Source organism: Streptomyces sp. NPDC018019 (assembly GCF_044327805.1).
Lineage (GTDB): Bacteria > Actinomycetota > Actinomycetes > Streptomycetales > Streptomycetaceae > Streptomyces.
This window is the reverse complement of the sequence record NZ_JBIRGD010000043.1, coordinates 1-53,869: the sequence shown is the minus strand read 5'-3', so window position 1 is coordinate 53,869 and position 53,869 is coordinate 1. Positions and strand designations below refer to the sequence as shown.

Sequence of the window (53,869 nt, the reverse complement as noted above, 5' to 3'; positions counted from 1 at the left end):
GCCGCGGCAGCGAACCGAACACCTCGGCAACGAACTCCGCCAACTCGCCCCGGAGCCGTTCCACCTCCCCGAGCCTCATACCTGCCAGCATGCTCTGGGTCAGGCACGATCGGCAGAGCTAACGAAGCACTACTAGCTAGCTCCCGTAGCCCCCTGCCGCCCTGACCCACCGGTACGCGGCCTCCGCCGTGAACTCCTTCTGGCCGCCCGGGAAGAACAGTCCGGCGCTGCCGAAGGCCGGGTCCGTCGCCGTCTCCGGTACGTACGGGACCGCGACGCACCGCATGCCCGCCCGGCGCGCCGCCTCGGCGCCGGGCGGCGCGTCCTCCAGCACCACGCACGCCTCGGGCGGCGCGCCCAGCCGGCGCGCCGCCTCCAGGAAGACGTCCGGCGCGGGCTTGCCTTGGCCGACCTCCTCGGCCGAGACGAGGACGGTCAGCTGCGCGTCCAGGCCGGTGGCGGCGAGCACCGCCTCGATCGCGGTCCGCGAGGAGCCGGAGGCCACCGCCAGCGGATGTCCGGCCTCGTGCAGCAGCTCCACGAACGTGCGCATCTCCGGGAAGACCTCGGTGTGCGCCCGCGCCAGTTCCAGGTAGGCACGGTTCTTGCCGGCCAGCAGCTCGTCGAGGGACGCGTCCATGGCGTACTCCCGCTTGAGCGTCTCCAGCGTCTCGCGGGTGCCGATACCGATGAAGCGGGTGTGGTCCTCCCAGGTGAAGCCGGTCACGCCGTGCCGGGCGAGCACGTTGCGGGTCGCCTCGAAGTAGTTCGGCTCGCTGTCCACGAGCGTGCCGTCCAGGTCGAAGATCACAGGGGTGGGGGAGCCGGGGCCGGACGCGGCCGGGGCGGTGGAGGCGCTGGCGGAGATGCTCATGACCCCCAGCATGCCAAGTCGCTCCTCAGCGCGGTTTCGCGGTCCCGCCCACGGCTTCGACCAGCGGCAGCATCCGGTGCGGCACCCGTTCGCGCAGGGCCACTTCGGTCCGCGTGCGCACCACCCCGGGCATGCTGATCAGCCGCTGGATCACGTCCTCCAGGTGCGCCGCGTCGCGGGCGACCACCCGCGTCAGCAGGTCACCGCCGCCGGTCGTCGAGAACGCCTCGATGATCTCCGGCACCTCGGCCAGCGCGTCGGCCACGTCCACCAGGTGCCCCTGGGTGACCTCGATGTGGACGAAGGCCAGTACGGGATGGCCGAGTGCGGCGGGCGACAGGCGCGGCCCGTACGCCGTGATCACCCCGTCCCGCTCCAGCCGGTCCAGCCGCGCCTGCACGGTGCCCCGGGCGACGCCGAGGATACGGGCGTACTCCCGCACGCTGGTGCGCGGCTGCTCCAGCAGCAACCGGAGGATCTTCGCATCGAGCGTGTCCACGGCCATGGGCCAACGGCCTCCTCGGGGGCGGGGCGGGGTCCGGCGACTGTACCAATGGCCCGGGGGCGAGGGGATGGAGTGGACCGTTGGCCGGGGCGCGGGGTGGCGGATACCGTCGGCCCGGACCCGCGCACGGGCCCCGCCCTCAGCGCTCAGCAGACACCGTCCCCCGGCTTCGGGTTGGCCAGCCGGAAGACGGGCCGCAGCTTCAGGCCCGCCCAGGTGCCGAGCAGGGCCGTCGCGCCCCAGGTCCAGCCGTGCAGGCTGCCCGAGGCGATGCCGGCGAGGTAGGCGCCGATGTTGCAGCCGCCGGCCAGTCGCGCGCCGACGCCCATCAGGACGCCGCCGACGACGGCCGCGACCGCGGTGCGCCACGGGGTGCCCCGGTGCAGTGCCCAGGTGCCGCCCAGTGCGGCGGCGACCGCCGCGCCGATCATGATGCCGATGTCGGTGAGACTGGTCTTGTCGGCCAGCACCGGCCCGGACAGCGCGTGTGCGTTCGCGGGCTTCTGCCAGTACGTCCAGGTCTCCGGGTGCCCGCCGAACGCGCTCACCAGCTTCGCGCCCCACAGGCTGAACGCGCTGGTCACCCCCCACGCTCCGCCGGAGACGAGGAGCACGCCGCCGCCCAGCACCGCCAGCATCGCCGCACCGGCCGCGAGCGGCCAGGACCCGCGCAGCACCCGGGCGGCCGTGGACCCCGCCGACGGCACCGGGCCGGTCGGCGGCGGGTTGCGGCGCGCCTGGACCGCCCGGGTGACGGCCACGATGACGGCCAGCGCCAGGAGGGTGACGGCCCACGACCCGAACCAGCCGATGTGGTCGGCGAACACCACGGGCTCGTACGCGGGCAGGTCCTTCCACAGGTCGAACTGCCAGGCGGCCAGCGTCGAACCGGCGATGAAACCGCCCAGGGTCAGCACGATCGAGGTCTGCCCCGACCCCACCGCGAACAGCGTGCCCGAGGCGCAGGCACCGCCCAGCTGCATCCCGACGGCGAACACGTACGAGCCGAGGAGCAGCGCCACGCCCAGCGGCCCGCCGGACGGTGCGGGCACCGAGCCGAACAGTCCGCTGCCGGTCCCGATGACCAGGGCGAAGAGCGTCGCCGTCGTACCGAGCAGGAGCGCGTGGGCGCGCAGCCCGGAGCCGTTGCCCACGGCGATGAACTGCCGCCACGCCGAGGTGAACCCGAACCGCGAGTGGAACAGCGCCACACCCAGTCCGAGCCCGAGCACCAGCAGGACGCCGGGTTCGGCGCCGTACGAGGCGAAGACGAAGCCCGTCAGTGCCACGGCGAGCAGCAGACCGACGGCGAGCGGCACCCGGCGGACCGGCGGTGCCGGGGGAGCGGCCGGGCGCGGCACGGAGGTGGGGGAGGGGGCGAGCAGGGCGGTGGCCGGACGGGGAGCTCCGGCGATCGGATCGACGACCGGATCCGGGGGTGCTGTGGTCACAGCGGGCTCCGTGAAGGTGAGCGGGGGGAGAGGGGGAGGCACGGCACGCGGAGGTGCCCGGGGTGCCGCAGGCGCACCTCACCCCGGGAACGACCGGGGGAGGAGAGGCGGGATCACCTGCGCCGACGCCGTGCCGTACGGCGTCGGCGGGCGGGCTTCAGCGGGGACAGAGCCCGTCGTCGACGCACCAGGCCGAGTTCGCGAAGAGCGCGAGACAGAGGAGGCGTGCGGGTGCGGACATGCCGTCGAGAGTAATGCGTGGGGGATGCACGCGGTGAGGCCGTTCCGCAATGTGGACGCGAAGGTGAGACGGGGTGGGGTGTTCCCGTCCGGTGTCAGGGCGGCGTACCGGCTGCTTCCGTGCGGCGTCGGGGCGGCCTCGGGCCCGGGGTACCGGCCGCGTGCGGATCCGCCGGTTCCGCCAGATGCGGGCACCGGCCGCGCCATTGGCCACCTTCTGGCCCGTCTGATCGCGCTCAGGCTGGGCCAATGGCTCAGTGTTCAGGGAGTCTGTTGAGCCAACGGCAGTGTTGATGTTGTCATAGGGCTGTCGATGGCGCTGCGGATTCCGCGGCGCCTTTTTGGTGCGGAGAGCGGCGCTGCACGGCAGGGCCGGATCCGCGGCCGATGGACCGAGCCGAACCGCAGAGGGGTGGGAAACCGTGTTGAAGAGGGTGTTCGTGGCGCCGGACCCGGGGCGGCTGCGGCTGCGCAGCGCCGCCCGGGCCGTCCTGGGCGTCGCCGCGGCGGTGGCCGTGTGCGGCCTCGTCGGGCACTCGCTGGTCGGCGTCGTGGTGGGCGGACTCGCCGCGCTGCTCGCCCTCTTCACGGTGGCGGACACGACGGTCCGCGGGCAGCTGGTCTCCACGGCCCTGCTGCCGCTGGCCGGTTTCCCGGTGCTCGCCGCCGCCGCGCTGCTGCACGACCTCCCCCTGGTGCGGGACGCGGCGTTCCTCGCCATGGTCGGCGTCGGCGTCTACGCCCGCCGGTGGGGGCCGCGCGGCAACGCCCTCGGCATCTTCGCGTTCATGTCGTTCTTCGAGGCGCAGTTCCTGCGGACGGTCCCGGAGCAGCTGCCCGAGCTGTACGCGGCCACCGCGCTCTCCCTGCTGGCCTGCTCGGTCGTCCGCTTCGGCCTGTGGTGCTACGAGCGGCGTACGCCCCCGCCCGCCCTCCCGGCCCTCCCCGGCGGCCGGGGACTCGCCCGCGCGACGACCCGCCAGGCGCTCCAGGCGACCGCCGCCGGCGCCTTCGCCCTGGCGGTGGGCCAGCTGCTCTCCCACGAGCGCTGGTACTGGGCCGTCGGCGCCACCTGGTGGATCTTCGTCAACACCGCCTCGCGCGGCGAGACCGTGGTCCGCGGCTTCCGCCGGATGCTCGGCACGCTCCTCGGCATCCCCGCCGGCCTGCTGATCGCCGTACCGCTGCACGGTGCCGTGGTGCCCACGGCCGCGCTGATCGCCGTCTGCGTCTTCTCGATCTTCTACGCCTCACCGGTCTCCTACACCTGGAACATGCTCGCCGTGACCCTGCTGGTCGGCCTGCTGTACGGGCTGCTCGGCGTCCTGGACCCCGGACTGCTCGCGCTGCGCCTCGCGGAGACCGGCGTCGGCGCGCTGAGCGCGGTGCTGGCCGTCCTCGTGGTGCTGCCCGTCACCACCCACGCCACGACGGACGCCTGGATCCAGCGCGCCCTGCGCTGTGTCCACCGCTGCACCGCCGAGGCCGCCGCCCGCATCGCCGGCGACGAGACCGCCGACCCCGCGCCGCGCGTCGCCGAGCTGGAACAGCTGCTGCGCCGGGTACGGCTCTCCCTCTCGCCGCTGGTGCACCCGCTGGCCCCGATGCGGGCGCGCAAGGAGCGGGCGCGGCGGGTGCTGGCGCTGCTGGACGACTGCGCCCGTGAGGTCCGCGGGCTGACGTCCATCGCCGCCGACCCCGAGGCGTCCCACGACGCCCGCCTCACCGCCGCCTGCCAGCGTGTGGAAGCCGCCGTCGAAGCACTCACCACACCGCAACGGGCCCGCGAGGCGACGGCCGCCGCCACGGCCGCCGTCCCGCACCCGCCCGCCCTGGAACCGGCGCTCGCCCACCTGCACAGCCTGGAACGGGCCCTGACCGACCTCGCCACACCCCTGCGCAGCCACCCGCGCGCTCCGCTGGCCGACGTCTGAGGCCGTACGAGTCCTCCTGACGGCCCCCGGCAGGCTGTTAGCGTCGGCGCGTACCACGCGATACGGCGCGCAGGGCGGACGAAGGGCAGGCGGGGAGCCGATGGACACGACAGGCAGCGGGCGGCGGGCGTACATCGGATCGTTCACGTCCGCGGGCGGGCGCGGAATCGTCACGGCGGCGGTCGACGCGGAGTCGGGCGCCCTGACCCCGCTGCACACGACGGACGCGGTCGGCAATCCCAGCTACCTCGTCCCCGCGCCCGACGGACGCCACCTGTACGCGGTGAGCGAGACGTCCGACGGCGCGGCTGCCGCCTTCACGCTCACGGAGCGCGGACCGGAGCTGCTGGGCGGGCCCGTACCGGTGCGCGGCAGCGACCCCACACACCTCGCCCTGTGGGCCGGGCACCTGCTGACGGCCAACTACAGCTCCGGCAGCGTCAGCGCGCTGCCCGTACGGGCCGACGGCAGCCTCGCGGAACCGGCCGCCGTGCTCCGGCACGAGGGTGACGGCCCGCACCCCGACCGCCAGGAGGGCCCGCACGCGCACGCGGTGGTGCCCGAACCCGCCGGCCGCCGGCTGCTCAGCGTCGACCTGGGCACCGATTCCGTACGCGTCTGCGAACTCGCCGCGGCGGGCGGGGAACTCGCGGTGCGTCACGAGGTGCCGCTGCGGCCGGGCAGCGGGCCCCGGCACCTGGCCTTCCATCCGCGCGGCGGCCACGCGTACGTCGTCAACGAGCTGGCCTCGACGGTCACGCCCTGCCGCTGGGACGCCGGCACCGGCACCCTCACCCCGCTGACCGAGACGGCGATCCTGCCGCCGGACATGCTCGGGGACGCGGTGGACAACTACCCCTCCGAGCTGGTCGTCTCGCACGACGGGCGGTTCGCCTGGGCGGCGAACCGGGGGCACGACAGCATCTCGGTCCTCGCCATCGACCCGTCGGGGGAGCGGATCACCCTGGTCACCACCGTCCCGTGCGGCGGCCACTGGCCCCGCGACCTGGCGCTGCACCCCGGAGGCCGGTATCTGTACGCCGCCAACGAGCGCTCGGGGGACGTGACCTGGTTCGCCATCGACACCCGCACCGGCATGCCGGAACGCGGCGGGGCGATCGAGGTGCCGGCCGCTTCGTGCGTCGTGTTCGTCTGAGGCGGGCGGGGCGGCGCGTACGGATGGCGCGGGCCCGGTGAGCCGAAGGGCCGCTTCCCGGTGTGGGGAGCGGCCCTGCGTTACGCGGTGGTCACCGTACCGGCGTGCCCTGGCCCGCCGACTGGAGCTTGATGCCCAGCGCCGTCGCGTAGTTCGACAGCACCAGGCGGCCGACCGTGCCGTACGCGCCCAGCGGCTCCGCCGCCGAGCAGCCCACTTCCGCTGCCGCCGCCCCCACCAGGCCGTCGGCGATCTCGGGACCGATCAGGTACGGGGCCAGGGCCAGCTGCTGCGAGCCAGCGGAACGCAGCTCGTCGGCCGTCCGGGCGATGGCGCCCTCCTCGTCCAGCGCGGCGGCCAGCACCGGCACGGCCAGACGCGCGGACAGCAGCATGCCGGTGATCCCGGCGGCCTGCACGGCCTCCTCGCCGCCGACGGTGGCGAGGATGATGCCGTCCGCGGCCGTCGCGACCGTGAACAGGCGCGCCCGGTCGGCGCGGGCCAGCCCGGCCTCCGAGAGCCGGACGTGCAGTGCCTCGGCGAGCAGCGGGTGCGGGCCGAGCACATCGGTCAGCTCGGCGGCCGAACCGCTGTTCATGATCGCCTGGCGTATCCGGCGGAGCAGCGCGCTGTCCGGCCCGGCCAGCAGCGGGACGACCACCGCGGGCGGCCCCTGCTGCTCGGGCTGCGAACCGTCGCCGGTACGGGCCTTGTGCTCGGCGGCGGCCTGCGCGAGCACGGCCTCCAGTGCGGGGAACTCCTCGTCGCCGCCGTCCACGTAGCCGACCCGGGCGTCCAGGCCGGGCAGTTCGGCGCGCGCGATGCTGGTCACCTCGGCCGCCAGGCCGCGCGCGGCGGCGGAGGGGGCGCCGGGTACGGCGAGGACCAGGGCGGGCGCGCCCTCGGGAGCGACGACGGGCTCCGGCCGGCGGTGCCGACCGGACTGCCGGGGACGCGGCATTCGTACAGGCAGGCCGGAAGCGGCGCCCGAGCTCGGAGAAACTTCGTCAAAGCGGGACGAGCCGGGTGCGGGCCCAGTGGGGGAACTCATGGCGTCGCATGCTAACGCCTCAGAGGTCCCCCGCGTGGCGGGAGGGCTCGGTCGGGAGGTATCCGTCCCGAATTGTCCCGCGTGGCGTAAGGGCAGGTCAGAGGCCGGATCGGCGGACATGCGGCGGCACGGCGGGCGGCCCGGCACGGGGCGCACCGCGCCGTCCGGACGCCTGTCCGCGCGCCCCGCGCATTCCGTCCCTTCCGCGCCCCTCGAACGCACCGGCGCCAACCGTGCAGCGCGGTCTTTCGCGGTCCGCGCCAGGAAGACGCATCGAGTCATCGGGACAAACCGTGGCGACTTCGGGATTTACGGGGCGGGTACGGCTTACGGGGCCCACTGCTCGTACCGCCTGGATCGTGCTTGCGGGCCGTACGGGCCCCGGCTTCCCGGGCCGCCGGAACCCGCCACAGCCGCCCCGCCCGCACTCTTTCCACTGGGCGAGCAGCCTGTCCACCTACTGGACACGTGGACACGGCGGGACCGTCCGGTCCGGCGGGCCGTCCACGCCTACCGCGTGACCCGCAGCAGCTTTCCGTCCGTGGGGAGCCGCAGCCGGTCGGTGGCCAGGGCCGCGGCGACGCGCAGCGCTCCGTTCAGCGGCTCGCCCGCCGCCTCGACGCGCCGGGCGTGCGGCAGCAGCTCACCGAACGCTGTGCGCAGCGGTGCCAGCAGCGGTTCCCCCAGGTGCAGCAGGCCGCCGGTGAAGGCCACCGCGCTGCCCGCCGCAGGGGGACAGACCGCCGCTGCCGCCTCCGCGAGGTGCCGCGCCGCCTCGCTCAGGAGCGCCGACGCCACGGCGTCGTGCCCGGCGCAGGCGGCGACCTCGGGCGCGAAGGACGCCAGCACGGCGGGCCGGTCGGTGCGCGGGTACAGCATCCCGGGCAGCTCCGCCGCCGGACCGAACACGGCTTCCGTACGGGCCAGCAGCGCGGCCGAACCGCCGGCCCGCCCGTCATGGGCGCGCAGCGCGGCCTCCAGCCCGGCCCGGCCGATCCAGGCGCCGCTGCCGCAGTCGCCCAGCAGATGGCCCCAGCCGTCGGCGCGGCGCCAGCCGCCCGCCGGGGAGAGGTCGGTGCCCATCGCTATGACGCCGGTACCGGCGGCGACGACGGCGCCCGGCGCCTGGCCGAGCGCCCCCGCGTACGCGGTCACGGCGTCGGCGGCCAGCGCGAGGCGCCGTACACCGAACGCCTCGGCCAGCGCCGCGGGCAGCTCGGCGCGCAGTTCGCCGCCGAGCGACGCCATGCCGGCCGCCCCGACGCACACCGCGTCCAGCTGCCGCGCACCGGTGTCCCGCATCAGGTCCTGGGCCGCGGGCACCAGCTGTTTGAGCAGCTGGTGGGCGTCCATACCGTTCGGGCCGGTGCCGATGGGCTCCTGAGAGGTGTACGAGGCGAGCGGCCGCGCGTCCCTCTCGTCCGCACGGGCGACGGCGACCCGCAGGCCGGAACCGCCCGAGTCCACGCCGAGGACATGGCCGGGCGCCCGGTCCGCCGCACTGCCCCGCGGCTCAGCCAAATCCGCGCGCGTCCTGCTTGAGGGCGGTGTCCACGGTCAGCGCCGTGGCGACGACCAGGCTCCGCAGCGGCTCGGGCAGTTGGACGTGGATCTGCAGGACGTAGTTGTCCGCGGTGGTGAACATCGTCTTGGCCAGGCCCTCCCAGGTCTTGGTGATCCGGGCGACCTCGGTGTCGGTGTGGTCGACGATGGCGAAGTTCCAGGCCCGCCAGTTCTCCGCCTTGATGGCGCCGATCTGCTGCCCGCCCGCCATCATCGCGAAGTTGATCTTTCCGATGGCGTTCTGCTGCACGATCTCGCCGACCGGCTGCCCGTCGGGCCGCTCCACCAGCACCTTCGACTTGATGAACTTCGCCGGGCGGGTGAGCGCCAGCTGCGGCTGCCCGTAGGCGTCCCGGATCTCCAGCCGGTGCGTCATGTACTGGTCGAGGCTGGAGACGATCCGCAGTACCTTCTTCGCGGTGCTCTGGCCGACCTGGACGACTGTGCCGAGGGTGTTGCCGTGCTGGTCGAAGACGCTGTACTCGTTCGTCACCTCGATCAGCTTGGCCTTCTGGTTCACCACCAGGACCGGTTCGGTGAACAGCGTCCCGCCGCCCTGCGCGGTGGGGACGACACCGGCCTGCTGCTGCACCTGGTACTGCACCTTGCCGGGGTCGCCGGGCTGCCCGTACCCGGGCTGCGCGCCCGGCATCGGCTGTCCGCCGGGCATCTGCTGACCGGCGGGCGCCTGGTGCCCGGCCGGTGCCTGCTGACCCACCGCCACCGGCTGGGCCGCCTGCGGCGCGTACTGCTGCGGCACCGGCTGCCCGGCGCCCTGCTGGGGGCCGTACCCCTGCTGTCCGTACGGCTGCCCGCCCTGCTGTGCCTGCTGCGGCGTCTGCTGGGCCGCCTGCGCCGGTACGGCCTGCCGGGCGGCCTGCCCCTGGTGCTGGGCCGGTGCCTGGGCCTGCTGCCCCGGGTGCGTGTGCTCGGTCCACCGGGAGCCGTCCCACCAGCGCAGCCGGTCGGGCGTGCCCTGCGGGTCGGCGTACCAGCCCGCAGGGATGTTCGCGTTCGTCATGCGGGCACACTATCCCGCAGGCTCAGGGCAGTCTCCAGTCCACCGGCTGTGCGCCCTGCCGCACCAGCAGGTCGTTGGTCCGGCTGAACGGGCGCGAGCCGAAGAAGCCCCGGTCGGCCGACATGGGGGAGGGGTGCGAGGACTCCACCGCGGGCAGGTCGCCGAGCAGCGGACGCAGATTGCGGGCGTCGCGGCCCCACAGCACCGACACCATCGGGCGGCCCCGCGCCACCAGCGCCCTGATGGCCTGCTCCGTGACCTCCTCCCAGCCCTTGCCCCGGTGCGCCGCGGGCTTGCGCGGCGCCGTCGTCAGCGCCCTGTTGAGCAGCAGGACACCCTGCCGCGTCCACGGCGTGAGGTCACCGTTGGACGGCCGCGGCAGCCCCAGGTCGGAGGCCAGCTCGCGGTAGATGTTCTCCAGGCTCCCGGGCAGCGGGCGTACGTCCGGCGCGACGGAGAAGCTCAGCCCCACCGCGTGCCCGGGTGTCGGGTACGGGTCCTGCCCGACGATGAGCACCCGTACGTCGTCGAAGGGCTGTTGGAAGGCGCGCAGCACATTGCTGCCCGCCGGGAGGTAGGTACGTCCCGCGGCGATCTCCGCCCGCAGGAACTCGCCCATCTTGGCGATCTGTCCGGCGACCGGCTCAAGTGCCTTGGCCCAGCCGGGTTCGACGATTTCATGAAGAGGTCGTGCAGCCACGCCGTCACCCTACTGGCCGCAAGGCGGTCCTCTTCAACCGATGGCCCGACACCACCCCGGCGTTCCCCCTCTGTTCCGGCCGCTCACCTCCGCTCGTACGGTCGTCCGCGCCGGGCAGCCCCGGCCCACTCCGTGCCGCCCCGGCCCACTCCGTGCCGCCCCGGGCCGTTCCGAACCGCTCCGTGCCGCCCCGGGCCGTTCCCGGGCCGTTCCCGGGCTCCCGGCCCCGCTTCGCCCGTCCCGATTCACCCGACGGCGGCTGCCCGTACACACAGCACGTCCGGCAGGTGCGCGGCGAGCTGCCGCCAGCTGTCGCCGTCGTCCGCGCTGGCGAAGACCTCCCCGTTGCGGTTGCCGAAATAGACCCCCGCCGGGTCGGAGCCGTCGACGCAGAGCGCGTCCCGGAGCACCGTGCCGTAGTGGTCCTCCTGGGGCAGGCCGTCGCCGAGCGCCTCCCAGCTCGTGCCGGCGTCCTCGGTGCGGTACACCCGGCACCGGTGCTCCGCCGGGACCCGGTCGATGTCCGCGGTGATGGGGAAGACGTACGCGACGTCCGCCCGGCGCGGATGGGCGGCCGCCGCGAACCCGAAGTCGGAGGGCAGGCCGCCGCCGATGTCCGTCCACCGCGCGCCCGCGTCGTCGCTGCGGTAGACGCCCCAGTGGTTCTGCAGGTAGAGCCGGTCGCGGTTCACCGGATCCTGCGCGATCTTGTGGACGCACTGCCCGAACTCCGGGTCCGGGTCCGGCAGGAACACGGCCTTCACACCGCTGTTCGACGGGGCCCAGCTCGCGCCGCCGTCCGTCGTGCGGAACACGCCCGCGGCGGACACCGCGACCGTCACCGCGTCCGCGTCCCGCGGGTCCGTGATCACCGTGTGCACCGCGAGGCCGCCACCGCCGGGCACCCACTGCTCGCGGGTCGGGTGGTCCCAGAGGGAACGTACGAGCTCGAACGTCTCGCCGCCGTCCGCCGACCGGAACAGCCCGCCGGGCTCCGTCCCGGCGTACACCACGTCGGGGGCGGCCGGTCCGGCCGGGTGGAGCTGCCACACCCGCTCCAGTGAAGTCCCCGTATCGGGCGGGTACTTGACGGCCGGTCGGGGCGGTTCCCGCCAGGTCTCCCCGAGGTCGTCGGAGTGGAAGACCGAGGGGCCCCAGTGCGCGCTGTCCGCGCCGGCCAGCAGCCGGGGCGTCGGACGGCGGGTGTCGATACCGATGGAATACACCGCTTGCGCGGCGAAGTGCGGACCGCTCAGCTCCCAGTCGCCGTGCCGTCGCCGGCCGATGAAGAGCCCTTTGCGCGTGCCCACCGCGAGCAGCACGTCTGCCTTGCCGGATGTCATGTCCGAACACCTCCGGGACGCCGTTGTCTCCGATACGGCTCAGTCTGCACCCGACCACTGACAACGGCCCTTCGGCACACCGTCCGCGCAGGTCGGAGCCCTTTTCCGGGCTCCCACGCAAAGGGCCGGCCCCCTGTCGCCAGGGAGCCGGCCGATTGCCGTGACGCCGGTGCGGCGCCGCGTTCAGCGCTGTTGGTTGCGGCCGAGGGTCATGCGGTAGATCGCCAGGACGATCACCGAGCCGACGATGGCCGCGATCCACGTCGAGAGGTGGAAGAACCCGTTGATCGACTCCACACCGAAGATCACCTTGCCGAGCCAGCCGCCCAGCAGTCCGCCGACGATGCCGATCAGCATGGTGACGAGGCATCCGCCCGGGTCCTTACCGGGCATCAGCGCCTTCGCGATCGCACCCGCCAGCAACCCGATCAGAACCCACGCGATGATTCCCATGGCAGCTCACCTCGCCCATAAATAAGATCAAAACGCTTCGAGACTGGTGTTTCCCGGTTTTGCGGATCGAAACACCACAAGGGGTTGACTTCTCTGTGCGACGGTGCGCGACGTGTCTCGGTCCCGCGGCGGGAAAAATCGTTCGTACGGGCGGAGCCGGGCGCCCTATCGTGGGCCGGCAGGTCCGGGGCGACGCCCCGGGACCGGAACGCCGGTCGCGGCGGTACGGGGGTACGTCGCGGGCCGGGCGGTGCGGGGCGGGCGGCTGCTTGCCGTCGCGGTACGACGTGCGGGGCCGGATCCATCGGGGACCGGCCCCGTTTCCGTGCGCGCAGGGCCTCGCCGAGGCGCCCTCTCGTGCCATGCCCCCGCCCGCCATGTACGAGAACCATCGTAGTTTGACAGACCCCGTACTACGAGAGCTATCGTACGAACCGTCAAGGAGAAGCATCACCGAACGCGGGAGTCCGTCGTGAGCGCACTGTTCGAGCCCCTCACCCTCCGGTCGCTGACCATTCCCAACCGCATATGGATGGCTCCCATGTGCATGTACTCGGCGGCGCCGGACGGGCCGGAACAGGGTGTGCCCAACGACTGGCACTTCCAGCACCTGGCCTCGCGGGCCGCCGGCGGTACCGGGCTGATCCTCACCGAGGCGACGGCGGTGAGCCCGGAAGGGCGCATCAGCCCGTACGACCTGGGGCTGTGGAACGACGCGCAGACCGCCGCGTTCCGGCGTATCACCGACTTCCTGAAGGCGCACGGGTCCGTCCCGGGCATCCAGATCGCCCACGCGGGGCGCAAGGCCTCGACCGAGCGTTCGTGGGTGGACCGCGGTGCCCCGATCGCCCCGGGCCAGGGGCACGGGTGGCAGCCGGTGGGCCCGAGCCCGCTGGCGTTCGACGACGCGTCCACCGCGCCGGAGGAGCTGTCGGCCGAGCAGATCAAGGAGATCGTCGGGCAGTTCGCCGCGACCGCGCGGCGGGCGCTGGAGGCCGGCTTCCAGGTGGCGGAGATCCATGGTGCGCACGGCTACCTGATCAACGAGTTCCTCTCGCCGTTCACCAACCGGCGCACGGACGAGTACGGCGGCTCCTACGAGAACCGCACCCGCTTCGCGCTGGAGGTCGTGGACGCCGTACGGGCCGTGTGGCCCGAGGAGCTGCCGCTGTTCTTCCGCATCTCGGCGACCGACTGGCTCTCGGAGAACGCGGACGACGCGCGCGAGGGCTGGACCGCCGACGACACCGTGCGCTTCGCCGCGGACCTGAAGGCGCACGGCGTGGACCTGCTGGACACCTCCACCGGCGGCAACGCCCCGGACGCGAAGATCACCGCGGGCCCCGGCTACCAGGTGCCGTTCGCCGAGCGGGTCAAGAAGGAGACCGGGCTGCCGGTCGGCGCGGTCGGCCTGATCGCCGAGGCCCAGCAGGCCGAGAAGATCATCGTGGACGGCCAGGCGGACGCCGCTCTCATCGGCCGCGAGCTGCTGCGCGATCCGTACTTCGCCCGCAACGCGGCCCGCGAACTGGGCGCCGACATCCAGGTCCCCAACCCGTACCACCGCTCCTGAACTGCGCGGACGCGCCGTGCCGGACCGCCCGGCACGGCGCGTCCGCACGAGCGGCGCCCGCCTGCGCGGAGGGGCCGCCGTCCCGGCTTGCTTGTCATGAACAGGAAAAAATGCGGAGCGGGCCGGCCCCTTCCCGGTACCCCGTGCGCAACGAAAGAGCGGTGGGGTTAGCATCTGAGCACCGCCTAGCTCGAAAGATGGATCTGTGACTGTCAACGAGGACTCGTTCACAAACTGGAAGAACCGCGAGGAGATCGCGGAGTCGATGATCCCGATCATCGGGAAGCTGCACCGGGAACGGGACGTCACGGTCCTGCTCCACAGCCGCTCCCTGGTGAACAAGTCGGTGGTCAGCATCCTGAAGACGCACCGATTCGCGCGCCAGATAGCCGGCGAGGAACTCTCGGTCACCGAGACGTTCCCGTTCCTGCGGGCCCTCACCGACCTCGACCTCGGCCCCTCCCAGATCGACATCGGCCGGCTCGCCGAGACGTACCAGGCCGACGACCGCGGCCTGTCGGTGGAGGCGTTCACCGCCGAGGCCGTCGCGGGCGCGACGGGCGCCGAGAAGATCGAGCGCCGTGAGGGACGCGACGTCGTCCTCTACGGCTTCGGCCGGATCGGCCGGCTCGTCGCCCGCCTGCTCATCGAGAAGGCCGGCTCCGGCAACGGCCTGCGGCTGCGCGCCATCGTCGTCCGCGGAGGCCGGGGCCGGGCCGCCGAGGACCTCGTCAAGCGCGCCTCGCTGCTGCGGCGCGACTCCATCCACGGGCAGTTCCAGGGCACGATCACCGTCGACGAGGCGAACCGCACCATCGTCGCCAACGGCAACGAGATCAAGGTGATCTACGCCGACGACCCCACCGAGGTCGACTACACGGCGTACGGCATCAAGGACGCCATCCTCATCGACAACACGGGGAAGTGGCGCGACCGCGAGGGCCTGTCGAAGCACCTGCGCCCCGGCGTCGACAAGGTCGTCCTGACCGCGCCGGGCAAGGGCGACGTCCCCAACATCGTGCACGGCGTCAACCACGACACGATCAAGCCGGACGAGCGGATCCTGTCCTGCGCGTCCTGCACCACCAACGCCATCGTCCCGCCGCTGAAGGCGATGGACGACGAGTACGGGGTGCTGCGCGGCCACGTCGAGACCGTCCACTCGTTCACCAACGACCAGAACCTGCTGGACAACTACCACAAGGCCGACCGCCGCGGTCGCTCGGCGCCGCTCAACATGGTCATCACCGAGACCGGTGCCGCGTCCGCCGTCGCCAAGGCGCTGCCCGACCTCCAGGCGAAGATCACCGGCAGCTCGATCCGCGTCCCGGTGCCGGACGTCTCGATCGCGATCCTCAACCTCCAGCTCGCGCGCGAGACCAGCCGCGACGAGGTCCTCGAACACCTCCGTGAGGTGTCGCTGACCTCGCCGCTGCGGCGTCAGATCGACTTCACCAGCGCTCCCGACGCGGTCTCGAACGACTTCATCGGCTCGCGCCACGCCTCGATCGTCGACGCCGGCGCCACCAAGGTCGACGGCGACAACGCGATCCTCTACCTCTGGTACGACAACGAGTTCGGCTACTCCTGCCAGGTGATCCGGGTCGTCCAGTACGTCTCCGGCGTGGAGTACCCGACCTACCCGGCCCCGGTGGCCTGACGCCGGTCCGCCGCCCGTCCGGTGATCCGGCGGGCGGCCGACCCGCCGCGCGCGGCGGACGGGGGAGGCGTCCCCGGAATCGGAGACGTCACCACCGTCCCTCCCCGTAGCGGCGGTGCGGTTCGCCGGCCTCCTGCTCGTCGCGGGCGGTCAGGGACCGCGTGCGCCGGAGGCCGGCTTCTATGACGAACACCACCAGCCCGCCGGCCAGGACCGAGGCGAGCAGCAACACCACCACATATTCCACAAAAGTCTTCTACCCGCCTCGCGGGTATCCAACGAGGATGTGTGCTATGCGGTCGTGCGTCCCCCCCCGGACCGTCACGCCGGCAGGTGGAAGGAATACGCATGGCCGCAGGCGTCGCACGCGAAGCGGCCGTTGAGCCCGTCGTTGGCGGTCTGGCAGCGCGGACACGGGGCCGTGGTGAAGTACTCCGGCCGTCCCCCGGCCGGATCCCCGGTGCCCGCGCCGCCGGGCCTTGGTTCGGCTTCCGTCATCCGGACGCTCCACAGTTGCAGGACCAGCCGCCGTCCGGCCCCTGAATGACCTGAGCACCACACCGATTGCAATACATAACAGCTCCTCGACCCACACCACCCCGCATGCAGCCCGAGTACACCCATCACAACATCAGCACGCCGCTATTCGGAGAATGTCCGGAAATGGCGCGCCGTCCCCTAGATGGGATGTCACACGGTCACCTGGCGTCCATTCTGGTTCCGACGACCCCACCGGCAGCCGTACCGCGGACGACTTGGCCAGGTCGGTGGGCGGCTTTCGGCCGCGGACCGCAGCCCGGCGATCGGCCCTGAGGGACGGGCCAGGGCGTGAGCCGCCCGGGCGGGGGTATGCGAGCGGCATTCCGGGAGGCCCGGACGCCGAGAAAGGGTGGATGACGTGCGCAGTGTGGGTGTGGAGGAGGAGCTGCTGCTGGTGGACGCCCGGACGGGACTGCCGCGCGCCCTGTCGTCGGCGGTCCTCGCGGCGGCCTCGCGGGACCCGCAGGGCAACGAGGAGGTCTTCGAGAGCGAGCTGCACCGGCAGCAGCTGGAATTCGCCACCCGGCCGCAGACGGACATGGGCGACCTGGACAAGGAGATCCGGCGGTGGCGGGCGGAGGCGGCACGCCACGCCGCAGGACTGGACGCCTCGGTCGTGGCGCTGGCCACCTCGCCGCTGGAGGTGAGCCCGTCCATCGGCACCGGTGAGCGCCACCGGTGGCTCGCGGAGCACTTCGGCCTCACCGCCCAGGAGCAGCTGACGTGCGGCTGCCACATCCATGTGGCGGTCGACTCGGACGAGGAGGGCGTGGCCGTCCTGGACCGGATGCGGCCCTGGCTGTCCGTCCTGCTCGCGATGAGCGCGAACTCCCCGTTCTGGCAGGGCGAGGACAGCGAGTACAGCAGCTACCGCAACCGGGTCTGGGGGCGGTGGCCGTCGGCCGGCCCGGTCGAGGTGTTCGGGACGGCCGACCGGTACCACGCGCAGGTGCGCGACATGACGGCCAGCGGTGTGCTCAAGGACGCGGGCATGGTCTACTTCGACGCCCGCCTGGCCCAGTCGTACCCCACCGTGGAGGTACGGGTCGCCGACGTGTGCCTGGACCCGTCCACCACGGTGCTGCTGGCGACCCTGATCCGCGGCCTGGTGGAGACGGCGGTACGCCAGTGGCGCGACGGGGTGCCGCCCGCCCGGCACGCGGTGGCGCTGCTGCGCCTGGCGACGTGGCGGGCCGCCCGCTCGGGCCTGGAGGGCGAGCTCATCCACCCCGCCACGATGCGGCCCGCCCCGGCCGAAGCCGTCGTACGGGCCCTGTTCGACCACGTACGCGACGCCCTGGAGGACAGTGGCGACGTGCTGCCCGCGCAGGAGGCGCTGGCCACCCTGCTGAAGACGGGCAACGGCGCCCGCGTCCAGCGGGAGCTGCTGCGCCGCACCGGCGGCCTCCAGGGCGTGGTCACCGAATGCGTCCGCCGTACGCTCGACTGAGGCGGACGGAGCGGTTCTGCCGCGGCAGCGTCCCCGGGCCTGGCGCGCTCCTGCCGAGATCGGAGGGGAAATGCACGATCTGGAGCACAAGGTCGCTGTGATCACCGGCGCCGCCGGCGGCATCGGGCGCGGAATGGCCGAGACGTTCGCCGGCGCGGGGATGCGGGTGGTGCTGAGCGACGTGGAGGAGGCGGCTCTCCGCTCGACGACGGCCGAACTGCGTGCCGACGGCGCCGAGGTGCACGCCGTGGTCGCGGACGTGTCGGTGGCGGACGACGTCTCCTCGCTCGCCGAGTCCGTCCTGCGGAAGTACGGCGCCGTTCATGTGCTGTGCAACAACGCGGGCGTGCACACCGGCAGCCGGCCGAGCTGGCAGAGCACGCTCGACGACTGGGCGTGGATCCTCGGCGTGAACCTGATGGGCGTCGTGCACGGAACCCGCGTTTTCCTGCCCGTCATGATCGAGCAGAACGAGGACGCGCACATCGTCAACACCGCTTCGATGGCGGGCCTGCTGACGGGCGGTTCGCTGTACGGCGCGACGAAGACGGCCGTGGTGTCCCTTTCGGAGACGGTGCACCTGGAACTCGTCGAGGGCGGCTGGAAACCCCGGATTTCCGTCCTGTGCCCCGGTCTGGTCGACACCCGCATCTACCTTTCCGGACGCAACCGCCCGTCCCGCTTCCCCGACGTGGGCCCGACTCCGAGCGGCTGGTCCGTGGACGAGGCACGGCGGGCGTTCAAGGAATACGGCGTCGCGCCACGGGTGGTGGGCGAACAGGTCCTCCAGGCGATACGCGAGGAGCGCTTCTACGTGCTGACGCATCCCGAATACGGGGAGCACATACAGCACCGCACGCGGCAGATCCTCGCGGGGGAGAACCCGACGCTGCTGCCGCCGCCGGGGGCGTGAGGCAGGTCCGGGGCGACCGCTTTCGGCACGGCGAAAGGTGCGGAGCGGCCAGCCGCTCCGCACCCGAATCGCACGGCACCCCGCCCCGGAAAGTCGCCCGGGGCGGGGTGCATCAGAAAGTCAACGTCAGTCGTTGACGCAGGTGTTGCCGAACGTCGGGTTGAGCAGGCCGACAATGTTGATGCTGTTACCGCAGACGTTGACCGGCACGTGCACCGGGACCTGCACGGTGTTGCCGGACACCACGCCCGGCGAGTTCAGCGCCGCGCCCTGGGCACCGGAGTCGGCAGCCGCGAGGCCCGCCCCGCCCAGGAGGATGGCGCAGGTTCCCGCGGCGGCAGCGGCAGTCTTCATGACACGCGACATGGAATGTTGCTCCTCGGAATTGAGAAATCGGGACCGGCGGCCTGACGGGGGACATGGAGTGCCCGCCGCCTCGGCTGGAGGGCCGCCGAGACCAATCAACCCGATGCCGGCACGGTTTGTCGTGCGAAACGGAAGGCGTTCACTCTATTTAGGGTGAATCGAATCAGCGTATTAATTCCCCGACGAGGACGTGGCGGCGGGCGGCCGGTACGGCGTGGGGCGTCCGCGCCCGGGCCGGACACCGCCGCACCGGCCGGTACCGCCGTGGCCGCCAGTGCGGCGATGCCGAAAGGACAGGCAAGGGCGAGCTGAGGGCGGGCTAACGCTTTCCTAAGCCCGGTCACCACCACGGGGTCACACCGGCCCGCCGACGGCCGCGAGGTCAGCCGGAGAGGGCGGTGTCCGTGATGTGGCGGCCCAGGAGGTCGTGCAGGAGCGTGGTGGCGGGGAGGGCGGGGTGGAGGTACACGTGCTCCCGGCGGTGCTCGATGACGGCGAGCATCTTGCGAAGGGTGGCGGTGGCGTCGTCGCGGCGGCCCGCGTGGTGCTGGGCCTGGGCGAGCAGGCCGAGGTGGAGGGGCAGGCGCAACTGGGTCCGGGAGGGGCGCAGTTCGGTGAGCGAGGTGTCCATCAGGGCGAGGCCCGCGTCGTCGCGGTCCAGGTGGGTCAGGGCCCAGCCCTCGGTGAAACGCAGCATCGCCTTCCAGTACAGGAGCCCGTGCTCCCCCGCCACCCGCGCGCCCTCGGCGGCGGAGGCGTGCGCGGTGTCGGCATCGCCTTCCCAGGCCGCCAGGACCGCGTCCACGTACAGGGCGAAGGACCGGTCGGAGGGCCTGCTCTCGTACGCGGTCATGGCCAGGAGCTGCCGGCGGCGCCCGGTTGCGGTGTCGCGGTCGCCCAGAATCCAGTGGGTGAAGGCGTTGTAGGAACGGCAGGAGACGCGCGGGTCGTGCTGGAAGGTACGGGCCAGGTTGCGGCCTTCGCGGGCGAACCGGTCCGCCAGTCCGACGCCGCGCTCCAGCTCCGCGAGCGCCTCCGGCAGCCGGCCGCGCACGTGCAGCGCGACGCCCTTGCCGTACGCCGCGCCCAATTGGGCCACCGGGTGGCGCGTGCGGCCCCCGATGTCCCGCAGCAGCCGGGAGAACTGCCGGGACTCGTCGTAGCGGCCGGTGACCAGGTACGCCGCGCACAGCGCCCACAGCACCGACGGGTCCTCGGGCGTGTGGGTGACCGCCCCCAGGGCGCGGCCCCGGCTGAGCGCCGCCTCCGCCTCCGCGTCCCCGTAGCCGCGCACGGTGGCCAGCAGCTGTCCGAGCTGGACGTACAGGCGCTGTTCCAGGGCGCGGGCCGACGTGTCGTCCCGCGGCAGCAGCCCGGCCAGGTGGACGGCCCGGCGCAGCCAGGTCTCGACCTTCTCGTACGCCAGCTGCTGTTCGGCCTGCTCGGCGGCGCGCAGCAGCCGGGGGAGGGCCTGCCGGGCCGGCAGCGCGTCCTGCGCGTGCCAGGTGTGGTGGGCCAGCCGCTCGTACTCGTCGTCCCCCACCTGCCCGCCGCCGCGCTCGCACAGCGCCCCGGCCACCCGCGCGTGCAGCCGGTGGCGTTCGTTGCGGGCGAGGACGTCGACGAGCGTTTCGCGGACCAGGGCGTGCACGAAGTGCAGCCGCCCGGGGTGGTGCGGGTCCTCGCCGAGCAGGCCCGCCCGGATCGCCGTCTCCAGGGCCGGGGCGACCGGTTCGTCCTCGGCGGCGGTGCGGTGCAGCAGGTCCGTGTCGATCTCGGTGCCGATGACCGCGCACAGCCGCAGCACCCGCAGGGCCGGTTCCGGCAGCCCGGCGAACCGCTGGCGCAGCGCCTCGCGCACACCGGTCGGTATCTGTGCCAGCAGGACGTCGCTGGCGCCCGCGTCGTGCAGGCGTCGCACGTCACCGAGGAGGGAGAGGAGCTGCATGACGAAGTACGGGTTGCCCTTGCTGCGCTCATGCAGCGCCTCGATGACGTCGGCGCCGACCCCGCGCCCGGCCTGGGCCTCCACCAGGGCGGCGACGGCGCTGCGGGACAGCCCGCCGAGCCGCAGCGACTCCGTACGGGGGCTCCTGAGGACCTCGGCCAGGGCCCGGCGGATCGTGGCGTCGGAGTCGCCCTCGAACTCCCGGGCGGTCAGCACGATGCTGATCTGCTGTCCCTGGCGGCGGGTGCCGAGCAGCCGCAGCAGGTCGAGGGAGGCGGCGTCGGCCCAGTGCAGGTCCTCCAGGAGCAGCACCAGCGGGCGTTCGGCGGCCAGCGTGAGCAGCACCTCGCACACCGCGTCGTGGGTGAGGAAGCGCGCCTGCGCCCAGTCGTCCTCGTGCCCCTGCCCGTCGGGGCCCGCCGACCGCTCCGGCATGACGGGGGCGAGCAGGGCGCCGAACGGCGCGGTCGCGCTGCGGAAGGCCTCCGGCCGGGTGGCCGACAAGCGGCGCAGCACCTGGGTCCACAGCCAGTACGGCGGTACGCCCTCGCCCGGGAAGCAGTGGCTCCAGACCACTTCGAGCGCGTCGTCGCCGGCCTCCAGCGCGGGGGCGAGCTCCATCAGCAGCCGGGTCTTGCCGACCCCGGCGGCGCCCAGGACGCAGGCCACGTGCCCCTCACCGGTGACGGCGCCGGCCGAGGCGGTGACCAGCCGGTGCAGCTCCTGGTCGCGCCCGGTGAACGGCCAGGGGGCCGCCTTCTCCTCGGCGGCCGGGCAGTCGTCCGGCGCGGGCACGGCCCGGACCGGTGCGGCCCGGCCGGCCCCGTGCGCCCGGCGTGGCGCCGCCGCTGCCCGCGCGCTCCTGACCGGTCCCGTCACCGCCGCGCCCCGGTCCGGCGCTCCGGTGCCCGGACCGCACGCCGGCCGGTGGCCCCCCGTGGCCCGGACCGGTGCTGCCGCGGCCTCCTGCGTCCGTACGGCCGGGCCGGGCCCGGCCGGACCGGGCGCGGGTGGGGCCGGGGCGGCCGGAGCGGCGGGGGCGGAGCCGTCCGCCGGGCCGCCGTCGTCCAGCTCCTGGCGGAGGATGGCGGTGTGCACCCGCTGGAGTTCGACGGCGGTGTCCACGCCGAACTCCTCCACCAGGTGGCTGCGCGTCCGCTCGTAGAGCTCCAGCGCCTCGGCCTGCCGTCCCAGGCGGGACAGCGCCGTCATCAGGTGCCCGACGAGCCGTTCGCGGGTCGGGTGGCGGCGTACCTCCAGGCCCAGTTCGGCCGCCACCTCCTCGGCCGCGCCGAGCGCGAGCCGGGCCTCCGCGCAGGCTTCCAGCGCGGTGAGCCGGACCTGTTCCAGACGGGCGGTCTCGTCGGAGAGGGGCGGCTGGGAGCCGAACTCCGTGTACGGCGAGCCCCGCCACAGCTCCAGCGCTTCGGTGAGCCGGTCGCGGGCGCCGCGCGGGTCGCTCCGGTCCAGTAACTGCCGTCCGTCGGCGACCATGCGCTCGAAGCGGAAGGCGTCGACCTGCTCAGGGGCGAGCTGGAGGACGTACCCGGGCGCCTGGTAGCGCAGGACGGAGGAGGTGCCCTGCCCCGCCGCCGGAGCGAGCACCCGGCGCAGGTGGGACAGATGGCTCTGCAAGGTGGCGACGGGGTGCCGCGGGGGTCCGTCGCACCACAGCTCCTCGATGAGCAGTTCGGTGGGGACGACTCTGCCAAGTCGGATGAGCAGCAGGGCCAGCAGGGCCCGCCGTCGCGGCGGGCCGAGGGGGAGGTCTTCCCCGCCGAGCCGTGCCGACATCGGGCCGAGGACGCGCAGTACCGGCCCGGTGGTGCCGGGGCTGCGCGGCAGGGGTGTGGGGGGCGGGGTGTGGGGTGTGCACATGTCGGTCCCAATCGTTCTCACGCCGGCGGCTGTGCAGGGGGGGACGTGCCGGACTGTAACCGGGTCCATCCGGAAAGTGATCATGGCATATGTGGCGGAGTGTTCAAAGATCGGCAACCAGCCATCGGCAAGCCACCGGCAAGCGGAACGACAAGGAAGCGGCAAGCCGCGGCGGGGTGACCGGCAAGCGGCGGCCAGCCGCCGGACAAGGGGGCCGCAAGGGGGCTGACGCACGATGGCCGCCGACCGTCCGCCGAGCCGGCCGACCCCCGTCACCGGTTCCGGGCGGGTGCGTCGCACCGAACCGGTAACCACCTCGCGAACAGGGACGACATGCACACAGAAGGCCACGACAGCCGCGCCGGCCACCGTCCGGCGCACCGCGGCACGGACGGTGCCGCAGGGCCCGGGCCCGGTGCCCCGGCCCGGCATACCGGACCCCCGGCCGCCCGCCGGCCGGCGACCCGCTGAGAGGTGCCGTGCGCTTAGCGATCCTCTTCCCCGGCCAGGGGGCGCAGTTCCGCGGCATGGGTGCGGACGTCTTCGGACGCTATCCAGGTCTCACCCGGTTCGCGTGCGACCTCCTGGGATACGACCTCGTCGCACTGTGCCGCGACGACCCCGAAGGGCTGCTTTCCCTGACGCAGTACACCCAGCCCGCTCTCTACACCGTCAACGCGCTGCACACCTTCGAACGCACCCGGCGCGAGGACCGGAAGGCCGACTGCTATCTCGGGCACAGCCTCGGCGAATACAACGCCCTTCTGGCGGCGGGCGCATTCGATTTCGAGACGGGCCTGCAACTCGTCAGGAAACGCGGTGAACTCATGGCCGCGGCTTCCGGCGGCGGAATGACGGCGGTCATGCACACCCCCGCTTCCCGGCTGCACGACATCCTCGCCCAGGAGGGCATCGACGGCATCGACGTGGCGGGCCACAACACCGACGAGCAGATCGTCGTGGCCGGTCCCGCCGCCGAGCTGCGCACCCTCCACACGGCCCTGGAGCGCAGGAAGATCCGCTTCGCCGCGCTCCGGGTCAGCGCGCCCTTCCACTCCCGTTACATGGCCCCCGCCCGCGCGGAATTCGAGGAATTCCTGCGGAAATTCACCTTCGCGGACCCGGATCCCGCGGTCATCGCCAACGTCACCGGCCGGCCGTACGAAAAAGGCGCCATCGTCCCCACGCTGGGCGCGCAACTGGTCGAACCGGTGCGCTGGACCGACAGCGTCCGCCACCTCCTGTCCGTCGATCCCGCGACGGAATGCGAAGAGGTGGGCGGCACCGCCCTGCTGCGCATGGTGCAGAAGATCCGGACCGCCACCGCCCTGCCCGCTCCCCACGGAAACAGGACCTGAGACATGGACCGAACACAGAAGCTCCAGCAGTTCATCGAAGAGCGGTTCCTCGTCGAATTCGGCGGGGAGGTGACGGCCGGCACCGACCTCTTCAAGGCCGGCGTCATCGACTCGTTCGGCTACATCCAGCTCATGACCTTCATCGAGGACGAGTTCGGTCTGCGCATCACCGACGACGAATTGCTCGCCAACGTCTTCGTCTCGCTGGCGGACCTCGACGCGTTCGTCGCCGGGCTGGCCGAAAAGCACGCCCACGCGGGCGACGGGCGAGGAGGCGTGGCGTGTGCGGACTAGCGGGATTCATCGCGCCCACGCTCCCGGCCGACGAGGCACCGCGGGTCATCACCTCGATGCTGTCGCAGATCCGGCACCGGGGGCCCGACGAGGCGGGGTACTACCTCGACGACGGCGTCACGATGGGGGCGGTGCGCCTGTCGATCGTCGGCCTGGCCACCGGCGCGCAGCCCATGGCGGACCCCGGCGAACGCCACTGGATCTGTTTCAACGGTGAACTGTACAACCACATCGAGCTGCGCGAGGAGCTGCGCCGGCTCGGCAGACCGTTCCGTACCGACTCCGACACCGAGGTCGTCCTGCAGGCGTGGATCCAGTGGGGCGAGGCGTGCCTGCCGCGCTTCAACGGCGCCTTCGCCCTCGCGATCCGCGACGCGGTCTCCGGGGACCTGGTGCTCGCCCGCGACCGGTACGGCAAGCGCCCGCTGTTCTACACCGACCACGGTGACGCGTTCCTCTTCGCCTCGGAGATGAAGGCGTTCCGCGCCTTCCCGGGCTTCGGCTTCGCGCTCGACCCGCGCGAACTGGCCTCGGTCTACGCCCTGTGGACCCCGTTGCCCGACCGCACCCCCTTCCGGGGCATCCGCCAGCTGCCGACCGGCGCCGTCCTGACCGTCCGGGGCGACCGCCGCAGCCTGCGCACGTACGAGGAACTGCGGGTGGACGCACCGGCCTTCACCGGCACGGAGGCGGAGGCGGTCGCCCACGTGCGCGAGACCCTGCGCACCAGTGTCGAGCTGCGGCTGCGCAGCGACGTCGAGGTCGGCGTCTACCTCAGCGGCGGCCTCGACTCCTCCATCGTCACCAAGCTGGCCACCGACCTCTCGTCCCAGCAGGTGCGCACCTTCTCCGTCGAGTTCGAGGAGGCGTCGTTCGACGAGTCGGACAGCCAGCACGTGGTGGCCGCGCACCTCGGCACCCGGCACTCCGCCATCTCCGTCACCGGCGCGGACATCGCCGAGAACTTCGAGTCGGCGGTCCACCACGCCGAGGTGCCGGCCTTCCGCACCGCCTTCGTCCCGATGTACCTGCTGTCACGCCACGTGCGCGACGCGGGGATCAAGACGGTCCTCAGCGGCGAGGGGGCCGACGAGGCGTTCCTCGGCTACTCGCTCTTCCGCGAGACGCTGCTGCGGGCTTCCTGGAACGACCTGGACGAGGACGCCAAGCAGCGCGGACTCGCGAGCCTCTACCCGGAACTCGACCATTTCGGTCCCGCGCACCGCAAACACCTCGCGGGCCTGTTCCGCCAGTTCTCCACCGAGAGCCTGCCGGGCCTCTTCTCGCACGAACTGCGCTACCAGAACGGCAAATTCGCCGTACGCCTCCTGAAGGACCGCGAAGAACCGTTCGCGGACCTGCTCACCATGCTCCGTGCCACCCCCGGCTACGCGGCGCTGTCGCCGGTGCAGAAGGCCCAGTGGCTCGAATACAAGACGCTGCTCGCCGGCTACCTCCTGTCGACGCAGGGGGAACGCATGAGCCTGGCCCACAGCGTCGAGAACCGCTGCCCGTTCCTCGATCCCGCCGTCGTGCGCGCCGCGGCGTCGGTGAACCTGCGCTTCGACGACGGCTTCACGGAGAAGGCCATCCTCAAGAAGGCGTTCCGTGGTGAACTGCCCGAATCCAGCCTGACCCGGCCCAAGCAGCCCTACCGGGCGCCGGGCAGCGCCGTATTCAAGAAGCAGCGCCCCGATTACCTGGAGCTGCTGCTCTCCGACGCGGAGCTGAAGAAGCTCGACTGCGTCGATCCGGTCTTCGCGCGGAAACTCGTCAACAAGGTCATGACCACCTCCGACGAGGGGATCAGCACCAAAGAGGACCAGGCGTTCGTCTACCTGCTCTCCACCGCCGTCCTCCACCAGCAATTCGTCCTCGACCGGGAAAGGCACATGGGCACACCCTCCGACGCCCGACTGATGTTGCGTACGACCGTGGACCGCCGCCGGGCCCGGCTGAACTCCGGAGAAACTCGATGAGCGCGCCGCCGGCCCCGCGCCCGGACGACGTCGCGGTCATCGGTCTCGCCCTCCGCTTTCCCGGTTCCGACACGCTGGCGGAACTGTTCGGACACCTCGCCGCGGGCCGCTCGCTGATAACCGAGGTACCGCCCGAACGGTGGTCCAAGGAAAGCCACTTCGGCGAACCGCGCAGCGGCACCGAGCGGACGAACAGCATCTGGGGCGGCTTCGTCGAGCACGCCGACCGCTTCGACGCGTCGTTCTTCAGCATCTCGCCGCGCGAAGCCGAGAGCATGGACCCGCAGCAGCGGTTCGCGCTGGAACTCGCCTGGCACGCGATCGAAGACGCCGGATACCGGGCGAGCGCCTTCGCTGGCACCAGGACCGGTGTCTTCATGGGCGTCTGCCACGCCGACTACGCGGAAATGATGGAGCGCGAAAAGGCGCCCACCGACGTGTACTTCCCCACTGGCACCGCGTATTCCGTCATCGCCAACCGGGTCTCGTACTTCTTCGACTTCCAGGGCCCCAGCATCACCAACGACACCGCGTGCTCCAGTTCGCTGGTGTCGGTCTACGAAGCCGTCAGCGCGCTGCGCAACGGCGAGTGCGGCCTCGCGCTGGCCGGCGGCGTCAACCTGTGCTGGTCGCCCAAGCACTTCGTCGCCTTCAGCCAGGCGGGCATGCTCTCCCGCACCGGCCGCTCCCGCGCCTTCGACCAGGACGCCGACGGGTACGTACGCGGTGAGGGCGGCGCGGTCCTCGTCCTGAAGCCGCTCGCGCGGGCCCTGGCCGACGGCGACCAGGTGCACGCCGTCATCAAGGGCATCGCGACCAACCACGGCGGGCGGACCAGCTCCCTGACGGTCACCAATCCGGCCGCGCAGGCGGACCTGATCGAAGGGCTCTACAAGGGCGCGGACATCCCGCCGGACTCGGTGACGTACATCGAGGCGCACGGCCCCGGCACCCCCGTCGGCGACCCGATCGAGGTGATCGCGCTCAAGCGGGCGTTCCGGAACCTGCACGCGGCGTACGGCACCGAACCGCGCCCGGAGAGCTGCGGCATCGGCTCGGTCAAGACCAACATCGGGCACCTGGAGGGCGCCGCCGGCGTCGCCGGGATGGTCAAGGTGATCGGCGCCCTCGCCTGCCGGACGCTCCCCGCGACGGCCGGCTTCGGCACGCGGAACAAGCTGATCAAGCTGGACGGCAGCCCGTTCCACATCGTGCGGGACACCCGGCCCTGGGACGCGCCGCCGCCCGGCCCGGACGGCCGGCCCGCGCCGCGCCGCGCGGGCGTCAGCTCCTTCGGCTTCGGCGGCACCAACGCCCACGTGGTGCTCGAAGAGCACCTGCCCGCGGCGGACGGCGAGCGGGCCCCGGAGCCCGCGGGCCCGCATCTCGTGCCGCTCTCCGCGAAGACCCCCGAACGGCTGCGGGCCGTCGCCGGCGCGCTCCTGGACCACCTGCGGGAACAGGAGGCCGGCGACGGTCCCACCGCCCCGCTGCGGCCGGTGCAGCGGCTCGCCGACATCGCGTACACCTTGCGGACCGGCCGCGAGCCGATGGCCGCACGCGTCGCGTTCCTCGTCAGCGACCGCGCCGAACTGGTCACGGCCCTCGGCTCCTTCGTGGACGGCACCCTCGCGGACACCGCCGTGCACACCGGCGCCGGTACCCCGGCCGACGCGGCCACCGGGCTGCTGGAGTCGGCGACGCGCTGGGTCGAAGGCGGCACCGACGCCTGGGCGGCCCAGGACGCCGAGGGCGACGGCGGGCCGCGGCGGGTGCGGCTCCCGGGCTACCCGTTCGCCCGCGAGCGCCACTGGTTCCGCGCCGGCGCTCCCGGGCAGACCGCCCTGACCGGCACGGACGCGGCGCTGCACCCGCTCCTGCACCGCAACACCTCCAGCCTCTTCGAGCAGCGCTACACCTCCGCCTTCACGGGCGACGAACCCTTCCTCGCCTCCCACCAGGTGCGCGGAGCCCGCGTGCTGCCCGCCGCCGCGTACGTGGAGATGGCCCGCGCGGCGGTGTCGGCGGCCACGGGCCGGGCCGGCCGGCCGGGCACGCCCGTCCGCCTGCGTGACATCGCGTGGCTGCGCCCGCTGACCGTGGACGACGCCCCGGCCGAGGTCCACGTGGGCCTCTTCCCCGGGGACGGCGACGACGAGCGCGACGGCGCCACCGTCGCGCTCACGGTCTACACGGGCCCCTCGGCGCACGACCCGTCGGCCGTGATCCACTGCTGGGGCACCGCCGAGACGGCCGCCCCCGAGGAGCCCGCGGCGCTCGACCTCGACGCGCTGCGCGCTGCCTGCGGCACCCGGCAGGAGCCCGCGGACGCCTACGCCGCGCTGCGCGGCCAGGGGCTGGAGTACGGCCCCGGCATGCGCGGCATGGCCGAACTGCGCCTCGGGGACGAGCAGGTGCTCGCCCGGATCGAACAGCCGTCGTCCGCCGACGAGGGCACCGGCCACGTGCTGCCGCCCAGCGTCCTGGACGCCGCCCTCCAGGCCACGCTGGTCCTGATGGCGCACACCGCGGGCGGCCCGGCCGACGGGCCGGCGATACCCTTCACGCTCGACCGGGTGGACATCTTCCGCCCCTGCTCACCGGAGACTTGGGCCTGGGCACGGCCCAGCGGGGACGGCAGCGGCCCCGACACGTTCGACATCGACCTCTGCGACGCCGAGGGCGCCGTCTGCGCCCGTCTGCGGGGGCTGGTCCAGCGCACGGCACCGGGCAGCGCGCCCGGGAAGAGCGGTGGTACGGCCGCCGACGGGACCGCGTCCCGCGTCGTCACGGGCACCTGCCGCTGGGTGGACGCGCCGCTCGCCGCGGACGCCGCCGGCACCGCCACCGTGCACGGCTTCCTCGCGGGCCGGGCCGCCGACCACGCCACCGCGGTCGCGAGCGCGGCCGGCTGCCGGGTGACCGCGCTGCCCGCCGTGACCGCCGACCGGCTTGCCGACGGCACCGACGCCGTACTCGGCCTGCTCGTCGAGCGCATGCGGGAGGTGCTGGGCAACAAGCCCGACCGGCCCCACCGCTTCGTCGTCCTCGTCGACGACCGGGTGCCCCGGCACTTCCACGCGGCGGTCACCGGCCTGTTCAGGACCGCCGCCCTGGAAAACCCGCTGGTGGGCGGACATCTCGTCCGCGTCGCCGGACTCGACGGCGCGCCCCCCGAACGGATCGCCCGCATCCTCGCCGAGGAGGGGGCCGGTCCGCACGGCGCCGGTGAGATCCGGCGCGCCGCCGACGGCACCCGCCAGGAATGGCGGCCCGTGGACATCGCACTCGGCGACGGACCGCAGGTGCCGCCGCTGAAGGAGGGCGGCGTCTACTGGGTGACGGGCGGGCTCGGCGGCCTGGGGCAGCACCTGGCGCGGTACTTCGCGCGCCGCCCCGGCGTCACCGTCGTACTCAGCGGCCGGGCGGCCCCGGACGCGGGCGAGGCGGCCCTCGCCGCGCTGCGCGACGCCGGTGTCGCCGCGCACTACCTGCCCGTCGATGTCGCACGCAAGGACGACGTGGAGCGCGCCGTCCGGGACATCACCCGCGAGCACGGGCGGCTCGACGGCGTCGTGCACGCGGCGGGCGTCCTGCACGACGCGTACCTGCTGCACAAGGACGCCGCCGACGTGCCCCGGGTGACCGCGCCCAAGGTGCGCGGCGTCCTGCACCTCGACGCCGCGACCCGCGACCTCGGGCTCGACTTCTTCGTCGTCTTCTCGTCCGTGGCGGGGGTCTACGGCAACGCGGGCCAGGCCGACTACGCGGCTGCCAACGCCTTCCTGGACGCCTTCGCGCACCACCGGCGGGCGCTCGCCGACATCGGGGAGCGGAGCGGCCGTACCGTCGCCGTGAGCTGGCCGCTGTGGGCCGACGGCGGGATGACGGCCGATGCCGTGACCCGCGCGGCGATGCGCGCGGAGCGCGGTTGGGAGCCGCTGCCCACCGAGGACGGCCTGCGTGTCCTGGGGCGGCTCCTGGACGACGCCCCCGCCCACGTCGTCGTCGCCTTCGGCGCCGACGCCACCGTGGCGCCCGAACGCCGCCTGCCCGCCGCGGACCCGGCACCGGCCCCGGCCGGGACCGCGCCGGCGCTCGCCGACGACGAACTGCTGGAGCGCACCACCAGTCTGCTCGCGCAGCATCTGGGCGAGGTGCTGCACCACGACCCCGCGACGATGCAGCCGACGGTCAACCTCGTCGAGTACGGGATCGACTCACTCAGCATCCTGGAGATGACCGCGCGCCTCGAAGCGCTCTTCGGGCCGCTGCCGAAGACGGTCTTCTTCGAGTACCTCACCATCGAAGGCGTCGCCGGCTACTTCGCCGAGACCCACCGCGACACCCTCCTGACCGTCCTCGGCGCGGCGGACGGACCGGGGCAGCCGGAGACGGCGGCGGAGACCCCGCGGGTGGCCGGGCCGTCCGCCCCGCGCGCCCGGTTCGCGCGCCCCGCACCGGCCCGCGCCGACGCCGCCCCGCGGCCCGCGCCCGCGCGCCGGGACCGCCACGACATCGCCGTCATCGGCATCTCGGGCCGCTACCCCGGCGCCGACACCCTCGACGAGCTGTGGACGCTCCTCGAAGCAGGACGCCACACCTTCGAAGAGGTCCCGCGCGACCGCTGGGACCACGACGCGATCTACAGCCCCGACCGCAGCGTCCCCGGCAAGAGCGCCATCCGCACCGGTACCTTCCTGCGCGACATCGACATGTTCGACCCGCGCTACTTCCGTATCTCCAAGCGTGACGCGGAACTGATGTCACCGGAGGTCCGCCTCTTCCTCCAGACCGGCGTCGAGGCCCTGGAGGACGCCGGGTACTCCCGCGAGACGCTGCAACGCGAGTACGACGGCGACGTCGGCGTGCTCGTCGGCGCCATGAGCAACCACTACGGGCTGCACGGCTTCCAGAACAGCCTGCTGCGCGGCTCACCGGCCAGCGGCAGCTACACCGGGACGCTGCCCAACATGCTGTCGTACTTCTACGGCTTCACCGGCCCGTCGATCTTCCTCGACACCATGTGCTCCGGTTCGTCCACGTGCGTGCACCAAGCCGTGCAGATGCTGCGCGCGGGCGAGTGCCGGATGGCCGTCGCGGGCGGCGTCAACCTGCTGCTGCACCCCTACAACCTGGTCACCTCCTCGCACGAGCACTTCACCACGGCCACCTCCGACGTGATCCGCAGCTTCGGGCTCGGCGCGGACGGCACGATCCTCGGCGAGGGCGTCGGCGCCGTCGTCCTCAAACCGCTCGCCGACGCCGAGCGGGACGGCGACCACGTGTACGCCGTCATCAAGGGCACCGCGCTGTCCAACGCGGGCGCGCGCAACGGCTTCACCGTGCCCAGCCCGCACGCGCAGGCCCGCGCCGTCGAGAAGGCGGTCGCGGACGCGGGGATCGACGCCCGCACCGTCAGCTACGTCGAGGGGCACGGCTCGGGCACCTCGCTCGGCGACCCGATCGAGGTCAAGGCACTGACCACCGCCTTCCGCAAGCAAACGGAGGACTCCGGGTTCTGCGCCCTGGGCTCGGTCAAGTCCAACATGGGGCACCTGCTGCACGCGGCCGGCATGATCGGTTTCGCCAAGGTGGTCCTCCAGCTGGCCAAGCGGACCCTCGTCCCGTCGCTGCACAGCGCGGAACTCAACCCCGACATCGACTTCGCCGGGACGCCCTTCCGCGTCCAGCGCGAACTCGGCCGGTGGGAACCGGCGGTCACCGAGGACGGCGGGCGCACCGTCGTCCACCCGCGGCGCGCCGGCCTGACCTCCATCGGCGCGGGCGGCATGAACTCGCACATCGTCATCGAGGAGTACGATCCGGACGCCGCTGGCCCCCACGACACCACCGACGGCCGCGACGAGCTCTTCGTCTTCTCGGCGATGACCGACACGGCGCTGGACACGGCCCTCGCCCGGTTCCGTACGTACCTGGAGCAGGCCGACCCGGCCGCTCTGCCGTCGATCGCGCACACCCTGCGCGTCGGCAAGAACGAACTGCCGCGCCGCTGGGCCTTCTTCGCCCGGGACGTGCAGGGCGCCCTGGAGGCCGTGGACCGCCGTCTCGCCGGGGACCGCGACCTGGACGCGGCGCTGGCGACCGACGACCCGCGGGCCGCGGACGCCCGGGAGCTGGCCACGGCGTGGACCGGCGGCCGGAGCGTCGACTGGAGCCGGCTCACCGGCACGCGCCGGCTGCGACGCGTGCCGCTGCCGGCCTACCCGTTCGAGCGGGTGCGGTGCTGGGTGCCGCAGGAGGACGCCGCGCCGTCGGTGCTCGCCCCGCTCGCCCTGCGCGACAAGCTCCACCCGTTCCTCGGCCGCAACGAGTCCGACCTCGACGGGCTGCGGTACGGCCTGGACGTCCACCTCGACGACCTGGGGGACTGGGGCTACCGGCGCGACAAGCAACCGTCGGTCGTCCCCGCCTTCGTCATCGACACGGCGCTCGCCGCGGCCAAGGTGTCCGGCTTCGCGGCGGACCCGCTGGTGCGCGGTCTGCGGCTGCCCGCGCCGGTCCCGTGGGCCACCACCGAGCGGCTGGTCACCACGTTCATCGAGCCCGCGGGCGAAGGGGCGGCCACCGGCGCGGTGTTCGCCCAGGACGCGACGGGTGCCCGGACACTGGTCGCCGCCTTCGAGGCGTACGAGGCCGAACCGCCCGCGCGACTTCCGGAGAGCGGCACTTCGCCCGCCGGCCTGCGCGCCGACGCCGTCCACGTGCTGAGCGCGGCGGACGTCCGGGCGGAGCTCGCCGAGGGCGGGCTCGACCACCCGGCGCTGCACTCCGGTGTGGCGGGCGCGTACCGGCTGCGGGACGGGCGGCTCGTCCTCGACCTCGCCGTGCCGGAGCTGCGGCGCGACACCGTGCGGCGCAACGTCACCATCGCTCCGCACGTCCTGGCGGCCGTCACCCAGGGCCTCCAGCTCGACGCGAAGCACCGCGGCCTGCCGCACTGGCAGGAGGCGCGGCCGCACCGCATCGCGGAGGTACGGGTCTTCGGCGCGGCGGGCGACGGCGAAGTGGCGCACGTCGTCCTGCTGCCCGGCAGCGCCGTGTCCGCCGGCGACCGGCCGTTCGAGGGCGGTGTGCAGCTGCTGGACCGTACCGGTGCGGTGCTCGCGGAGTTCTCGGGGATCACGTGCGACGAGGACGGCGTACCGGCGGAGCCACCGGTGGTGCGGCGGGAGCCGCGGCAGCGGAGCGCTCGGCAGGTGGCGGCCGGGGCGCCCGGTGACGGGGGCGGTGACGGCGGCGGTGCCGGTGACGGCCTCACCGCGTTCGTCGTCGACGAGCTGCGCGTCCTGGCGGGCGGCATCCTCAAGTACGAGCCCGAGGAGCTGGACGCGCACACCGGCTTCGACGCCTTCGGCTTCGACTCGATCTCCTTCGTCACCTTCGCCCGGCGCATCGAGGAACGCTTCGGCGCCCAGGTGACCCCCGCCGCCTTCTTCGACGTGAACACCTTCGACACGCTGGCCCGGCACCTCCTCGCGGAGTCCGGGGAGCCGGTGCGCGCGGCCTACGAGCGGTCGCGGGGCGGCGAGTCCGCCCGTACGGCACCGGCCTCCGGTTCCGTACCGGTCACCGGTTCCGCACCGGACCGCGGTTCCGCGCCGGACACCGGCCCCGCACCGGCCCCCGAGCCCGTGCGGCCCGCGGACCCGTGGCAGCCCATCGCGGTCATCGGCGCCGCCGGCCGCTTCCCCGGCGCGCCCGACCTGGACACCTACTGGGCCAACCTCGTCGCGGGCAGGGACTCGGTCGCCGCCTTCCCCCTGGACCGCTACGACGCGACGTACCGGCGCATCGCCGAGGCGGCCGACTTCCCCCGGCACGCCGGCGTCCTGGACGACGTGGACGCGTTCGACGCGGAGTTCTTCCGCGTCTACCCGCGCGAGGCGGAGCTGATGGACCCGCAGCACCGGCTCGCTCTGGAAACCGTCTGGAGCGCCCTGGAGGACAGCGCCTACACACCCGCCGACCTGCCCAGGAACACCGGTCTGTTCCTCGGTGTCTCGGGCAGCGACTACGCGACACTGCTCACGGCGTACGGGGTGGAGCCGGACGCGTTCACCTCGACGGGCAACGCGCACTCGATGCTCGCCAACCGCATCTCGTACGTGCTCGACCTGCGCGGCCCCAGCGAGCCGGTCGACACCGCCTGCTCCAGTTCGCTGGTCGCCGTCCACCGGGCCGTCGAGGCCATCAGGTCGGGCGCGTGCGAGGCGGCCGTGGCCGGCGGGGTGAACCTGCTGCTCAGCGTGGACACGTTCGTCAGCGCGCACCGCGCGGGCATGCTGAGCGCGGACGGCCGCTGCAAGACCTTCGCGCGCGACGCGGACGGGTACGTGCGCGGCGAGGGCGTCGGCGCCGTCGTCCTGAAGCCGCTGGCCGCGGCCGAACGCGACGGTGACGCCATCCTCGCGGTGCTGCGCGGCAGCGCGGAGAACCACGGCGGCCGGGCCAACTCCTTGACCGCCCCGAACGCCGACGCCCAGGCCGAACTGGTCACCGCGGCGATGCGCGGCACCGACCCCGACACGGTCGGCTACATCGAGGCCCACGGCACCGGCACGGCGCTCGGCGACCCCGTCGAGGTACGGGCCCTGCGCACCGCCTTCCGGCGGCTGGGCGCCACCGGCCGGGGCACCTGCGGGCTCGGTTCGGTCAAGACCAACATCGGACACCTGGAGGCCGCCGCCGGGATCGCGGGCCTTCTGAAGGTGATCCTCGCCCTGCGGCACGGCGTCCTCCCGGCGACGCTGCACTGCCGCGAGATCAACCCGTACATCGAACTCGACGGCGGCCCGTTCCGCATCGTGCGCGAGACCGGGCCGTGGCCGCGTCCGCGCGGCAGCGGCGGCCGGCCCGCGCCCCGGCGCGCGGGCGTGAGCAGCTTCGGCTTCGGCGGCGCCAACTGCCATGTCGTGGTGGAGGAATACGTGCAGGACGATGCCGGAACCGAGGCCCGGGAGGCCGGTCGGACAGTGGACACCACGGAGACGACGAAGGACACCACGAAGGCGATGGGGACCACGGGGTCCACGGACGTCACGGAGACGACGGACGTGCTCGTGCCGCTCTCGGCGCGTACCGAACACCAGCTGACCGAGGCAGCGGGCAACCTGCTCGGATACCTGGAGAACACCGCCGAGCCCGCCTCCCTCCGCTCCATCGCCTGGACCCTCCAGGTGGGGCGGCAGGCGATGGCCGAGCGGGTCGGCTGGGTGGTCCGCTCGCACGACGAACTCGCCGGCAAACTGCGCGCGTTCCTCGATGGGGAACGCTCCGGTGGCGACGCGGCGCAGAACCAGGCACTGGCGCGCTGGACCGAGGGCGAGGACATCGACTGGCGCGCGCTGTACGGGCCGCGCGTCCCGAAGCGGGCGCACTTGCCGACGTACCCGTTCGCCCGTCAGCGCTTCTGGATTCCCGGTACGCGGGTGGAAAGCGCGCCTGATGACGGCCCGGCCATCGGTACAACACTCCTGACGCCGCGGTGGACCCCGCGCCCCGCACCGTCGAGCACCAGCGCCGACAGCACCGCTGACCACCGCGTCGTCATCCTGTGCGGGGCACTCGCCTCCGCGCGCGGGGCGGTCGAGCGGCGGGTGCCGGGTGTGCGCTGCTTCGCCGTCGAGTCGGCCAAGGAGCGCTTGGACAGCCGCTTCAGAGACGTGTCGCAGCAGGTCTTCGAGATCGTCCGCGGTCTCGTCGCCGACGCCCCCGACGGCAGTACGCTCCTCCAAGTCGTGACACCGGCGGACGGCGACGAGACGGTCAACCTGGCCCTCACCGGCCTGCTCCGCACGGCCACGCTCGAACACTCCCGTATCGCCGCCCAGTTGATCGCCTTCGAGGGCACCGGTACGGACGACGCCGTGGCCGCCGCCGTCGTGGACGACGCCCGCGACACGGACGCGGACCTGGTCCGCCACCGGGGCGACGAGCGCTCCGTACGGGCCTGGCACCCGGCGGCGCCCCCGGCGGACGCGACCGACACGCCGTGGCGCGCGGGCGGCGGCTACCTGATCACGGGCGGCGCGGGCGGCATCGGCGCGGCCGTGGCCCGCCGGATCGCGCAGGACGTGGCCGACCCGGCGATCGTCCTGGTCGGCAGGTCGCCGCGGGACGCCCGGATCGACGCGCTGCTGGCCGAACTGCGGGCCGCCGGCGCCCTGGCCCGCTACGAAAGCGCGGACCTCTCGCGGTGGGAGGAGGTGCGCCACCTCCTCGGCCGGGTCCGGGACGGCATCGGCGAGATCGCCGGGATCGTGCACGCCGCCGGTGTCCTGCGCGACGCCTCGCTCGTCAACAAGACGGCCGAGGACTGGGAGGAGGTGCTCGCGCCGAAGACCGACGGGCTGGTCCACCTCGACCGGGCCACCCGGCACGACCCGCTCGACTTCTTCCTCACCTTCTCGTCGGGCGCGGCGGTCACCGGCAACCCCGGCCAGGCCGACTACGCCACGGCCAACGCCTTCCTCGACGCGTTCGCCGCGCTCCGCGACGCGCGGGTCGCCGTGGGGGAGCGCGCGGGCCGCACCCTGTCGATCGCCTGGCCGCTGTGGAAGGACGGCGGGATGACCGTCGACGAGGGCACGCTCGCCTATCTGTGGCGCAGCCGCGGCCTGGCGCCCATGGAGACGGCCGACGGCCTTGCGGCCCTCACCCGCGCCTGGCGGCTGGGCACGGAGCAGGTGTGGGTGTACCACGGCGACGCGGCACGGGTACCGGCGGCTTCGTGCCGTACCGCCGCCGCGGAGGCCCCGGCACGGGCGGCGTCACCGGCGCGGACCGCGGCACCGGCGCAGAGCGAGGCACCGGTACGGCCCGCGACGCCGGCGCTGCCCGAGGCACCGGCCCCGGTGGACGGGCGCCTGGCGCGCGAGACCCTGCGCCTCCTGGCCGCGCTCTTCGCCCGCGTCACCAAGCTGCCCGCGCGGTCCGTGGACGCCGACGCGGAACTGGGCGCCATGGGACTCGAATCCATCATGATCGTGCAGCTGAACAAGGAGCTGTCCACCGTGTTCGGCGAGGTCCCGGCCACCCTGTTCTACGAGTTCCCGACGCTGCGCGCGGTGGCCGGGCACCTGGCCGCCGAGCACACGGCGGCGGCCCGCGCCTGGGCCGGTGAACCGGCGACGGCCGCGCCCGAGCCGCCCGCCGGTGCGCGGACGGACCGTACCCCCGCGCCGTACGTGTCCCCGGCCCCCGACGCCCCCGCGGACCGTGAACCCATCGCCGTCATCGGCCTCAGCGGCCGCTACCCGCACGCCGCCGACCTCGCCGAGTTCTGGGCGAACCTGAAGGCCGGACGGGACTGCGTCGATGAGATACCGGCCGACCGCTGGCCGCTGGACGGCTTCTTCGAGCCGGACCGCGAGCAGGCGGTCGCGACCGGCCGCAGCTACAGCAAGTGGGGCGGGTTCCTCGACGACTTCGCGGCGTTCGACCCGCTGCACTTCCGGATCGCGCCGCGCGACGCCTACGCCATGGACCCGCAGGAGCGCCTGTTCCTCCAGGCGGCGTGGCAGGTGTTCGAGGACGCCGGGTACTCCCGCGAGGAGATCGCGCGCCGGCACGGCAAGCGCGTCGGGGTCTTCGCCGGGGTCACCAAGACCGGCCACGGGCGGCACGGCGCGGGGCGCCTGCCGTCCGGGGAGACCGTGGTGCCCGCGCTGTCCTTCGCCTCGCTCAGCGCCCGTACGTCCTACGTACTGGACCTGTGCGGACCCAGCCTGACCATCGACACCATGTGCTCGGCGTCGCTCACCGCGGTCCATGAGGCATGCGAGCACCTGTACCGGGGCGCCTGCGAGATGGCCGTGGCCGGTGGGGTGAACCTGTACCTCCACCCGCTCGACTACATCGAGCTGTGCCGCTCCACCATGCTGTCCACGGACGCCCGCTGCCGCAGCTTCGGCAGCGGCGGGGACGGCTTCGTCCCGGGCGAGGGCGTCGGCTGCGTCCTGCTCAAGCCGCTCTCCCGCGCCCTCGCCGACGGCGACCACATCCGCGCGGTCATCCGGGGGACGGGCATCAACCACGGCGGACGCTCCAACGGGTACACGGTGCCGAACCCGCGGGCCCAGGCGGACCTGCTGCGCGACACCATGGCGCGGGCGGGGGTCGCGGCGCGCGACATCAGCTTCGTCGAGGCGCACGGCACCGGTACGGAACTCGGCGACCCGGTCGAGATCAAGGGCCTGACCAGCGCTTTCGAACAGGACACGGCCGACCGGCAGTTCTGCGCGATCGGCTCGGTGAAGTCGGTGATCGGGCACCTGGAGGCCGCCGCGGGCATCGCCGGACTCACCAAGGCCGTCCTCCAGCTCCAGCACCGGGAGCTCGCGCCGAGCCTGCACGCCGAACAGCCCAACCCGAACATCGCCTTCCAGAAGACGCCGTTCTCCGTCCAGCGCGAGCCGGCGCCGTGGCAGCCGCCGTCCGGGCGCCCGCGGATCGCGGCGGTCTCGTCGTTCGGCGCGGGCGGCTCGAACGCGCACGTCATCGTGGAGGAGTTCGGCGAGCGGTACGGCGCCGGAGCCGCACGGGCCGTGACCACCGGCCGTGATCAGCTGTTCGTGCTGTCGGCCCGGACCCCCGGGCAGCTGCGCGGCGCCGCCGAACGCCTGGCGGCCTTCCTCGACAGCGACGGCGGTGGCGACACCGACCCGGCCGACCTGGCCTTCACCCTCCAGACGGGGCGTGAGGCGATGACCGAACGCCTCGCGGTGGTCGCGGCCTCGGCGCGGGACCTGCACGGCGCCCTGCGCGCGTACCTGAATGGCGAGGAGACCGTGCCGGGCCTGCACCGGGGCACCGCGGGGCGGATACAAGGCGCCTTCGCGGAGCTGGCCGCCGACGACGACCTCCAGGAACTGCTGGTCGAACGCTGGATACGCGCCGGAAAGCTGGACAAGCTGGCGGCGCTCTGGGCCGACGGGGTGCCGCTCGACTGGCGCGTGCTGCACGGAGCGGCGACGCCCCGCCGGGTCCCGCTGCCGACGTACCCCTTCGCGCGGGACCGCTACTGGATCGGGGACCTGGAGCCGGTACGGACGGAGCCGGTACGGACGGAGCCGGTACGTACGGAGCCTGTACGTACGGAGCCTGTACGTACGGAGCCGGTGCGGACGGAGCCGAACAGCGGCCCGGCCGACCCGCAGCCGTCGGCCATCGCGCCCACTGCGGCGGTCTCCGAACCACCGGCCCCCGGACCGCTCGTCCCCGAGCCCCTGGACGAGCGTGTCGCCCGCGTGGTGCGGGACAAGCTGGCCCGGGCCCTGGCGATGGGCGACGACGAGATCGACGGGGCGCTCGCCTTCGCCGACTACGGGCTCGACTCCATCCTCGGCGTCCGCCTCGTCCACGAACTCAACGAAGCCCTCGGTCTCGACCTGTCGACCAGCGTCATCTACGACCACAGCTCGGCCGACCGCCTCACCGCCCACCTGCTGGCCGACCACCGCGACGCCATCACGCGCACCGGCACACCGGAACCGGCCGCCGCTGCCGTGAGCGCTTCCGAGAGCAGCCCCGTGAGCACCCCCGCCTCCGCCACCGATGCGCGTCCGCGGGGTGCCCGCCAAGAGCCCGCCGGTGCCCGGCCCCCGATCGCCATCGTCGGCATGAGCGGGCGCTTCGCCGGCTCCGACACGCTCGACGACCTCTGGGAGCACCTGGTCAACGGCGACGAACTGGTCACCGAGGCCACCCGCTGGGACCTGAGCGGTCCCGACCCCGCCGACGCGGCGCGCCGCTGCACCCGGGGCGGATTCCTCGACCGGATCGACGCGTTCGACCCCTTGTTCTTCAACATCTCGGGCGTCGAGGCCGCCACCATGGACCCGCAGCAGCGGCTGCTGCTGGAGGAGGCGTGGAAGGCCCTGGAGGACGCCGGCTACGCGGGCCGGCAGCTGAGCGAGCGGCGCTGCGGCGTCTACGTCGGCTGCTGGAACGGCGACTACGCGGAGCTGGTCGGCGAGCACGCCCCCGCCCAGGCGTTCTGGGGCAACACCGCCTCCTTCATCCCCAGCCGCGTCTCGTACTTCCTCAACCTCAAGGGCCCGGCCGTCGCGGTCGACACGTCCTGCTCAAGTTCGCTCGTCGCGCTCGACCTCGCGTGCAAGGACCTCTGGTCGGGCGAGACGACGATGGCCCTGGCGGGCGGCGTCTTCGTGCAGTCCACCCCGCGCCTGTACGAGCTGGCCGGACGCGCCAACATGCTCTCGCCGACCGGGCGGTGCCACACCTTCGACCACCGCGCGGACGGCTTCGTGCCGGGGGAGGGCGTCGGCGTCCTCGTCCTCAAGCGGCTCGACGACGCGCTCGCCGACGGCGACCACGTCCACGGTGTGATCCGCGGCTGCGGCACCAACCACGACGGCGCCACCAACGGCATCACCGCGCCCAGCTCCGTCTCGCAGGAGAGCCTGCTGCGCGAGGTCTACGACGGCTTCGGCATCGACCCCGGGCACATCCAGCTCGTCGAGGCGCACGGCACCGGCACCGAACTGGGCGACCCGATCGAGTTCCGGGCCCTGACCCGGGCGTTCCGGGCGGGTACCGACAAGACCGGGTACTGCGCGGTCGGTTCGGTCAAGACCAACCTCGGGCACACCCAGTTCGCCGCGGGCGTGGCGGGCGTACTGAAGATCCTGCTCGCGCTGAAGCACCGGCAGATCCCCGCCTCGCTGCACTTCGAGAAGGCGAACGAGGCCATCCCGCTCGACGGCAGCCCCTTCTACCCGAGCACCCGCACCCACACTTGGGAGGCGCTGCCCGGTGTCCCGCGCTGCGGCGCGGTCAGCTCCTTCGGCGCCAGCGGCACCAACGCCCACGTCGTCATCGAAGAGGCGCCGCCGGTCCCGCGTTCCCGGCCCCGCCCGCCGGTCCCCGCCCACCTCGTCGTGCTGTCCGCGCACTCCCGCGACCAGCTGGCCGAGCAGGCGGCGCGCCTGGCAGCGCACTGCCGCCGGACACCGTCGCTCGACGTCGGGGACCTCGCCCACACCCTCGTCGCCGGCCGCGAGCACTTCGCGCACCGCTTCGCCTGCGTCGTACGGGACCGCGACGAGCTGCTGCGCGCCCTGGACGAAGGGCTCGGCGGGCCACGGGCGTTCACCGGCGGCCCGGGTGCCCCGCGCGAGGACACGGCGGCCCTGGCCGAGCGCGGTACGGCGTGCCTGCGTCAGTGGCGGGACGGCGCGACCGGCCGTACGGACGCGGCGTTCACCGCGGACCTGAAGCTCCTCGCCGAGTGCTACGCGGGCGGTGCCGAGCTCGACTACGGCACGCTGTTCACGCCCGGCGCATACCTGCGCGTCCCGCTGCCGACGTACCCGTTCGCCCGGGAGAGCCACTGGGCGACGGACACGCCGCCCGCCCGGCCGGCAGCCCTGCCGGCCAAGGCTCCCGGGATTGACGCCGCACAGGCCGCCGCCCCCGCGCCGGGCCACCCGATGATCGGCGCGCTGGAACCCGTGCCGGGCACCGCCGGAGCGCTGCGCGCCGAAGCGGTCCTGACCGGTACGGAATCCTTCCTCCGCGACCACCTGGTGCGCGGCCGGCGGGTCCTGCCGGGCGTCGCCCACCTGGAGATGGCACGCGAGACGGCCCGGCACGCACTCGGCGCCGACGCCACGGCGCCGCTGCGGATGCGGGACATCACCTGGGTCCAGCCGCTCGTCGCCGACGGCGCGCCGGCCGGTGCCGAGGTCCTGGCCGAGCCGGTGGCCGACGGCACCGTCGCCTTCCGTGTCACATCCCGGGGCACCCCGCCCGGCGCCGAACCCGCCGTCTGCTCCGAAGGACGCGTCAGCCGCTGCGGCACGCCGCGCCCGGCCCGTACCGACCTGGCGGCGCTCCGCGCGAGCTGCCCGACGACGGTGTCCGCCGAGCGCATCGGCGCGGCACTGGTCGCGATGGGCATCACCCACGGCCCGTCGCTGCGCGCGATCGGCGCGGCCTACGCCGGTGACGGCGTGGTCCTCGCCGAGCTGGCCGTGCCGCCCGCCGCGGACCGGCCCGCCACGCCGTACGTCCTGCACCCGGCGCTGATGGACTCCGCCGTCCAGGCGTCCATCGCCCTCCAGCTCGCCCAGGGCGGCGCCGCGCAGGAGACGGTCATCCCCTTCGCGCTGGAGCAGCTGGACCTCTACGCCCCGTGCACGGACTCCATGTGGGCCGTGGTCCGGGTCGCCGGCGACGGCGCGGCGAGCCCCCTCAGCAAGCTCGACATCGACCTGCTCGACACCGACGGGGCGGTGTGCGTCCGGATGACCGGCTACACCTCGCGCCGCGTCAAGGAGCCGGTGCCGTCCCTGTTCGCGCCCGTGTGGGAGCCGTTGCCGGCCGCGGTGCCGGACGGCGCGGCGGACGCGGCCGTACCGTCCCGCCAGGACCGGGTGCTGATCGTCGGCGGCGGCGCCGACCAGCGCGCCGCGGTCGCCGCCCGGCACCCGCGCGCCACGGCCTGGCCGCTGGCCCCGTCCGCGCCGGCCGACGAGGTCGCCTCGTTCCTCGCGGCCACCGGGCCCGTCGACCACCTCCTGTGGATCGCCCCCGACACGGCGCCCGAACCGACCGACGCGGCGGGCTTCGTGGCCGCCCAGGAGACCGGCGTGGTCGCCGCCCACCGCATGATCAAGGCCCTGCTCCGCACCGGCCACGACGCGCGCCCGCTCGGCATCACCCTCGTCACCCGCCGCAGCCTGCCCACCCACGCCGCTGAGGACATCCGCCCGGCCCACGCGGGCCTGCACGGCCTGTTCGGCTCGCTCGGCCGCGAGTACACCAACTGGACGGTCCGGCGCGTCGACCTCGACGGGCCCGCCGACCTGCCGGAGGAGACCGGCGCCTGGTTCGACGACATCGCGGCGCTCCCGGCCCACTCCTACGGCGACACCTGGGCGCGGCGCGCGGGCCAGTGGCTCGTCCGGCGCTGGAGCCCGTGCGACGCGGGGCCCGAACGGCCCGCGCCGTACCGTGAAGGCGGCGTCTACGTGGTGATCGGCGGCGCCGGCGGGGTGGGCACCGCGTGGACGCAGCACATGGTCGAAGAGTACGGCGCCCACGTCATCTGGATCGGCCGCAGCCCGCACGACGCGTCCATGGACGCCAAGCTGCGCGCCGTGCACGGCCGCGGCGACGTGCACTACATCCGCGCCGACGCGGCCGACCCCGCGGCACTGCGCCGCGCCCACGCCGAGATCAAGGCGCGGCACCCGCAGATCCACGGCGTCGTCCAGGCCGCCCTGGTCCTGCGCGACCAGAGCTTCGCCAGGATGGACGAGACCGCCCTGCGGGCCGGGCTGGCCGCGAAGGTCGACGTGAGCGCCGCGATGGCCGAGGTCTTCGCCGCCGAACCGCTCGACTTCGCGGTGTTCTTCTCCTCCGTCCAGTCGTTCACGACCGCCGCCGGACAGGGCAACTACGCGGCCGGCTGCACCTTCGCCGACGCGTACGCCCACCAGCTGTCCCTGCACTGGGCCTGCCCGGTGAAGGTGCTGAACTGGGGCTGGTGGGGGAGCCTGGGCAGCGCGTCGTCCGACTACCACCGCCGGCGCATGACCGGCTGGGGTTTCACCTCGATCGAGCCGCCGGAGGCGATGGCCGCGCTCGGCACGCTCCTCGGCGGCCCGCAGCCGCAGCTCGGCTTCGTCAAACTGTCCCGGCCCGACGCCCTGGAGGCGGTGGACCCGGCCACCCGTACGACGGTGTACGACCGCTCCCCGGCGGCCCGTGTGACGGTCGGCGCGGCGGACGCCCCGGCGGACGACGGCGACACCCTGCGCGCGGTGGCCGACTGGCGGCGCACCGAACGCGACCCGCTCCTGGCGCGGATGCTCCGCGGCCACCTGGAAGCGCTCGGCGTCCTCGGCCCGGACAGCCCGGCCCCCGGCGGCGGGGTCACCCGCGCCGAGGCGGCACGGCTCGGCGGGCGGGCCGGCATCCTGGACCGCTACACGACCTGGCTCGAACACGCCCTGCGCGTGCTGCCCGACGCCGTCCCGCCGCTCGCCACGCTGGACCGCGAGTGGGACGACCGCCGCGCGGCCTGGTCGGCGGACCCCGACAAGAAGGCCGAACTGGAGCTGGTCGACGCGACGCTGCGGGCCCTGCCGGACATCCTGACCGGCCGCACCCGGCCCACGGACATCCTCTTCCCGCGCGGCTCCGTCGCCCTGGTCGAGGGCTGCTATCGCGACAACCGGGTGGCCGACACCTACAACCGCGCGCTGGCCGGCGCCGCCCTGGACATCGTCCGCCAGCGGCTCGCCCAGGACCCGGACGCGCGCCTGCGCATCCTGGAGATCGGCGCGGGCACGGGCGGCACCAGCGTGGGCCTGTTCGCCGCGCTGCGCCCGTACCGGGACCGCATCGAGACGTACACCTACACCGACCTCTCCAAGGCGTTCCTGAACCATGCGCGGGCCTCGTACGGAACCGACGCGCCGTACCTGTCCACCACGCGCTTCGACGCCGAACAGCCGCTCGCCGGGCAGGGCATCGAGGCCGGCGGCTACGACCTGGTCATCGCCGCCAACGTGCTGCACGCCACCCGCGACACCCGCAACACCCTGCGCAACGCCAAGGCGGCCCTGCGCGACGGCGGCTGGCTGCTGCTGAACGAGCTGGTGGCGTTCGACATCTTCAGCCACCTCACCTTCGGCCTGCTGGAAGGCTGGTGGCTGTTCGAGGACGCACCGCTGCGCATCCCCGGCTCGCCCGCGCTCTCACCGGAGAGCTGGCGCGACGTGCTGCACGGCGAGGGCTTCCGGGAGGTCGTCTTCGTCCTGCCGCAGGCCCGTGCGCTCGGGCAGCAGATCATCGCCGCCGAGAGCGACGGGATCGCCCGGCAGCGCGTCGCGGGCGCGGCACACCGCCCGGTGACACCGGCGGCGGAGACGGTCCGTACGACGGACGGGGCCGTGACCGCGCCCGAGCCGGTCCGTACGGAGCCGGTCCGTACGGAACCCGTCCGTACGGAGCCGGAACGTCCCGCGGCACCGGCACCGGCACCGGCCCGTACCGAGGCCGACCGCGCCGGGACGCTGACCGCCTACCTCCGCGACAAGGCCGCCGAGACCCTCGGGATCCCCGCGGAGCGGATCGACGCCGCATCGCCACTCAGCACGTACGGCATGGACTCGATCCTCGTCCTGCAACTGACCAACGCGCTGCGCGAGGACCTCGGCGAGGTCTCCTCCACGCTGCTGTTCGACGCCGAGTCCGTGGACCAGCTGTGCGCCCATTTCCTCACCGCCTCCGCGGACCGGGTGGACGCGCTGGTCGCCCGGCTGCGGCCGGAACCGGCGGCGGACGGCGCCGCGCCCGTACCCGCCCCCGTATCCGCATCCGCTCCCACGCCCGCCGAACCGGCCGCCGCCGCCCGGGAAGCGGCGCCCGCCCCGCACTCCGTCTGCGGTCTCTTCCAAGCGGCATCGCGCAACGGCAGCCTCCAGCAGGGCAGCGAACTGCTGGCCGCGGCGGCTCAGCTCAGGCCGCGGTTCACCGCCGCCGGCGGCGGCCGGGAGCCGGAGATCCTGCGGCTGGCGGACGGTACGGAGCAGCCCGCGCTGGTGTGCCTGCCGTCCCTCATCGCCCCCACGGGCCCGTACCAGTACGTGAAGTTCGCCGCCGCGCTCCGCGGACGGCGCGAGGTCTGGACGGCCGCCCAGCCCGGCTACGGGACGGGCGACGCGCTGCCGCAGACCCTGGACGCGGCGGCCACGGCGCAGGCCGACGCGCTGCTCCGGCGGTTCGCCGGGCGGCCGTTCGCCCTCGCGGCGTACTCCTCCGGAGCCTGGCCGGCCCATGAGGTCGTCCGGCGCCTGGAGTCGGCGGGCAGCCCGCCGGCCGCCCTGGTCCTGCTCGACTCGCCCGGCTCGACCGGCGACACGGACCTGACCGGCGAATCCCTCTGCCACCGGATGGCGGGGATCTCGCGCCTGCTGCTCGACCGGTTCCCGCACCTGCCGCTGGACGACGACCAGCTCACCGCGATGGCCTGGTACGCGCGGCTGCTGGACGGCTGGCGGCCGGGGCCGGCCACCACGCCGACCCTCTTCGTCGCCGCCCGGACCCCCGTTCCCCAACTGCTGGGCGACGGACGGCGGCCCACGTGGGAGGCGGCGCACACCCGCGTGGAGGTGGCCGGCGACCACTTCTCGATGCTCGACGAGCACGCGGCGACCACCGCGCTCGCCGTCCACCGGTGGCTCACCGAGCACCTGCGATGACACCGGACCGCACACCGGGCCGGCCCTGCCACCCGCAGGGCCGGCCCCGGCCCCCGCACGACGCGGCACTGCCCGCACACGAACGAGAGGTGGACATGGCGGACATGATCGGCGGCGGCAGCGCCGCCCCGGCGCGGCTGGTGGTCGGCATCACGGGCGCGACGGGCGCCGTGCTCGGCGTACGGCTGCTGGAGCGGCTGCGCGCGCACGGCGGCGTGGAGACGCACCTGGTGATCAGCCGCTGGGCCCGGAGCACCATCGAGTGGGAGACCTCGATGAGCGTGCGCGAGGTCGCCGCGCTCGCCGACGTCACACACAGCCCGGAGGACCAGGGCGCGGCGATCTCCTCCGGCTCGTTCCGCGTGGACGGCATGGTGATCGCCCCGTGCAGCATGAAGACGCTGGCCGCGATCCGCATGGGCTACGCGGACGGCCTGATCGCCCGCGCCGCCGACGTCACCCTCAAGGAGCGCCGCAAGCTGGTGCTGGTGCCCAGGGAGGCCCCGCTCAGCGAGATCCACCTGGAGAACATGCTCACCCTGGCCCGCATGGGCACGGTGATGCTGCCGCCGGTGCCCGCCTTCTACCAGCACCCGGCGACGGTCGACGACATCGTCGGGCACACCGTCACCCGCGTGCTCGACCAGTTCGGCATCGACACCCCCAAGGCGTACCGCTGGAACGGGATGCACGCGGCCCGGCAGCAGGCCCGCGCCACCGAGCCGGTGCCCGGCCACCCCTGACCGCTCCCGCCCCGCCGCCTCCCCACCACGACGAAGGATGAGCAGCCACCCATGAAGCACCTCACCAGCCTCCGCTCCTACCTCGACGCCCTGGCCGGACTCGACGACCTGCGCGTCATCGACGACGAAGTCGATCCCGAACTGGAGATCGGCGCGATCGCCCGCTACGCCACCGAACACCGGGCCCCGGCCCAGCTGCTGTCCCGCATCCGCGGCTGCCGGCCCGGCTTCCGGGTCCTGGCCGCGCCCGCCGCGCTGAGCAGCCGGCCCGGCGCGCCCTACGCGCGCCTCGCGCTGGCGCTGGGCCTCGACCCGGACACCCCGCCGCGGCAGCTGATGGACGGCCTGGTCGCCGCCCAGGCGGCGCCGCCGGTACCGCCCGTCACCCTGGACGCGGGACCGTGCCAGGAGAACGTCCTGCTCGGCGCCGACATCGACCTGACCGCACTGCCGTTCCCGCTGCTCCACCAGGGCGACGGCGGCAGGTACGCCAACACCGTCGGCACGTTCGTGCTGCGCAGCCCGGACCGAAAGTGGACCAACTGGGGCATCGCCCGCGCCATGCTGCACGACGCGCGCCGCATCGTCGCCTTCACGGGCTCGCCGCAGCACATCGGCGTCATCGACGACATGTGGCGGGCGCGCGGCGAGCGCACCCCCTTCGCGCTCGTGCTGGGCGCCGAGCCCGCCGTCCCGCTGGTGTCCACCATGTCGCTGCCCGAGCACGTCGACGAAGCGGCCTACCTGGGCGCCTACTTCGGCGAGCCGATCGAGGTCGTACGGTGCAAGACGGTGGACCTCGAAGTGCCCGCCACGGCCGAGATCGTCATCGAGGGCTACATCGACCACGACGAGCTGCTGCCGGAGGGGCCGATGGGCGAGTTCGCGGGGTACGTCCCCGAGGGGAGCTGGTCGCTGCCCGCCTACCACGTCACCGCCGTCACCCACCGCGACGACCCGGTCATGCCGGTGGTGTGCGCGGGCAAGCCCGTGGACGAGGACCACACCCTGATCGGCCTGACCCACTCCGCCCGCTGGACCCACTACCTGCGCGAGGCCGGCATCCCGGTCGCCGCCGCCTGGATGATCCCGGAGACCGCCGTCCACGTGCTGGCCGTCACCGTCGACCGGGACTGGCGCGAGCGCACCTCCTTCACCTCCTCCCAGGAGCTGTGCCGGGCGGTCGGCGAGGCCGTCGACGCCTTCCCGCACGGCGGCTGGTGGGTCACCCGGATCATGGTCCTGGACGACGACATCGACCCGACCGACGTCCGCGACGTGCTGTGGGGCTTCGCGACCCGCTCGCACCCCACCGACGGCATCCACGTCCTGCCGGACACCGCGATCATGCACCTGATGGTCTGCTACCACGAGAAGGAGCGCGCCACCGGGACCGGACCGACCGTCGTCTTCGACTGCGTCCGCGAGGACGAGCTGCGCAGCACGGCCTTCGCCGACAACTACCCGGCCGACGTGCAGCGCCGCACCTTCGAACTGCTGGCAGGCGCCCGGCCGTTGTGAGCGCCCGTGCCGGCTCAGCCGCCGTCGCCGGGCCGCGGCGGCGGCAGGAAGCCGCTGGAGCGGAAGAAGGCGAGGTAGCGGTCGAGGAGCGCGGCGTCGGTGGGCGGGCAGCGCAGCCCGCTGCCCGCCAGGCCCCGTTCGGTGTTCGCCCGCCCGAGCCGCGGGAAGACATCGTCGAGATACATCTCCTTCACACTGATGTCGGACTTGTTGCTGCGGTCCACGCAGAGCGAGACGAACGGGGCCGTGGGGCTGCTGGGGTGCCGCGCCACGTGCCGGACCAGCTCCGCCACCCAGGCGTCGTACGGCAGTTCGCGGATGCCGTAGCCCGCCGCCCGCATACGGGCCAGCATGTCGGCGAGGCGGGCCGGCCGGGGGTTGGTGAGATGGTAGGTGCGGCCGTCGGCCGGCTCGTGGGTCGCCAGGTGCACCACGGCGGCGGCCAGGTGGTCGACCGGCACGAAGTCCAGCGGCAGTGGCACATCGGGCGCGACACCGGTCTCCGCGATGACCCGGAACAGCGAGCTGATGGCCGTCTCGGTGTTGCAGATCCCGGTCCGCTCCTCGCCGGTGACCTCGTACGGCCGGTGCACCGCCACCGGCAGACCGGCCTGCGCCGCTTCCTTGAGCATCCGCTCGGCCACCCACTTGCTCTCCGCGTACCCCATGGTCAGGTGGTCGGCGTGGGCCAGTGGCACGTCCTCGGCGACCTGCCGCACCCCGGCGGTGCCGAAGCCCGCCAGGACGGCGACGGTGGACAGGAAGTGCAGGGGTATGCGCCGTCCGGCGGCCAGCCGCACCATTTCCCGGGTGCCGCCGACGTTGGCCGGGCGCAGCGCCGCGTACGGATAGAGGAAGTTGACGTGCGCCCCGGCGTGCAGGATCAGGTCGGTGGTCGCGCCCAGCTGCCCGAACCGCTCCTCGGACAGGCCCAGCCGCGGCGCGGTCAGGTCGGCCGGGAAGCAGGTCAGGCGCTGCTCGTACGGGGCGGGGTCGAGGCCGTAGCGTGCGGCGTTGGAGCACACCCGGCGCCGTGCGTGCGCCGCGTCCCGGGCCCGGACGGGGCACAGCAGCTCGGCGCCGGTGACCTGTGCGAGCCGGTCGAGCAGGAAGGCGCCGATGAAACCGGTGGCGCCGGTGACCAGGACGCGCGCCGGGTCGCGCCGGCGGGGGACGGGGCCGTGCGCCGGCGGCAGCCGCAGCCCCAGGCGGGCCTCGCGGCGGAAGTCCGCCTCCGAGGCGGGCGTACCACCGGTCCGGCGCCCGGCGCGACCGGCCCGCAGCGCCCGGTCCACCGCCGCCGCGTACGCGCCGAGCGTCGGCTCCCGCAGCAGGCTGCGGACGAGGAAGGTGCCGTGCGCCGCGTCCATGCCGAGCGCGGTCATCGTCCTGGTGGTCACCTCGGCGGTGAGCAACGAGTCGCCGCCGAGGTCGAAGAAGCTGTCGGCGGGTGCCGGGCGGACGCGCAGGACGTGCTCCCAGATGCCGGCGAGCACGCTCAGCAGTTCGGAGCCGTCCCCCGTGGCGCCGGAACCGTCTCCCGTGGCGCTGGTGTCGTCTCCCGTGGCGCTGCTCCCGTTCTCCATGGCGCCGCTCCCGTCCTCCGGACGCGCCTCGCCGGGGCGGCGTTGCGCGTTTGCGTTCGCGTCGCCGTTCCCGGTTGCATCCGTTTGCATCGGGTGCTCGGATGCGTACGGGCCGGTGCCGTCCTGCCAAGGCCCGGCCGGTACGGCGTCGTCCGGGCGGGCCCCGTCGCGGGCCGCGGGCACCCTCGTCCGCGCGACCAGGGCGCGCCGGTCGACCTTGCCCGCGCCGGTGACGGGGAACCGGTCCAGGACGTGGATGCGCGCCGGTACGGCGGGCGCGGGCAGCCAGGACGCCACGTACGCGCGCACCTGCTCGACCGGGACCCGTTCGCCCGGCCGCGCCGGCGTCACGAAGGCGACCGGCCGGGCGTGCGCCCCGTCCCCGTCGATCTCCACGACGGCCTCCGCGACCGCCTCGTGCGAGCGCAGCCGCGTCTCGATCTCGTCCAGCTCCACCCGGAAGCCGCGCAGTTTGACCTGCCGGTCGCGGCGCCCCCGGTACTCCAGGGTGCCGTCCGGCCGCCACCGGGCCCGGTCGCCCGTGCGGTACAGGCGCCCGCCGGGGCGGGGGTCGAAGGGGTCGTCGAGGAAGCGCTCGGCGGTCAGGGCCGGATCGTTGAGGTAGCCGATGGCTATGCCGTCGCCCCCGACGAGCAGGTCGCCTTCCTCGCCCGGCCCGGCGGGCGTGCCGTCGTCGCGCAGCACGTGGCAGGACGAGTTGGGGAAGGGGCGGCCGATGGGCACGGTGGCCGCGTCGGCGGGCAGGTCGCGTACCACGTACGCGCTGGAGACGACGCTGTTCTCGGTGGGCCCGTAGAAGTTGACCAAGGTGATGCCGGGACAGGCCGCCAGCACCCGGCGGCACAGCCGGGGATCGAGCGCCTCGCCGCCCGCCGAGACGAACCGCAGGCTCCGCAGCGCCTCCGGCCGGTGGCGGGCCACATGGTGCAGCACCCCCGCGGTCAGGAAGGCGACCGCCACGTCCTCCTCGCGCAGCAGCCGCTCCAGCGCGTCCACCGACAGCAGTTGCTCCCGCTCCGCGACGACGAGGCAGGCCCCGGACAGCAGCGCCGTCCAGATCTCGATGGTCGAGGCGTCGGAGGAGCAGCTGTAGGCGTGCAGCACCCGCTCCCCGGGCGCGGGCGGCGACAGCCAGGGGCCGGAGGCGGCCAGGCGCACGACGCCGCGGTGCGGGATCGCCACCGGCTTCGGGCGGCCGGTCGAGCCGGAGGTGAACATGACGTACGCGCAGTCCTCCGGGGCGGCGGCGACGGCCGGGGGGACGGGCGGGGCAGCCGCCCCGTCCCCCGGCGGCGGCGCGGTGAGGCGGCCGTCGACACAGGCACGCAGCCTGCGCACCCGGCACGTACTCCCCGGCAGGGCCACGGCGATCCGTACCTCGGCCTCCTCGGCCATGGCCCGCAACCGGGCGGGCGGATACGCGTCGTCCAACGGCACGTACGCCGCCCCGCACTTGACGACGGCCAGGAAGGCCACCAGCTCCTCGGGGCACCGGCCGCCCATCACCCCCACGGTGCCGCCGGGCCGGACGCCGGCGGTCAGCAACCGCCGGGCGAGGGCGTTCGAGTGCCGGCTCAACTCGCCGTAGGTCAGGGTGCGGTCGCCGTGCCGGACGGCGGGCGCACCGGGCGCGGTCTGCGCCCGTTCCTCGAACAGTTCGTGCAGGCAGCGGTCGCGCGGGTACGGCGTCGCCGTGTCGTTCCACGGCGTGCGCCGGACCGGCCGGCCGGACGCCTGGGTGGGTCGCAGCATGGTCTGTACCTCGAAACGGTCATGGCGCCCGGAAGGCCGGGGCAGGAGGGGGCCGGACCGATGGGACCGGCGGGGCCGGACGGCCCGGGTCAGCTGAACGCGGTGGCGAAGGAGGCGAAGTCGGCGGTGCGCCACCGCGCGGGCCGCATCCGGACGGTCACGTCGGTGCTGAGCTGGTCCGTGGTCGCGGCCAAGTAGGCGCGGGCGGTCTCCGGCGGCAGGTAGCGGTGGGCCAGCGCCGTCCGCTCGGCCGCGTCCACCCGGTCCTCGAAGGCGACCACCGGGCCCTCGACGCTGACGTACCGGTACGGCGCCGTCTCCCGCTGCACGCAGAGGGCGAACCGGCCCGCCGCCCGGATGCGCCGGGCCTTGACGGACTCCCGGCCGGTCAGGACGGTGACCTCGCCGCCCGGCCGGTAGGTGTACCAGACGGGCACGAGCAGCGGTGGCCCGCCCGGGGCGCCGATTCCGAGGACGGCCACATGGGCGGCGGCGAGGAACGCTTCCCGGTCGGCCGCACTCATCGCAAGGGACATGCCTGATCAACCCCATTGTGTGAAGGAGGAGCGGAGGAGGCACACGGGGCGGGGCCGGGAGGAAGAGCCGGCCGGTGTGTGCGGCGGAACACCGTCGGGGGACGGCGGCCGGGGCGCCGCGCACCGCGTCCGGTGCCCGGTCCGGTCGCGGCCGGTCCGACGATCCGGGCCGGACGCCCGTGTCGCCGTGGCCTCCATGACACCCGGGAAAACGGGTGCACTAGGCAGTTACCCAGCGATCCGTTGCCGCTGTTCACTCGTGCGGATGATGCGGAACATTTCGGTGAGCAAAGACGAGCCCACCGCGAGCGGTGTACCACCGACCGCACCGCCATGCGCCCCGAGGGGTGGGGGACCCGGCCGCGCCGGGAGGTTTGCGGACAGGACCGCTCGCGCAGACATCGTGACGGACACGCCACGCCACGGAGGCTGGGCCGGCACCGCTCTCCGTGAGCACCCGGCCGGGCCCCGCTGCCGCCCGTCCGGTGAACGCCACCGGCGCTCGGCGCCCGCGGTCAGCGGCCGGCCGCCCGGCGCGCCCGCCACTCCGGCGCGAGCACCGACCAGATCTCCTCGTCCTGCCGCTCGCCCCGGTACAGGTGGCTCCGGCGCGAGACGCCGTCCCTGGTCATCCCCAGCCGCCGTGCCACCGCGATGCTGGGCGCGTTCTCCGACGCGACCCACCACTCCACGCGGTGGATGCCCCGCTCCTCCACGGCCCAGTCGATGAGCACCCGTACGCCCCTGGTCACCAGCCCCCTGCCGACCGCCGCCGGCTCCAGCCAGCAGCCCGCCTCGGCGTTGCCCTGCGCGACGTCCATCGTCCGGAAGAAGACCGCGCCGACCAGCGTGCCGTCGGTCCGGATGCCGTACAAGCGCCCGGTGTCGGCGGCGGCCTTCTCCGCGTACGCACGCAGGAACGCGCGGCACGAGGCCAGGTCCGTGACCACGTCCGGCAGCCCGTTGTACCGCCCGATGAACTCCCGCCCCCGGTCGATGTGGGCCAGGAACTCCTCGGCCTGCCACGGTTCCAGGGGACACAGCCGCGCGCCGTCGTCGCCCAGGGATATCGCGAACATCGTGGCCCTCCATCGCCGAAGCCGTGCGCTAGTAGTGCTTCGTTAGCTCTGCCGATCGTGGCTGACCAGGAGCATGCTGGCAGGTATGAGGCTCGGGGAGGTGGAACGGCTCCGGGGCGAGTT

General features: G+C 73.8%; 28 protein-coding genes. 12 read left to right on the top strand and 16 right to left on the bottom strand.

The window, feature by feature from the left end; all coding sequences use genetic code 11:
* Positions 1-136 precede the first annotated feature (136 nt).
* From ACH4FX_RS39950 to ACH4FX_RS39940, 3 genes are all read right to left on the bottom strand, one after another.
* The gene (locus tag ACH4FX_RS39950) at positions 137-874 is read right to left on the bottom strand and encodes an HAD family hydrolase (RefSeq protein ID WP_398486434.1); all 738 of its coding nucleotides are present in this window, start codon (positions 872-874) and stop codon (positions 137-139) included.
* 25 nt (positions 875-899) lie between these two features.
* Positions 900-1,379, bottom strand: a complete 480-nt coding sequence (locus ACH4FX_RS39945; protein WP_398486433.1) for an Lrp/AsnC family transcriptional regulator — start codon at positions 1,377-1,379, stop codon at positions 900-902.
* 146 nt (positions 1,380-1,525) lie between these two features.
* Positions 1,526-2,830, bottom strand: a complete 1,305-nt coding sequence (locus ACH4FX_RS39940) for a YeeE/YedE family protein (protein ID WP_398486432.1) — start codon at positions 2,828-2,830, stop codon at positions 1,526-1,528.
* 662 nt (positions 2,831-3,492) lie between these two features.
* Between ACH4FX_RS39940 and ACH4FX_RS39935 the strand changes: the two genes are divergently transcribed.
* Together ACH4FX_RS39935 and ACH4FX_RS39930 are read left to right on the top strand one after the other, a co-directional pair.
* Positions 3,493-5,004, top strand: coding sequence for an FUSC family protein (locus ACH4FX_RS39935; protein WP_398486431.1), 1,512 nt, complete (start codon positions 3,493-3,495; stop codon positions 5,002-5,004).
* A gap of 100 nt (positions 5,005-5,104) precedes the next feature.
* Entirely contained in the window at positions 5,105-6,160 is a 1,056-nt protein-coding gene (locus ACH4FX_RS39930; RefSeq protein ID WP_398486430.1) for a lactonase family protein, read from the top strand.
* Between the two features lie 91 nt (positions 6,161-6,251).
* Here ACH4FX_RS39930 and ACH4FX_RS39925 read toward each other — a convergent pair whose 3' ends face one another.
* The 6 genes from ACH4FX_RS39925 to ACH4FX_RS39900 all read right to left on the bottom strand — a co-directional run bounded on the left by ACH4FX_RS39925 (position 6,252) and on the right by ACH4FX_RS39900 (position 12,291).
* Positions 6,252-7,121, bottom strand: a complete 870-nt coding sequence (locus ACH4FX_RS39925) for a sirohydrochlorin chelatase (RefSeq protein WP_398486429.1) — start codon at positions 7,119-7,121, stop codon at positions 6,252-6,254.
* A 600-nt stretch (positions 7,122-7,721) separates the two neighbouring features.
* The gene (locus ACH4FX_RS39920) at positions 7,722-8,732 is read right to left on the bottom strand and encodes an N-acetylglucosamine kinase (protein WP_398486428.1); all 1,011 of its coding nucleotides are present in this window, start codon (positions 8,730-8,732) and stop codon (positions 7,722-7,724) included.
* Positions 8,725-9,795, bottom strand: a complete 1,071-nt coding sequence (locus ACH4FX_RS39915) for a phospholipid scramblase-related protein (protein ID WP_398486427.1) — start codon at positions 9,793-9,795, stop codon at positions 8,725-8,727. The genes ACH4FX_RS39920 and ACH4FX_RS39915 overlap by 8 nt, the downstream gene beginning before the upstream one ends.
* Positions 9,796-9,817: 22 nt before the next feature.
* Positions 9,818-10,495, bottom strand: coding sequence for a uracil-DNA glycosylase (locus tag ACH4FX_RS39910; protein ID WP_398486426.1), 678 nt, complete (start codon positions 10,493-10,495; stop codon positions 9,818-9,820).
* A gap of 245 nt (positions 10,496-10,740) precedes the next feature.
* A complete protein-coding gene (locus tag ACH4FX_RS39905) occupies positions 10,741-11,838 on the bottom strand; it encodes a WD40/YVTN/BNR-like repeat-containing protein (RefSeq protein WP_398486425.1) in 1,098 nt (365 codons plus the stop codon).
* A gap of 183 nt (positions 11,839-12,021) precedes the next feature.
* Positions 12,022-12,291: a GlsB/YeaQ/YmgE family stress response membrane protein gene (locus ACH4FX_RS39900; RefSeq protein ID WP_398486424.1), complete on the bottom strand. Its 270-nt coding sequence runs from the start codon at positions 12,289-12,291 to the stop codon at positions 12,022-12,024.
* Between the two features lie 472 nt (positions 12,292-12,763).
* On the opposite strand from ACH4FX_RS39900, the gene ACH4FX_RS39895 reads away from it, so the two are divergent.
* Together ACH4FX_RS39895 and ACH4FX_RS39890 are read left to right on the top strand one after the other, a co-directional pair.
* On the top strand, positions 12,764-13,864 hold the full coding sequence (locus ACH4FX_RS39895; protein WP_398486423.1) for an NADH:flavin oxidoreductase/NADH oxidase: 1,101 nt from the start codon (positions 12,764-12,766) through the stop codon (positions 13,862-13,864).
* Positions 13,865-14,069: 205 nt separating this feature from the next.
* A complete protein-coding gene (locus ACH4FX_RS39890) occupies positions 14,070-15,524 on the top strand; it encodes a glyceraldehyde-3-phosphate dehydrogenase (protein ID WP_398486422.1) in 1,455 nt (484 codons plus the stop codon).
* A gap of 88 nt (positions 15,525-15,612) precedes the next feature.
* Here the strand turns inward: ACH4FX_RS39890 and ACH4FX_RS39885 are convergent, their stop codons facing one another.
* On the bottom strand, positions 15,613-15,771 hold the full coding sequence (locus ACH4FX_RS39885; protein ID WP_398486421.1) for a hypothetical protein: 159 nt from the start codon (positions 15,769-15,771) through the stop codon (positions 15,613-15,615).
* 74 nt (positions 15,772-15,845) lie between these two features.
* A complete protein-coding gene (locus ACH4FX_RS39880) occupies positions 15,846-16,022 on the bottom strand; it encodes a hypothetical protein (RefSeq protein WP_398486420.1) in 177 nt (58 codons plus the stop codon).
* Positions 16,023-16,422: 400 nt separating this feature from the next.
* Between ACH4FX_RS39880 and ACH4FX_RS39875 the strand changes: the two genes are divergently transcribed.
* Both ACH4FX_RS39875 and ACH4FX_RS39870 read left to right on the top strand, forming a co-directional pair.
* Positions 16,423-17,514 carry a glutamate--cysteine ligase gene (locus ACH4FX_RS39875; protein WP_398486419.1) on the top strand — a complete coding sequence of 364 codons (1,092 nt, stop codon included), beginning with the start codon at positions 16,423-16,425 and terminating at the stop codon, positions 17,512-17,514.
* A gap of 70 nt (positions 17,515-17,584) precedes the next feature.
* Entirely contained in the window at positions 17,585-18,427 is an 843-nt protein-coding gene (locus ACH4FX_RS39870; RefSeq protein WP_398486418.1) for an SDR family NAD(P)-dependent oxidoreductase, read from the top strand.
* Positions 18,428-18,553: 126 nt separating this feature from the next.
* Here ACH4FX_RS39870 and ACH4FX_RS39865 read toward each other — a convergent pair whose 3' ends face one another.
* Positions 18,554-18,793 carry a chaplin gene (locus ACH4FX_RS39865; protein ID WP_398486417.1) on the bottom strand — a complete coding sequence of 80 codons (240 nt, stop codon included), beginning with the start codon at positions 18,791-18,793 and terminating at the stop codon, positions 18,554-18,556.
* Between the two features lie 382 nt (positions 18,794-19,175).
* Entirely contained in the window at positions 19,176-22,619 is a 3,444-nt protein-coding gene (locus tag ACH4FX_RS39860) for an ATP-binding protein (protein ID WP_398486416.1), read from the bottom strand.
* Between the two features lie 479 nt (positions 22,620-23,098).
* On the opposite strand from ACH4FX_RS39860, the gene ACH4FX_RS39855 reads away from it, so the two are divergent.
* The 6 genes from ACH4FX_RS39855 to ACH4FX_RS39830 all read left to right on the top strand — a co-directional run bounded on the left by ACH4FX_RS39855 (position 23,099) and on the right by ACH4FX_RS39830 (position 48,772).
* Positions 23,099-23,977, top strand: a complete 879-nt coding sequence (locus ACH4FX_RS39855; RefSeq protein WP_398486415.1) for an acyltransferase domain-containing protein — start codon at positions 23,099-23,101, stop codon at positions 23,975-23,977.
* A 3-nt stretch (positions 23,978-23,980) separates the two neighbouring features.
* Positions 23,981-24,271: an acyl carrier protein gene (locus ACH4FX_RS39850; RefSeq protein WP_398486414.1), complete on the top strand. Its 291-nt coding sequence runs from the start codon at positions 23,981-23,983 to the stop codon at positions 24,269-24,271.
* Positions 24,259-26,250 (top strand): asparagine synthase (glutamine-hydrolyzing), encoded by a 1,992-nt coding sequence (gene asnB, locus ACH4FX_RS39845; protein WP_398486413.1) that lies wholly within the window; start codon positions 24,259-24,261, stop codon positions 26,248-26,250. Before ACH4FX_RS39850 ends, asnB begins: the two co-directional genes overlap by 13 nt.
* The gene (locus ACH4FX_RS39840; protein WP_398486412.1) at positions 26,247-46,508 is read left to right on the top strand and encodes an SDR family NAD(P)-dependent oxidoreductase; all 20,262 of its coding nucleotides are present in this window, start codon (positions 26,247-26,249) and stop codon (positions 46,506-46,508) included. The genes asnB and ACH4FX_RS39840 overlap by 4 nt, the downstream gene beginning before the upstream one ends.
* Positions 46,509-46,603: 95 nt before the next feature.
* Positions 46,604-47,251, top strand: coding sequence for a non-oxidative hydroxyarylic acid decarboxylases subunit B (locus tag ACH4FX_RS39835; protein ID WP_398486411.1), 648 nt, complete (start codon positions 46,604-46,606; stop codon positions 47,249-47,251).
* Between the two features lie 51 nt (positions 47,252-47,302).
* Positions 47,303-48,772: a UbiD family decarboxylase gene (locus ACH4FX_RS39830; RefSeq protein WP_398486410.1), complete on the top strand. Its 1,470-nt coding sequence runs from the start codon at positions 47,303-47,305 to the stop codon at positions 48,770-48,772.
* Between the two features lie 14 nt (positions 48,773-48,786).
* Here ACH4FX_RS39830 and ACH4FX_RS39825 read toward each other — a convergent pair whose 3' ends face one another.
* From ACH4FX_RS39825 to ACH4FX_RS39815, 3 genes are all read right to left on the bottom strand, one after another.
* The gene (locus ACH4FX_RS39825) at positions 48,787-52,131 is read right to left on the bottom strand and encodes an amino acid adenylation domain-containing protein (RefSeq protein WP_398486409.1); all 3,345 of its coding nucleotides are present in this window, start codon (positions 52,129-52,131) and stop codon (positions 48,787-48,789) included.
* 89 nt (positions 52,132-52,220) lie between these two features.
* Positions 52,221-52,667, bottom strand: a complete 447-nt coding sequence (locus tag ACH4FX_RS39820) for a pyridoxamine 5'-phosphate oxidase family protein (RefSeq protein WP_398486408.1) — start codon at positions 52,665-52,667, stop codon at positions 52,221-52,223.
* 515 nt (positions 52,668-53,182) lie between these two features.
* Positions 53,183-53,746 (bottom strand): GNAT family N-acetyltransferase, encoded by a 564-nt coding sequence (locus ACH4FX_RS39815; RefSeq protein WP_398486407.1) that lies wholly within the window; start codon positions 53,744-53,746, stop codon positions 53,183-53,185.
* Positions 53,747-53,869 lie beyond the last annotated feature (123 nt).

Bases quoted from the DNA above. Each gene is read 5' to 3' on its own strand.
- ACH4FX_RS39950 (WP_398486434.1), bottom strand. From the start codon at position 874: ATGAGCATCTCCGCCAGCGCCTCCACCGCCCCGGCCGCGTCCGGCCCC.
- ACH4FX_RS39945 (WP_398486433.1), bottom strand. From the start codon at position 1,379: ATGGCCGTGGACACGCTCGATGCGAAGATCCTCCGGTTGCTGCTGGAG.
- ACH4FX_RS39930 (WP_398486430.1), top strand. From the start codon at position 5,105: ATGGACACGACAGGCAGCGGGCGGCGGGCGTACATCGGATCGTTCACG.
- ACH4FX_RS39925 (WP_398486429.1), bottom strand. From the start codon at position 7,121: ATGCCGCGTCCCCGGCAGTCCGGTCGGCACCGCCGGCCGGAGCCCGTC.
- ACH4FX_RS39915 (WP_398486427.1), bottom strand. From the start codon at position 9,795: ATGACGAACGCGAACATCCCTGCGGGCTGGTACGCCGACCCGCAGGGC.
- ACH4FX_RS39905 (WP_398486425.1), bottom strand. From the start codon at position 11,838: ATGACATCCGGCAAGGCAGACGTGCTGCTCGCGGTGGGCACGCGCAAA.
- ACH4FX_RS39900 (WP_398486424.1), bottom strand. From the start codon at position 12,291: ATGGGAATCATCGCGTGGGTTCTGATCGGGTTGCTGGCGGGTGCGATC.
- ACH4FX_RS39880 (WP_398486420.1), bottom strand. From the start codon at position 16,022: ATGACGGAAGCCGAACCAAGGCCCGGCGGCGCGGGCACCGGGGATCCG.
- ACH4FX_RS39870 (WP_398486418.1), top strand. From the start codon at position 17,585: ATGCACGATCTGGAGCACAAGGTCGCTGTGATCACCGGCGCCGCCGGC.
- ACH4FX_RS39865 (WP_398486417.1), bottom strand. From the start codon at position 18,793: ATGTCGCGTGTCATGAAGACTGCCGCTGCCGCCGCGGGAACCTGCGCC.
- ACH4FX_RS39860 (WP_398486416.1), bottom strand. From the start codon at position 22,619: ATGTGCACACCCCACACCCCGCCCCCCACACCCCTGCCGCGCAGCCCC.
- ACH4FX_RS39850 (WP_398486414.1), top strand. From the start codon at position 23,981: ATGGACCGAACACAGAAGCTCCAGCAGTTCATCGAAGAGCGGTTCCTC.
- ACH4FX_RS39840 (WP_398486412.1), top strand. From the start codon at position 26,247: ATGAGCGCGCCGCCGGCCCCGCGCCCGGACGACGTCGCGGTCATCGGT.
- ACH4FX_RS39835 (WP_398486411.1), top strand. From the start codon at position 46,604: ATGGCGGACATGATCGGCGGCGGCAGCGCCGCCCCGGCGCGGCTGGTG.
- ACH4FX_RS39830 (WP_398486410.1), top strand. From the start codon at position 47,303: ATGAAGCACCTCACCAGCCTCCGCTCCTACCTCGACGCCCTGGCCGGA.
- ACH4FX_RS39825 (WP_398486409.1), bottom strand. From the start codon at position 52,131: ATGCTGCGACCCACCCAGGCGTCCGGCCGGCCGGTCCGGCGCACGCCG.
- ACH4FX_RS39820 (WP_398486408.1), bottom strand. From the start codon at position 52,667: ATGTCCCTTGCGATGAGTGCGGCCGACCGGGAAGCGTTCCTCGCCGCC.
- ACH4FX_RS39815 (WP_398486407.1), bottom strand. From the start codon at position 53,746: ATGTTCGCGATATCCCTGGGCGACGACGGCGCGCGGCTGTGTCCCCTG.